Below are 57079 nucleotides of genomic sequence, written 5' to 3' on the forward strand. Positions count from 1 at the left end.
GGAAGATGTGATTTCGGTTCAGGGCGTCGTGCCGAACCCCGACGATATCGCTGACGAAAACAAGCGGACGTCGAAGTGGCGGGCGCTCGACTATATGGGCCTGAAACCCGGCACCAAGATCACCGATATCACCATCGACCGGGTGTTCATCGGTTCCTGCACCAATGGCCGCATCGAAGACCTGCGCGCCGCAGCAGCCGTGCTGAAGGATCGCAAGGTGGCATCGACGGTTTCTGCCATGGTGGTTCCGGGGTCTGGCCTCGTCAAGGAACAGGCAGAAGCCGAAGGTCTCGACAAAATCTTCCTGGATGCCGGTTGCGAATGGCGTGAGCCGGGCTGTTCCATGTGCCTGGCGATGAACGACGACCGCCTGAAGCCGGAAGAACGCTGCGCCTCCACCTCGAACCGCAATTTCGAAGGCCGCCAGGGCTATAAGGGCCGCACCCACCTCGTGTCCCCCGCCATGGCCGCTGCCGCTGCCATTGCCGGCCACTTCGTCGATATCCGCGAGTGGAAGTGAGATAGTCTCGAACTTTTGATCAGAAAGGCGGCTCTTGAGCCGCCTTTCTTGTTTTCACTCAATGATTCACGTGAAATCAGAAGCTGGCGGTCATCGGATCGGGTCCAATGCGGGTCGATGAGCTATCGAGCGCAGCGATCTCAGTCATGTCTTGTGGATCAAGGCTGAAATCGAACACCTTGAAATTTTCCTCGATGCGCGAGGGCGTGACGGATTTCGGGATCACCACAAGCCCGCTTTCGATATGCCAGCGGATGATGATCTGGGCTGCCGTGCGGCCATGCTTGGTAGCGATCTTACCGATCACCGGATTGTCCAACAGCTTGCCCTGGCCAAGTGGGCTCCAGGACTGGGTCACGATATTGTGGGCCTGGTGGAATTCGCGGGCTTGTTTCTGCTGGAAATCCGGATGCAGTTCGATCTGGTTGATGACAGGCACCACGCCGGTTTCATCGATGATCGTCTTCAGATGCTCCGGATAGAAATTCGACACGCCGATGGAGCGCGCCCTGCCCTCCTCCTTCAATTGAATAAAGGCCTTCCAGGTCTCGACAAACAGGCCGCGATGCGGTGATGGCCAATGGATCAGGTAGAGATCGACATAATCAGTGCCAAGCCGCTTCAGGCTGGCATCGAAGGCTTTGAGGGTGTTGTCGAAGCCCTGCTCATTGTTCCACAGCTTGGTGGTCAGGAAAATATCGCCGCGGTCGATGCCGGACGAGCGGATGCCTTCGCCGACACCCTCCTCGTTTTCATAGACAGCAGCCGTATCGATATGGCGATAACCCGCCGACAGCGCGGACCGTACCGCAGGTGCCGCTTCGCTATTGGGTGTTTGCCAGACGCCGAGACCCACCTGCGGGATGCTGTTGCCGTCGGAAAAGGAAATGTAGGATTGATCTGCCACGTAAGGGTCTCCCATTCGAGATCGAGGTTTAAGATCGGGCAAGAACCGCGACGACCTTGAGAAGGCGCATTCCATGATGCCGGGTCTATAGATAGGCAGGGGCAATGTGTTTCCCACCCCGGCAGCCCGGTGTTTGTCTCAGGGAGGTATGTCTTCACAAAACCGTGACAATGGTGGCCTGTGAAACAACCGCCAGCAGGCGGCGCATGTCGGCGGGGCTAATCGCCACGCAGCCCTCCGTCGGAGTATAGTCCGGGCGCGCCACGTGGAAAAAGATCGCAGACCCGCAGCCCTGCTTACGGCAGGTGACGTTCCAGTCCATCACCAGACAGACATCGTAAAGCCTGTCCTGTCGCTGCAACCGCTCGTGACTGGGGGTAAACGGTGCCTTGACCGGACGGTTATAGGCCGGATGGCCCGGCGCATCGCACCACAGCATGTCAGCACGAATCGACCTCAAAGGCAGGCGCGAGCCTATGGCCGCACGAGACTCCGCCCGAAAGTAGCCGTAAAGCAACCGCATCGATGCCCGTGGGGTTGCGCCATCGCCCTCACGCTTGAAAGCCGTGATGCCCGACCGTCCGATGGCGGCGGGAAACCGAAGCGGTCCAGCCTGAACGATGGCCTGGCTCTTGCAACCGGGCTTGCGGCGCACCACAATACTGCGAAGACCTTGGCGCGGTTGAGACCCGGCTCTGGAAGGTGGGTTTGGCATTTCGCTCACGGAGTTTTGCTTTGTCGAACACTTTTCTTGTAGAGTGAGTTGGCTAGATAAGACAATGATTTCAAGAACAGTGCAATCTGGCCTGTTCGCTGCTTGGGAGTATATCAGGTATGGCTGCTCGGACGATCCTTCTGGTCGATGACGACGATGACCTGCGCGAAACGCTGGTGGAACAACTTTCCCTTTACGAGGAGTTTTCGATCCAGCAGGAATCCAACGCCACCAAGGGCGTGCAGGCGGCCCGCAATGGCCAGGTGGACCTGATGATCATGGATGTGGGCCTGCCGGACATGGATGGCCGCGAAGCCGTGAAACTGCTGCGCAAGGGCGGCTTCAAGGCCCCCGTCATCATGCTGACCGGTCACGATACCGATTCCGACACCATTCTGGGGCTTGAGGCCGGTGCGAACGACTATGTTACCAAGCCATTCCGCTTTGCCGTTCTGCTCGCCCGCATCCGTGCGCAGTTGCGCCAGCACGAGCAGAGCGAAGACGCCACGTTTACCGTCGGTCCCTATCTGTTCAAGCCAAGCCAGAAGCTGCTGACCACCGAAGATGGCAAGAAAATCCGGCTGACGGAAAAGGAAGCGGCCATCATCCGCTACCTCTACCGCGCCGGGCAAAAAGTCGTCACCCGCGACGTGCTGCTGGAAGAAGTCTGGGGATACAACTCCGGCGTCACCACCCATACGCTGGAAACCCATGTCTATCGCCTGCGCCAGAAGATAGAACGGGACCCGTCCAATGCCGAAATTCTGGTGACGGAAAACGGCGGCTACAAGATTATTCCCTAAACGGGCGTTCAACGGACACTGAACCGGAGCATTCTCGATGGCGCTGAGCGATGACATGCAACTGCTCTCATCCCTGGCGCTGTTTCAGGGGCTGGAGCCGGACCAATTGCGGCTGATTGCCTTTGGTGCCGAACACAGGCCCATTGGCCAGGGCCAGCCGCTGTTTCGGGAACACTCCCCGGCTGAATGCGCCTATGTGGTGGTGCGGGGCCGGTTCGAGCTTTCCAACACAGGTCGCGATGGCAAGCCGCAAGTCGCCGCTGTTGCCGGTCCCGGCACCATGCTGTCGGAACTGGCGCTGGCCACCATGGTGGAGCGCAAATATACCGCCATCGCCCTGGAAGATGCCGAAGTGCTGCGCATTCCCCGCCCGCTGTTCCACCGGCTGCTGGAGGAATATCCAAAGCTCGGCCTTGTCATGCAGGAGCGCATCCGGCAAAACCTCATGGCACTGGCGACCGGTGCAAAGGGGATGGAAGAGCGGTTTCGGTAACGCGTGACGGCTCACTATGTCGCATTGTCTGATGGGGCGGCAGGACTGCATCATCGTTTTACCGTGAGGTTTACCCCCCTCTGTCCTGCCGGACATCTCCCCCTCAAGGGGGGAGATCGGATAGACGTAGCCGCTCATTCCTCGGAAACATTGGCGATTTCCGACGGTTTGTTCAGATGACGTGAAGCGAGCGGCCAACTCCGGGTCGATCTCCCCCCTTGAGGGGGAGATGCCTGGCAAGGCAGAGGGGGGTAAACGGCATATCGAAACGACAATATTATGTACCGTCGTCAATCAATCACAGCGGTTTACTGACGCTTCTATAGATCGTGGTTCTCCAGCCACTCCTTGCAGACCAGTTCGACAGCATCCTGCAACTGTTTGATATGCTCCACCAGCCACGCCAATTCCTCGGCGGTAATCTCGTATTTTGATGAATAACGGGCTTCGACATAGGCGCGGTGCAGGCGATCGAAACAACGACGGGCAAGGCGGTTTTTCCTCGGCCATGCATCGATCAGACGAGTATCCAAACTTTCGGCCAGCGGTCGCAATTTTCTTAAATTGTGCAACCGGGGGCTATAGAGCGTCAGCACCAGCAGAACGCAGTGGTAAAGCCGTTCAACCGTTTGATGAAGCTGGAAGGCGGCTTCATTAAAATTACCGCGCTCAATCAAAAATCCGGCTGCGGCCTGAAAGGCGTCGGCACTCGAAAACCAATCCTCGAAATAAGTCTTCGCCTGAGCCTGCCTCTCCTCTGGAGGCAGCGGCTGGGCCGTAGCGAGCGGAAAGCCCGGCGCTTCATAAAGCGGGATGCCGTCACGGGCGATATCGATGAAGAAAGGCAGGCCTCGGGCCAGTCGATTGTTCATATCATCAAGGGAGTGAACGATAAAATTGACAGGGGTTTTCAAGCGCTTGGTAGCGATTTCCTCCCGGATCAGATATTCCTGCGCGCCGCGCCAGAACTCATCCTCATCGGCGAAAGTCTCACTATTCACCACCACCAGCAGATCATAATCGGAATAATAGCCGCTCGCATGGTCCTCGACCCAGTCGCCACGCGCATAGGAGCCGAACAGGATCAGCTTGAGGATACGGCCGCCCTTGTTTTTATCGGACAGCCTGCCCTTTTGCGCGGCTTCGAACTCGTCGAAGAGAATGCGGACCACCCGCTCCAGCTCGCGCTGCTTGCGGGCGGGCAGATGATTGAGCCGGTCCTGATCCATCTACCCCTCCCTTGACGTGCCGTGGATATCAAAGCGCGAACTGCACCGTCACCGGCACGTGGTCAGAAGGCTTTTCCCAGCCGCGTGCCTCGCGCAAAATCTCGATGGTTTTCAGCGACGGTAACAGATCCGGTGACGACCAGATATGGTCGAGGCGGCGGCCCTTGTCGGCGCTGTCCCAGTCCTTGGCCCGGTAGCTCCACCACGTATAGAGTTTTTGCGATGGATCGACCAGCTGGCGCATCAGGTCCACCCATCCACCGCGATTAATCACGTCAAGCAGGCCTGCGGTTTCCACCGGGGTATGGGACACGATCTTCAGCAACTGCTTGTGCGACCAGACATCGTGCTCCAGCGGCGCGATATTCAGGTCGCCGACCAGGATAGCCGACGTATTTGGCTCGGCACTGGCCGACAGCGCCTTCATTTCCTCGACGAAATCCAGCTTGTGGCCGAATTTTGGATTGATGTCCCGGTTGGGCTCGTCGCCTCCGGCGGGCACATAGAAATTATGCAGGCGAATACGCCGCCCGTTCCACTCAAAAATCGCCGAAATATGGCGGCTGTCACCGACGCCGCAGAAATCCTGCCGGTGGTCTTCGGTCAAAGGAAATTTCGAGACGGTGGCAACGCCATGATAGCCCTTCTGGCCATGCAGAATAGCATAGGGATAGCCCAGCGCCTGAAACGCCTCCAACGGAAACTCATGGTTCTGGCATTTGATTTCCTGAAGGCAGAGAATATCCGGCTGACGCAGTTTGAGAAAATGCTCGACAATCGGCATGCGCAGCCGCACCGAATTGATATTCCAGGTGGTCAGGGAAAAAGTCATGCCGGGTTCCTTCAGCGCCGAACAGATCCGGCATTGCTCATCCCTTTATGCAAACTCGCAGAATTTTGACAGTGAAAAGGCCCGAAACCTCCAGATTTCGAGCCTCGATCCAGTAGAGATCGTTTAAACACCGCTCAGCCGCGATTGCGGATATCGTCATAGGGAACTTCGAAAACTTTTTCATCGAAATTAACGCCCTGCTGGACGTTGAAGATCATTACCGACGTGTCCTTGCCCTGCGCATCGGTGACGGTCCATTGCCGCAGCTCGAAGGTCTTCGGATCAAACATCAGGGTGATGGTCTGATCGCCGAAGATCGACTTGTCGCCCAGCACGATGGTGGTCAGGTCCTGCTCTTCCTTGACCTGCCGCACCATCTGGTGGCCGAGATCGATGCGGTCGGACAAAAGCAGACTCAGCGGCGTCTTCGACAGCGGATAGACATCCCAGGTCTTCATTTTCAGGTTGCCGATTGCCACGTTACGGCCATCGGAAATCACCCGCATCGGCGAGGGCTGCTCATAGTTGAAGCGCAGCTTGCCGGGACGTTCGATATAGAATTTTCCGGCTGTCTGTTCACCGCGCGGGCCAAACTGCACGAACTCGCCCATCATGGTTTTCACCGAGGCAAAATGATCGGCGATCCTCTGCGCGGCGCTGGCCTGGGCCTGAGCATATGCGGGTGAGACTGTGGCGCCCATGGCCGCAACAGCGATCCCCGCAGCCGCCATGCCGATAAATCCCCGGCGGCCAATCATCCCTGCCATGCCTGCCGGGGCAAACGTCTTCTTTTGCATTCTTTTCTCCTTTTGCCCCTGTTCCATAAGGCGCAAACCGGGCGCCATGGTGACACACACCGGATCGTGAACGCCAAAACGCTTGTAGGCGTCTGGACGTTCCACACCAGCCTGTCGCCGTCACCGCTCGATGTCAGCTTCCGTCGGAACGAGGATTTCGCGTTTGCCCGCGTGGTTGGCCGGGCCGATAATGCCTTCCTGCTCCATGCGTTCGATCAGCGATGCGGCGCGGTTATAGCCGATGCCCAGCCGACGTTGAACATAGGAGGTTGAGGCTTTTCCATCCCGAAGCACGACGGCGACGGCTTGGTCGTAAGGATCGTCCGATTCGGCCAGATTGCCGGTGCCTGCCGGTCCGCCACCTTCGTCGTCGTCCTCGTCAATAGTCACGGCATCAAGATAATCCGGCGCGCCCTGGGTTTTCAGATAGGCAACGATGTCTTCGACCTCATTATCCGAAACAAACGGACCATGGACGCGCTGGATGCGCCCGCCGCCAGCCATGTAGAGCATGTCGCCCATGCCCAGCAACTGTTCAGCGCCCTGCTCGCCCAGAATAGTACGGCTGTCGATCTTGGACGTAACCTGGAAGGAAATCCGGGTCGGGAAGTTTGCCTTGATGGTACCGGTGATGACATCGACAGAAGGCCGCTGCGTCGCCATGATGACGTGGATGCCCGCCGCGCGTGCCATCTGCGCCAGGCGCTGCACCGCGCCTTCGATATCCTTGCCCGCCACCATCATCAGGTCGGCCATCTCATCGATGATAACAACGATATAGGGCATGGGCTGCAAATCGAAGGTCTCGGTCTCGTACATGGCCTCGCCGGTCTGCCGGTCAAAGCCGGTCTGCACGGTGCGGGTCAGCACTTCGCCCTTTTCAATGGCCTGCTCGACGCGGCTGTTAAAGCCGTCGATATTGCGCACGCCGATTTTCGACATCTTCTTGTAGCGCTCTTCCATCTCGCGCACCGTCCATTTCAAGGCGACAACGGCCTTTTTCGGATCGGTAACGACAGGTGAGAGCAGATGCGGAATGCCGTCATAGATCGACAATTCCAGCATTTTCGGATCGATCATGATCAACCGGCATTTTTCCGGCGGCAAACGGTAGACCAGCGACAGGATCATGGTGTTGATTGCCACCGACTTGCCCGATCCGGTCGTACCAGCCACCAGCAGATGCGGCATCTTGGCGAGGTCGGCAATCACAGGTTCACCGCCAATGGTCTTGCCCAGCGCCATCGGCAGCTTGGCTGTCGAGCCGTTGAAGTCGCGGCTACCGATCATTTCCCGCAAATAAACGGTTTCGCGGGTTCTGTTCGGCAATTCTATGCCGATGGCGTTGCGGCCAGGCACCACGGCGACACGGGCGGCAATGGCGCTCATCGAGCGGGCAATATCGTCGGCAAGACCGATAACGCGGGACGATTTGATCCCTGGCGCTGGCTCCAGCTCGTAAAGTGTGACGACCGGGCCGGGACGCACTTCGATAATATCACCCTTGACGCCGAAATCTTCCAGCACGCCTTCCAGCGTCCGGGCATTGTGTTCAAGCTGGTCAGCCGACAGGCTGGCATCCTTGGCAACCGCACGTGGTTCGGCCAGAAGCTGAACCGACGGCAATTGGAAACCACGCGCACCCCTTGGGCCAGCGACCGGAGAACCAGACACCGGAGACGGGCGGGGACGCTCAGCAGGAGCCGCCGCGCGGCGTGCAGATGGCTTTGCAGCGCGGTCTTCGTCTTCATCGTCGAATAGGATGTCATCAGCGGAGCGACCACGGGTGCGCAGGTCAAAGGGTGGCTCGTCATGCGTGTCCTCCGGCGACACCGGCGGCGGCGCGATACGGCGACGGCCCGCACTCCGCTCACCCGGCTCAAAGGACGGGTCGGCGCGGTGGTCCGGGCGTCCAGCCTGAACCGGCATAACCTCATCATCATTGAAGTCATAGGGCTGGTCGAAATCCGACCGCTCGCGCCTTTTTGGCTTCAGACCGGCGAGACGCCGCATCCGGGCCTGACCGGTATACCAGACATGGGCGAGCGCACCGGCAGCAAGCGCAAAAGGCCCGGTGCGGTCATCATCGTCGTCATCCTCATCGACGATAGGCACGGCCTTGCTCTTGCGCGACCCCGCCTGTGAGCTTGCACGGGCAGCCAGAATTTCCGCTTCGAAATCATCCTCTTCATTGCCGATGATACCGGCAGCAAACAGCATCAGCCACAGCATCGGGGCGATGAAGATCACCCCCAGCACCATGGCAAAGGTTCCGGTCGGATAGGCTCCGACAAACAGTGCGGGAAAGCGCAGGATCATGTCGCCGATCACCCCACCGATCCCGTTGGGAATGGGCCAGGTGCCGGGCGGCGGAAAACAGCCGAACACGGCAGCACCGGCAACAGCACCGGTACCCCAGGCGGCCAGACGGCGTGGCAAGCGGGTGATCTTGCGTCCGGAGATCAGCGAAAGACACCAGGCCAGAATGGGTAAAAGTGCCGCAACCGAAGCCAGTCCGAAAAACTGCATGGCAAGATCGGCAAAGACGGCACCGGGATAACCGAGAATATTGGTGGGCGCCCGGCTGGTCGCATAGGAAAAACTGGGATCGGCAACATTCCAGGTGGCCAGCGCGGCAATGGCCGCCACCAGCCCAAGGAACAAGGCAAAGCCGAGCAGAGCAAGGCATTGCCGCATGATGAAACCCATCACGATCATCCGAGGCGACCGCTCTTCCAATATTGCCAGCGTGCTTCTGCTCATAGGTGTTCGCCTGCCAGTGCAATTTCAACAAAACTTGGAAACCGGATACGCCGGGCAGGACCCGAACCGGCTTGCGAAAAGTGAGATTACCAGAACACGGGTTAACGCTCCTTTAACCATGGATAACCCATCCGGGCGAAAGCCAGCCTCACAACGTGGCGCAACCAGTCTTTCGCTATAATCGTATATAGAGCGCGATTTTCCAGAATCAAAAAACCCGGGCACGAGGCCCGGGTTGGTTTTCTGATAACGAAGCACCTTGATCGGCCCCCCAAGGGGAGCAACAGGGATCAGGAGTGATAAGCAGCTTCACCGTGAGAGGCGAGGTCGAGACCTTCGCGCTCGGCTTCAACCGGCACACGCAGACCAACGATCACATCGACGATCTTGTAGAGGATCGCAGAGCCGATACCGGTCCAAAGGACCGTGATGACCACGGCCTGAAGCTGTACCATGACCTGGCCGCCCATCGTCTGTTCGCCGACATAGCCGACGCCACCCAGCGAAGCGCTGGCGAAAATGCCGGTGGAAATAGCGCCGAACATGCCGCCAATGCCGTGGACGCCGAACACGTCAGCCGTATCGTCATAACCGAACTTGTTCTTCACGACAGAGACGAAGAAGTAGCAGAGCGGCGAAACGATCACACCCATGACGATTGCGCCCATCGGGCCGACGATACCGGCGGCAGGCGTGATGGCAACGAGGCCAGCAATCATACCGGAGGCAGCGCCCAGCATCGAGGCCTTGCCGCGGGTGAAGGATTCAACCACGCACCAGGACAGGATAGCCGCAGCCGTGGCAATAAAGGTGTTGACGGTTGCGAGCATCGCACCACCGGAGGCTTCGAGGTTGGAGCCGGCATTGAAGCCGAACCAGCCGACCCAGAGCATGGCGGCACCGACATAGGTGAGCGTCATGGAATGGGGGGCCATCATGTCCTTGCCATAGCCTGTACGCTTGCCGACCAGGATCGCACCGACCAGACCGGCAACACCGGCATTGATGTGAACGACTGTGCCGCCGGCAAAATCAAGGGCGCCGAGGCCGAAGAGATAGCCCTTGGCATCCCAGACCATATGGGCGACCGGGAAATAGACGAAGGTGACCCAAAGCAGGCAGAACAGGATCGCAGCCGAGAACTTGATGCGTTCCGCGAAGGCGCCGATGATCAGGGCAGGCGTGATGGCCGCAAAGGTCATCTGGAACAGCATGAAGATATATTCAGGAATGACGACGCCCTTGCTGAAAGTAGCAGCCGTTGTCGTGGTGTCGACGCCAGCCAGGAACATCTTGGCAAAGCCGCCGAAGAACGGGCTTTCTCCGCCGCCGAAGGCGAAGGAATAACCATAGATGACCCAGACGATCATCACCATGGCGGCAATGACGGTGCACTGCATCAGCACGGACAGCATGTTCTTGGCGCGCACCAGTCCGCCGTAGAACAGGCCAAGGCCGGGAACGGCCATGAACAGAACGAGGATGGTGGACAGGAACATGAAGGCGGTATCGCCCTTGTCGGGAACCGGAGCAGCTGCCGCCGCAACGGCTGGCGCTGCATCCTGCGCAAAGGCGATCGCTGGCGCCATCAAGGCCGCCGATGCAGCCCCGAGGCGCAAGGCTTGAGATTTGAATGTGGAAAACGACATGTATATGAACTCCCCTTGACGGCCGGTCTTACAAGGCTTCGGTATTGGTTTCACCGGTACGGATACGCACCGCCTGATCGATTCCGTAGACGAAAATCTTTCCATCGCCGATCTGACCGGTCTTGGCAGCCGAGGCGATCGCTTCCACCGCCTTGTCGGCAACATCCGTCGCCACTGCGACCTCGATCTTCAGCTTGGGCAGGAAGCTCACGGCATATTCCGTGCCGCGATAGATTTCCGTGTGCCCCTTCTGCCGCCCATATCCCTTGACCTCCGTGACGGTCAGGCCTTGGATACCGACAGCCGTCAGTGCTTCGCGCACTTCGTCCAGCTTGAACGGCTTGATAATGGCCATCACAATCTTCATCTGGTTTCCCATCCTCTGGTTTATCCTCGGCGAATAACGCCGTCTCTCCTCGACGCCGACCTACGACAGGGGGCAGCGACTATCATCCTACATTCAAACCGTGTGCCAAGTTTCAAGCAGCATTTAAGATATTGAAATACAAGGGTTATAATGGAGAGCGCCAAAAAAAAGGCACAGGAATGGGCGAAAACATGGTTTTTTTTGTGCAAAATCAAAAAACAGCACAAAATTTAATCATTTGCCTTTTTCCGAATCAAGCCCTCCTGGGCAACGGAAACAACCAGCTGGCCCGTCCGCGTATAAATTGAGCCTCTGGTCATTCCCCGGCCACCCGACGCGCTGGGGCTGTCCTGTGAATAGAGCAGCCAGTCATCCAGCCTAGTGGGCAGATGGAACCACATGGCGTGGTCGAGGCTGGCGGCCTGGATCCGCTGGTCGAAGACGGACACTCCATGCGCATAGAGCGAGACATCCAGCAGCGTCATGTCCGAGAGATAGGCCAGCACGGCGGCTTGCAAGCGGCGATCATCCGGCACAACACCGGTCATACGCACCCAGATATCGGCCTTTGGCTCCAGCTTGTCCTTTGTCAGATAATGCAGGAAGGAGGTGGGGCGAAATTCCACCGGCCGCTCTCTTGCCCAATAGGCCCGGATATGGGCGGGCGCTTGCGACAGAAACATTTCGCGAAATTCCCGCTCGCCCATCAACCCTTCCGGCGGCGTCACATTGGGCATGACGAGCTGGTGGGAAAAGCCTTCTTCTTCTTGCTGGAAAGAGGCCGACATCGAAAATATCATCTGGCCGTGCTGGATAGCAACGACCCGGCGCGTCGAAAAGCTGGCGCCGTCACGGGTCCGCTCGACCTGATAGAGGATTGGCACCGTCGGATCGCCGGGACGCAAGAAATAGGCATGCAAGGAGTGAACATACCGCTCGCCATCGACACAGCGCTGGGCTGCCATCAAGGCCTGAGCGATGACCTGGCCGCCGAATACCCTCTGCCATCCGACCTGCGGGCTGGTGCCTCGGAACAAATTGACTTCCAATGCCTCCAGGTTCAGCGTTTCGATCAGTTTTTCCATCGGTGTGGCGGAATTTTCTGTCTGCGGCATTTTGGAAAAGCTCCGGCGGTAGGAAGTCGGGTCCAACTGATCTATATAAGACCCGAAGCGCGATACAAGCTGTAAGGGAGTAGATGATGGCGGATCTGGTTGTAGTCGGAGGCGGATATGTCGGTCTCTCGGCGGCGCTCGCCGTCAAGCGCGCCGCGCCGCATCTGGACGTGACGGTAATCGAAGCAGCCCCCGAAGGCCAGTGGCGCAAGGACCCACGGGCCTCGGCGGTGATTGCGGCAGCCACCAAAATGCTGGAGGTTTTCGGCGTCTGGAGCACGATCGAACCGCAATCTCAGCCGATCAACAGGATGATCGTTACCGATTCGCGCACCAGCGATCCGGTCCGGCCCGTCTACCTGACCTTTGACGGCGAAGTCGAGGAAGGCAAGCCCTTCGCCTATATGGTGCCCAATGTCGCCATGGTCGGCGCGCTTCTCGATGCTGCCGGTGCGGCGGGAATTTCCATCCGCCATGGCGTGAAAGCCGCAGGCTTTTCCGTGAAAGGCCATAAGGCCGAAGTCGCGCTTTCCGATGGCACAACCCTTGACTGCCGTCTGGTTGTTGCCTGTGACGGCGTGCGCTCGCGCGTCAGGGACATGGCGGGGATCAAGACCGTCACCTGGGCCTATGGCCAGTCCGGGATTGTCACCACGGTCGAACACGAGCGTCCGCATGAAGGGGTAGCAGAGGAACATTTCCTGCCAGCCGGACCCTTCGCTATCCTGCCGTTGACCGGCAATCGCTCATCGCTGGTCTGGACCGAGCGCAGCGAGGATGCGGACCGGCTGGTCGCCGAGGACGATCTGATGTTCGAAACCGAACTGGAGCGCCGTTTCGGCCACAAACTCGGCGCAATCCGTGCCACCGGCGACCGCCGCGCCTTTCCGCTGGGACTGACGCTGGCCCGCTCGTTTATCGGACCAAGGCTGGCGCTGGCAGGCGACGCCGCCCATGGTATTCATCCGATTTCCGGCCAGGGCCTCAATCTTGGTTTCAAGGATGTGGCGGCGCTGGCAGAAACAATCGTCGATGCCGATCGCCTCGGCCTCGATATCGGCGACCTCACGGTTCTGGAACGCTACCAGACCTGGCGGCGCTTCGACACATTCCGGATGGGCGTCACCACCGACGTGCTGAACCGGCTGTTTTCCAACGATATTACGCCGTTAAGAATCGCGCGGGATTTCGGGCTGGGCCTGGTGGAGCGGCTACCAAAGCTGAAAAGCTATTTCATTTCCGAGGCTGCCGGAACATCGGTGAAGGGCGGCCCGAAACTTCTGACCGGTCAGTCGATCTGACAAAGGATCAAGAGGCCGGTTTGGCAGACAAATGGCTGTAAAGAGCGCCTTCAGTCTTCAATCTTGCGGGCTTCCGAGACCAGCATGATCGGAATGCCATCGCGGATGGGATAGGCTAGCCTTGCCTTTTCCGAAACCAGCTCGTTGTTTTCCCGGTTAAGGGTCAAACGGCCATTGGTCAGCGGGCAGACCAGCAATTCCAGCATTTTCGGATCGACACCGTTCATCCGCTGATCCATGGCTGCGCTCCTTCATTCTCTGCCCATTCACCCTTACTGTAAAACCGGCTCCACATCGCCGAAACCGCGTGCCAGATAAATTTCGGTAATGGCAATCAGCGTTTCCGTGCGGCTATGCAGATCGGTGGCCTCCAGTAAGGCCTGTTTTTCAGCAGGCGTAAAAGGCGACATCATCGACAAAGAATTGACCAGGGTCAGATTGCTGGCGCGTTGGACGCTTTCCCAATCCGCCTCCAGCTTGTTGGCATCGAGATAAGCTCGGAACACCGCGAGCAACCGCTCCCGATCCACGCTGTTTTCCTGGCCTTCGGCCGCCAGATCGGCCATGAACGGCGAAATTCGCACCGTGCGGAATGGATGGGTGGTTTTCAGCTCTTCGCTCAGCCGGAAACGGCAGATTCCACCCAGCGACAGAATATAGCGGCCATCGCCTGTCTCGGCGAAAGAGGTGATCCGACCGATACATCCCATGCTGCAGAGGGCCGGAATGCCGGTAGCAATCTCATAGGGCTCGGTCAATGCCGGTTGAATCATGCCGATCAGCCGATTGCTGCGCAGCGCGGCATCGAACATTTCCAGATAGCGCGGCTCGAATATATTCAGTGGCAATTGCCCACCGGGCAGCAGAAGAGCTCCTGCCAGCGGAAAAACCGGCAATGTCTCCGGAAAATCAGCCGCCGTCAGATATCGCGCATTGCCGACCTGCATTCCACCCTCCTGAAAGAGCACCGAGCCAATGCCCTGTCGCTCTTTAATTCCTTATAATGTGGCATGCGCCCGGCAAATCTCAAGATGCGCCTGCCACAGAACACAACTTCCGCCCGTCCGAACGTATAGGGTTCAGTCCTTGAACAGGGCTCGTCCCATTCTCTGCCTGCAAGCCCGTTACGAAAACAGGATCGAAGACAGCTTGCGCCGAGCCTGAATGGTGGCGGGGTCCTTCGGACCCCAGACCTCGAAAAATTCAACCAGTTGGCGACGCGCACCATCATCGTCGAAGGTCCGGTCTTTTTTCATAATCAACAGCAGATGATCGGCTGCGTCTTCACGCTTGCCCTCTACATTGCGGATCTTGGCGAGTTTCAGCCGCGCCTCGTGATCGTCAGGGTTAAGCGACAGTTGCTGCTCCAGCGCCACCGGATCGCCCAGCTTGCGAGCCTCCTCGATTTGCTCCAGCTTTTTCGCCACGGCCTGGATTTCCGGGGCTTTCGCCAGCTCTTCGGGCAGGCCATCGACAATCTGGCGCACCCGTTCATGCTGGTTGAGGGCCAGCATGCATTCGGCAATACCAGCAACCGCCTTGGCATTTTCCGGATCGGCCTGCATGACGGCCGCATAGAGCTGGGCAGCGCCGTCGAAATCGCCGTCGTCGTAAAGCCCCTTGGCTTCTACCAGCACAGCCTCGATTTCCGCTGCCTGATCGGCACCGCCGTCCGGGCCACCGAGCTTGTCGATGAACTGCTTGACCTGACTTTCCGGCAGCGCGCCCATGAAGCCATCGGCAGGACGGCCATCGACAAAGGCGACGACGGCAGGAATGGACTGGATGCCAAGCTGGCCGGCAATGGCCGGATGCTCGTCGATATTCATCTTGACCAGCTTGACCTTGCCCTTGGCCTCATTGACCGCCTTTTCGATGATCGGCGTCAACTGGCGGCAAGGGCCACACCAGGGCGCCCAGAAATCCACCAGGACGGGCTGGCGGCGGGATTCTTCCAGCACATCCTTGGCAAAGCCCTGGGTCGTCGTATCCTTGATCAGACCACCGGCGGGCGATGCTCCTGCAGACGCTGGCGCTGCCGCAGCAGGTGCTGCGCCAAATTGCGCATTGGCCGTCATCTGCCCGCCATAGGAGCCGCCATATGGATTACCAGAATTGCTCATCACCATCTCCCGCCTGTTCATGACAGCCCGGGCGTTTTGCAAACGCATTCCAGGTGCCGCCTTATTTCCACCGTCCGCAAGTTCCGTTTCATACCGCAACAGATATCGCAGCCCTTGTCCCGGCCACATGATCTTTACAGGGTTCCTTGGATTTCAATGAACCTGCAAGCGTTTAAATCGTGCCTCAGGCCGTGACTTTCAAGACGAGTGCTTCATGTCCTGTCGCCATCAGAAAGCGCAACAGATCATCACGACCGATCGAGGTTGTAGCGTCATTCGACAGCGGATGGCAATTGATGATCTCATGCTGCATCAGGTCTGCGTCCAGAACGAATGTCACCTTGTTGCCCGTATCGTTCATTGCGCCGAAAGCAGTTACCGATCCTGGGACAACCCCCAGATACTCCATCAGCTTTTCCGGCTTGCCAAACGATACCTTGCTGGCCGCCCCAAGCAGGATATGGACTGTCTTCAAATCGACAATGGCGTTTTCCTCGACCACCAGCAGAAAGAACTGATCCTTCTTGTCCTTGACGAACAGGTTCTTGGTATGACCGCCAGGAATCTCATCGCGTAGGGAGACCGATTCTGCCACGGTAAAGACTGGCGGATGTGACACTGTCCGGTGCTCGATGCCGAGGCTATCGAGGCATGCAAACAGGTCTGCGGTCGATTTCGGCACAATCTCTGTCATCATGGTCCTGCTTCAGAATAAAGTCTCAGTGGCATGCTGCGGTTAAACGATATCAAGCGATATCCTTCAACTGTTTTGTGCGCCATTCGGATATCCAAATGTCCCTCGACAAACCTTTATCGCGCCCTCTCATCAAACGTTCAAAATTTTCATTGCCGCAGAATAGCTTAGGCGGCGATTGGAAAAAATCTTGGACCCGCCGTCATTTCCCTGTTGCAATCGAAAAGCAGTTGGGCCATATACCGCCCGTCGCCGCAACACAGCGACCCACGGTTCAGCGTACTACCCCGGACCGGTGGATAATGAGCGGGCGTAGCTCAGGGGTAGAGCACAACCTTGCCAAGGTTGGGGTCGAGGGTTCGAATCCCTTCGCCCGCTCCAATTTTACAAAGATGAATTCAAGAATATGCCTTCCCGAAAGGGAGATCGAGGTTTTCCGTGTCCGGCTGCGTGGTTTGGGCTGCAAAACCGACTGCGTTAAACCCTTCCCTATAAGCTCTTAAAATGTGCCTATAGCAAATTGGCGTCGCCAAACGCGCTCCGAATGGCGACACCGGAATGCTGCGTCAGGTCGCCCGTATCGGCTTATGTCCCATCACCCTACCAATGATAATGACCAGCACGCCAGCAATGGCGAGGCAGGCTGCCAGAAAGAACATCGGAGCAATCGTGCTGCCTGTCTGGTCGCGGATCAATGGCACGACATTCTGGGCAACAAACCCTCCGAGATTGCCGACCGAGTTGATGGCAGCCAGACCGGCGGCGGCACCGGCCCCTTTCAGGAAGCGCGATGGCAGGCTCCAGAACACCGGCTGGCCTGCGAAGATCCCGGCGGCGGCAAGGCACAGAAACGCAAATTGCAACACCTGGTCTGTCAGCACTGCCGACATCACAAGACTGACGGCACCGACAAAGGCCGGTATGACGATATAGGGCGTCTTGTTCTCCGTCCGGTCAGCCGCCGATGGCACAACATAGAGCGCGATGGCAACAGCAACCCAGGGGATGATGTTGATCAGGCCATTCACCGTATTCGACACGCCAAACCCCTTGACGATGGTCGGCAGCCAATAGCTCAAGCCATAAGCGGCGAGTGGAAAGCCGACATAGCAGAGCGACATCAGCAGCACGCGCGGATTGATCAATGCCTTGAAGCCATTGTCGGCATTCGCGTCCATTCCGGTGTTTTCGGCATCCAGCCGGGCCTGAAGCCAGGCTTTTTCCGCGTCCGTCAAAAAATGCGCCTTGGCTGGCGTATCGGCGAGATAAAACCAGGTGACGATACCAGCCAGAACCGCGGGAATACCGGTCGCCAGGAACACCCACTCCCAACCCTGATAGCCCAGGAACCCATCGAGATCGAGCAACACGCCGCCCAAGGGCGCACCAATAGCATTGGCAAGGGCGCTGAAAATCATGAACAGGCCAACCATCCGGCCACGATAATCCCTTGGGAACCACAGCGTCAGCAGATAGAGCACGCCCGGAAAGAAACCTGCCTCGCAGACACCCAGCAGAAAGCGCAGGATGTAGAACATCGTCGCGTTCTGGGTATAGGCAAGCGCAATGGTCACCGCTCCCCAGGACACCAGAATGCGCGCAAACCAGCGGCTGGCGCCAAACCGCTCAAGAAACAGGTTACTCGGCACTTCAAATAGAAAATAGCCGATAAAGAACAGCGACGCCCCCAACCCATAGGCATATTCGCTGAGGCCCAGCGCATCGACCATTTGCAATTTCGCGTAACTGACATTCTGCCGATCAATATAGGCAATCAGGTAGAGAAGCCCCAGAAACGGCATCAGCCGCCAGGTGATTTTTGAAATCAGTGCTTTTTCGGAAACCAAGTCATGTCCTCCCACAACCGTCCCCTCCTGCGGCTGCTAAGGACGGGTAAAGGAAACAGGATTACACGCTGAATTGTTCCCCGCACACCCTTGGACAAAGCCGTGCAAAAAACCATCAGCTCACGGAAAACACATAGTCCGTTTCCTGGCGCAGTGTTTCACCGGGCCGAAGGACAGCACTTGAGAAACCGGCCTGGTTGATGGCATCCGGCCAGATCTGGGTTTCCAGACAGAAACCGGCATAAGCGCCGTAGCGACGGCCCTCAAGACCGGAAACCGGTATATTCAGGTAGACGCCCGCGTAGAATTGAACGCCGGGTTCGGTGGTACGCACTTCCATGGAAACGCCGGATTTCAGGCTGCGGGCCATGGCGACGCTGCGCTTGGCCACCCGTGTCTGCGACAGACAGAAATTGTTGTCGAAGGGCACCTGAACGCCGTCCTCTGTGCGACGCATGACGCCCATCTGCCGGAAATCAAACGGCGTACCGATCACCGGACGCTGCTCTCCAGTCGGAATCAGGCGGTCATCGACAGGCAGGTAGTGATCGGCAGCAATCATCAGCTCATGATCCAGCATGTCAGGCGAATCATCCAGGTTGAAATAGGAATGCTGGCAGAGATTGGCAAGGGTCGGCGCGTCCGTGGTGGTTTCATAGACCACCGACAGCACACCGTCATCCTGGAGGTGATAAGTCGCCCGGATGTAGGCATTGCCGGGATAACCGGCCCGGCCCGCCGGATCGGTGATCTCGAGCACCACCCGGTCACGATCAAGATCGGCAATCGTCCAATTGCGCCTACCAATGCCATCGCTGCCGCCATGCAGATGGGTAAGGCCGCGCTCGTTGCATTCCAGCTGATAGTCTTCACCATCAAGGGTAAAACGTCCGTTGGCGATGCGATTGGCCAAGCGCCCGGGCGTCGCCCCGAAATAGGGTGAATGGATCGCATAATCCTCGAACCGCTCGAAACCCAGCACCAGCGGTGCCACATGGCCTTCCATCCTGAGATCCTGGATCACCGCTCCCCAGGTCAGCACCTTGGCCTTCAGGCCACCGCCATGCAGCGTGACCTGCTCTACCGTTTCACCCTTGGTGGTCGTGCCAAATTCCAGACGCTGCATATGCTTCCTCACCCTTGCATCGACGGTGCCTGCCTGAGGCGGGCGCGTCATCGTTTCTGCTGTGTCACATAGGTTTATTGCATAATTCCTCAAACCGAAATCGATCAGAGATAAAATATCCAGCAACCATAAGGCGTTACAGCAAACATCAACGCACCATAGACGATGCGGGCCGGATTAACGCGACAGCTCGCGTGCCGCATCCTCCAACCCGCCAAGCGTCAGAGGATGCATGCGCCCGCCCATGAGACGCGAAATCAAACCGATCGAATGGGTATAGGCCCAATGCTCCTGCTGCATCGGGTTGAGCCACAGACATTTGCGAAAATGCGCCGTGATGCGCGAAAGCCAGAGCGCGCCAGGCTCGCCATTCCAATGCTCCACCGATCCGCCGATCATGGTGATCTCATAGGGGCTCATCGCCGCATCGCCGACGAAGATCACCCGGTAATCCGGCCCATAGGTGCGGATAATCTCTTCCGTCGGGATGACATCGGTCCGGCGGCGGCGATTGTCTTTCCATACGCGCTCATAAAGGCAATTGTGGAAGTAGAAATGCTCCATATGCCGAAATTCCGACCGGGCTGCCGAAAACAACTCTTCCACGCCTTTGACGTGATCGTCCATGGAGCCACCGATATCGAAGAACATCAGCAGCTTGACGGCATTTCGCCGTTCCGCCTGGGTCTTGATGTCAAGATAGCCATGCTCTGCCGTTGCGCGGATCGTACCGCTCAAATCAAACTCGTCCGGCGCACCTTGCCGCACGAACCGCCGCAACCGGCGCAGGGCAACTTTGATATTGCGGGTGCCAAGCGCGACGGAATCGTCGAGATTGCGAAATTCCCGCTGGTCCCACACCTTGACGGCGCGGCGATGGCGTGATCCGTCCTGGCCGATCCTCACCCCTTCCGGATTGTAGCCATAGGCCCCGAAGGGCGAGGTCCCCGCCGTGCCGATCCATTTTGAGCCGCCCTGATGGCGCTCCTTTTGCTCGGCCAGCCGCTGTTTCAGCGTTTCCATCAGCCTGTCGAAACCACCCATGGCTTCGATCAGTTTCTTGTCTTCGTCGGACAGGTGTTTTTCGGTCAGCTTGCGCAACCATTCTTCCGGCAGAGCGGTCTGGGAGACACCCGCCTCCAACCCACCAGTCGCTTCCAACCCCTTGAAACATTCAGAAAAGGCCAGATCGAAACGGTCGATATGCCGCTCATCCTTGATCAGCGTCGTGCGCGCCAAATAGTAGAAAGCCTCAATGTCGAAATCGACAAGGCCGCGCTGCACCCCTTCCAGCAAGGCCAGATATTCCCCGAGGGAGACCGGGACTTTTTCTTGTTTGAGCTTGAGGAAGAAAGGCAGGAACATCGGCGCTCAGAGCGGTTGCTGGTAGATGATAAAGGGGGTCTTGTCCGCCACCTGATCATAGAGGCGACGGGCCGTTCTGTTAAACTCCTGGGTCATCCAATAGACCTTGCCCGCGCCGATCTCCATCGCCGCCGCATTGACCGCTGCAATCAGCGCCCGGCCGATGCCAAGCCCACGCACCTCAGGATCGACATAGAGATCCTGAAGATAGCAGACATCGGCAATATACCAGCAGGACCGATGAAAGACATAATGGCGGAGGCCGACAGCCTTCCCTCCGGCCACAGCCAGAAACCCGCGAAATTCGCCAGCTCCCTGCCCCGTCAGCCGGGCAAAGGTGGTCGCATAGATCTCTTCGGGCAGTTCCGTTTCGTAAAAGGCGAGATAGGCGCGCCACAGGCGGCGCCAGTCTGCCTCGTCGTCAACAGTCAGGGGACGGACCAGAAGTTCGCTGCTCATATGCCGCGCCCCTTGCCGATATCGTTCAAATCATAGCTGGTGGTCTGATACATTTCGTTGATCCAGTTTCCAAACAGCAGATGCGCATGGCTGCGCCAGCGGTTGAGCGGCGTCAGTGTATCATCGTTGTGGGGAAAGTAATCATATGGCAGGCGGATCGGGATGCCGGCGCTGACGTCGCGGAAATATTCATCCGCCAGCGAGGTGGAATCATATTCGACGTGATTGAACATATAGAGCCGATTGCCCTTGTCCTCCTGCACCAGGCAGACACCCATCTCGTCGGATTCCATCAGGATGTTCAGGTCCGGCACTTTTTCGATATCGGCGCGGCGTACTTCGGTCCAGCGTGAGACCGGCACCTGAAAATCATCCGAGAAGCCGTTGAGATAGATGGAGGAGGGTGCCAGATTGCGGTGGCGGAACACGCCGAAAGCCTTTTCCTTCAGCCCATGTTTCGGCACCTTGTGGAAGTGATAGATCGCCGCCATCGCCCCCCAGCAGACATTCATCGTCGTGTGGACATTGGTTTGCGTCCAGTCGAAAATCTGCTGCATCTCGCTCCAATAGGTGACGTCTTCAAAGGGCAGCGTTTCCACCGGCGCACCGGTAATGATCAGTCCATCGAACTTGCGGTGCTTCACCTCTTCCCAGGTCTGGTAGAAGGACAGGAGATGCTCTTCGGGCGTGTTCTTGGCCTTATGCCCGCCGATCCGCACCAGGGTCAGTTCCACCTGCAATGGCGATGCACCGATCAGCCGGGCAAATTGCACCTCGGTCTTGATCTTGTTGGGCATGAGATTGAGCAGGGCGATCTGCAACGGGCGAATATCCTGACGGATCGCTGCGGTTTCCGTCATCACCCGCACACCCTCATGAACGAGAGCGTCGAAGGCGGGGAGCGTATCGGGAATCTTGATCGGCATCAGCTTTAAACTTTCCTGTCACGGCACGGTGCGGCAGCTTTGCTATCGCCATCGGCCTCGGAAAGTCTTGAATAACTTGCCTCGGCCCTTTAGCAATTTATTTTACGTGGCTGCAAGCCGGCCGGCCAAATCACCACGAGACAGGCGCTTATTTACGCCTTCACCCGTTACGAATCAATGAAAACATAAGCTGCACCGCAGCACGGATCAGCGCCCGTCCCGCGCTCCATCCCGCCGGGCCATGAAGGCCAGCCGCTCGAACAGATGCACGTCCTGCTCATTCTTCAAAAGCGCGCCGTGCAGTTTCGGCAGGGCATTGGCTGCATCGATGCGCAGATCGGCGGGATCGACCTCATCGGCCACCAGCAGGCGTATCCAGTCCAGGGCTTCCGAGGTCGATGGACGTTTTTTCACGCCCGGCGTTTCGCGGATCTCGTAAAACCGGGTCAAGGCCGCCTGGAGCAGCTGCTGCTTGATGCCGGGATAGTGAACCTCAACGATCCGCGCCAGCGTTTCGGCATCCGGAAAGCGGATATAGTGGAAGAAACAGCGGCGCAGGAAGGCGTCGGGCAGTTCCTTCTCATTATTGGAGGTGATGATGACGATCGGGCGCACCTGCGCCTTCACCCGCTCACCGGTCTCATAAACGTGAAACTCCATCCGATCCAGTTCCTGCAACAGATCGTTGGGAAACTCGATATCGGCCTTGTCGATCTCATCAATCAGCAGCACGGTTTTCCGGCCTGCGGCAAAGGCTTCCCAGAGCTTGCCGCGCCTTATATAATTGCCGATATCGCTGACGCGTGGATCGCCCAGCTGGCTATCGCGCAGGCGCGACACGGCATCATATTCGTAAAGCCCCTGCTGCGCCTTGGTGGTGGATTTGATCGTCCATTCAATCATATCGAGACCAAGGGCTGCCGCAACCTGACGGGCCAGTTCGGTCTTGCCGGTGCCTGGCTCCCCCTTGACCAGCAGCGGCCGTTCCAGCGCAATAGCCGCATTGACGGCCACCGTCAGGTCCTTGTCGGCGATATAATCGGCGCTTCCGGTGAATTGCCCGGCAAATGGCATGATCTCTCCAATTCATCGTGAATTTCGCTGAAAGTAATCAGCGGCACAGCCAGCGACAAGCCGGTGCAGGCCAATCTCTTCACAAATAAAGCTTGTATTTTGTTTGAAATCTGCCAGTTTGGCCCCCACATCCTGCTCAACCATTCAGGATGGGGTCACCTTTTCCGGCAGGAAAGCGCTTTGGCCCCGAATGGGCATGAGTTAAACTTTCCTCTGCCTGACTGAACTGCAAGGCCGGACGTTCCGGTTTTTTGTCTGTGCCGCTGAACCGGGTGCGGTTCGATGGCAGGATTGGGCAGGGACTATCCGTTTTTGCAGCGACACGTGAGCGCCGGTATCGGCGCACAGCGCTACAAAAATCCGCACCGCGCCGTTCGCACTGTTGTCCGCATCTTTTCGCCCTGGCGAAACCAAAGCGGTTTCCCGGCGCATTTTCGTTTCGGCATTTGATCCGCGAGCAGTAATCCTGCAAGGAGACCGGCATGACGGCGCATTTATACAAGACAGGCGACATGGTCGTCCTGAAAGACGGTCCCGTCAGGCTCTCCCGGTCGGTCGGCGTCTGCAAGGTGCTTGCCACCCTGCCGGAATCCCAGGGCGCACGCCGGTATCGGGTTCGCTTCGAGAGCGAAACGTTCGACCGGTCGATTGCCGAGGACGAGATCGATGTCAGCCGTTCGCCACGGTCCGGCACCGCCTCAAAAACACAAAAGGCCGGCGGGGCCTGGGCAACGCCAGTCAATTCGAAATAACCAGATTATCATCCTCAACCATCAAAGGAGAGACAGTGCAGGTACTCGTCAGGGATAACAATGTTGAGCAGGCATTGCGCGTGCTGAAGAAGAAAATGCAGCGCGAAGGCCTGTTTCGTGAAATGAAGGCCCGTTCGGCCTATGAAAAGCCGTCGGAAAAGAAGACCCGCGAAAAGGCCGAGGCCGTGCGCCGCACCCGCAAGCTGGCCCGCAAGAAGCTTCAGCGCGAGGGCCTTCTGCCTGCGCCGAAGAAAAAAGTTTTTGCACCACGCGCCCAAGGGTAAGGGCAGAAGGGCAAGGGACACATCGCCCTTGGCCATAAAATCGAGACCAGGCAAATCCGTGCAGGTCTCGAATCCCTTGTTCCATGCAATTATGCCTCGGGCAATCGGACTGGAAAATGCCGCAGGCGTTCCGTTGATCACGGAACGCCTTTTGCATTTGGCCTCAGATGCGTTATGGCATGGCCATGACGGAAAGCACCTTCACCATTCTGCTCGGCGGTCCCCTCGCCATTACGCCCCGGCTGCTCGGCTCCGTTGCAGGAACCCGCGCCATCGCTGCCGATGGCGGCATGCGCCATGCCGAACCGCTGGGATTGACGCCTGAGCTTTGGGTGGGTGATTTCGACAGTTCCGACGATCTTCCGGCAGACCGGTTTCCGGATATCCCGCGCCTTCCCTATCCCGCCCGCAAGAACCTCACAGATGGTGAAATCGCCATTGAAGAAGCCCGCAAGCGTGGCGCGACCTCCCTTCTGCTGGCGGGCGCGCTTGGGGGAGAGCGATCCGATCATGCGATGATGCATCTGCTGCTAGCGGTGGCGCTGGCGGCCCAGGGACTTGATCTGCACCTCACATCCGGTGAGGAGGAGGCATGGCCGCTTCTGCCGGGTAAAACCATGACACTGGACCTGCCGCAGGGTTCGTTGTTTTCCATTCTCGGCTTTTCCGCGCTGGCAGGCCTCACCATCGACGGCGCGCGCTATCCATTGCAGGGTTTCGATCTGCCGTTCGGATCGTCCCGCACCATTTCCAATGTGGCCGAAGGTCCGGTAACGCTGTCGCTTGGCAGCGGAGATGCCGTGATCCTTGCCCGCCCTTATGACATGACCGGAGCGTGACCCTTGGCACCGCCAATCCTGAAACTTGACAATATCTTCCTGTCCTTCGGCGGCGCACCGCTGCTCAACGGCGCTGGCCTGCAAGTGGAACCGGGCGACCGAATCTGCCTTGTCGGCCGCAACGGCTCTGGCAAGTCCACCCTGATGAAGATCGCCGCCGGTCTGGTCGAGGCCCAATCGGGTGAGGTGTTTCGACACCCCTCGGCCACCATCCGCTATCTCGAACAGGCCCCGGATTTCGGCAGCCACGCCACCGTGCAGGCCTATGCCGAGGCCGGGCTTGGTCCGGGCGACGACCCGTACCGCGTCACCTATCTGCTGGAGCATCTGGGCCTGAGCGGTCAGGAAGATCCGAAAAGCCTGTCGGGCGGGGAAGCGCGCCGCGCAGCCCTCGCCCGGGTGCTGGCACCGGAACCCGACATCCTGATGCTGGATGAGCCGACCAACCATCTCGACCTGCCGACCATCGAATGGCTGGAAGAAGAGTTGCGCAAGACCCGCAGCGCCCTTGTCCTAATCTCCCATGACCGTCGCTTTCTGGAGAAATGCTCGACCGCAACCGTCTGGCTGGATCGCGGCCTGTCGCGCCGTCTGGCGCGTGGCTTTGGCCATTTCGAGGAATGGCGCGACAAGGTGCTGGAAGAAGAAGAGATCGAACAGCACAAGCTGGGCAAAGCCATCGAGCGCGAAGAACATTGGCTGCGCTACGGCGTAACGGCACGGCGCAAGCGCAATATGCGCCGGCTTGGCAACCTCCAGACCCTGCGCGCCGACTATCGTGGCCATAAAGGTCCGCAAGGAACGATCCTTGCCAGCGCCACCGAGGGCAAGGAAAGCGGCAAGCTGGTGATAGAGGCCGACAAGATCACCAAGGCCTATGGCGAGCGGACGATTATCGCGCCGTTTTCAATCCGCGTGCATCGCGGCGACTGTATCGGTCTGGTCGGCCCGAATGGCGCTGGCAAAACCACGCTGTTGAAAATGCTGACCGGTCAACTTTCGCCCGACGAAGGCACGATCAAGCTCGGCACCAATCTGGAAATTGCCACGCTTGACCAGAAGCGCGAGGACCTCAACCCTGATGACACGCTGGCCAATTACCTGACGGATGGGCGCGGCGAGAACCTGCTGGTTAATGGCGAGCAGAAACATGTCACCGGCTATATGAAGGAATTCCTATTTCAGCCGGAACAGGCCCGCACCCCGATCCGCAACCTGTCCGGCGGCGAGCGGGCCCGGCTGATGCTGGCGCGGATCATGGCCAAGCCGTCCAACCTGCTGATCCTTGACGAGCCGACCAATGACCTTGATATCGAGACGCTGGACCTGCTTCAGGAAATCGTCACCGGCTATTCCGGCACTGTCATCCTCGTCAGCCATGACCGTGATTTCCTCGACCGCACAGTGACCTCGACCATCGCCCCCGCCAATCCGGAAGCCCCCAATGGCCACTGGATCGAATATGCCGGCGGCTATTCCGACATGCTAGCGCAGCGCCGGGGTGTGGAAGATGAGCGCAAGCGCGTGGAAAAAGCAGAAAAAGCCAAGACGCAGGAGGGCGGCGGCAAAAGCGGTGATACGGCGCCGAAGAACAAGGGAAAACTGTCCTTCAAGCAGAAATTTGCGCTGGAAAACCTGCCGAAGGAAATGGAAAAGGCCGAGAAAGAGATCGCGCTGCGGGAAGCGAAAATGGCCGATCCCAATCTGTTCGTGAAGGACCCCGCCACGTTCAACAAGCTCGCCGCCGAAATGGAAGTGCTACGTCAATCCATCGCCCGCATGGAAGAGGAATGGCTGGAACTGGAAATGCTGCGTGAGGAATTGGAGGGGTAACCCAAGCGCTCTATAGCAGCCTGCGCAAAGATCGCTGTAGCGCTTTATACGAAGAGTCATTGAAGATGACTCTTCGTATTCCTTTTGCAAATATCTCAAGCGATTGATGCATTTAAGATATTTGTAATGCCTTCAAGTCGAGGATGCGTCAGCATGTCAGAGACTTGGTATTACATGTGTAGCATGAAGCCGTGCATTCCCAATGCCTGGAGGCACAAAGACATCTCCAGGCATTGGCATCACTACAGCGCTGTGCGCCCTAGAGTCTGTCAGGTTCAGATTGAACCAGACAGACTCTAGATTCTCTTGTTTTCGTTTGTCTTTTCGGGAAAACCGGATTCCACTTTTCCCTGACAAACTCTAAAGCGTGTTGCGGCTTATCAGCCTCAAGCAACACGCTTTAAGTTTTTGTTTTTACGCATGTCGTTACCGCAAAACCGCTGCACACTTTTGCGCGACATGCTCTATATGGCGCACAAAGGTTCGCTGTCGCTCTTTATGTTTTTGCATAATTTTCTCTTTAAACCGATTCCGGTTTAAAGAATGATGCAGTAACCATTATTTGGTTTTGAGCAGCCACATCTTGCCGGCCATCGTAATCCGGCGCGAATCTTGCTCGGCTTCTTCTGCGGTATTGCACCGTTCCAGCAGGCCCAGGTCTGTCAGTTCCGTCACGGTCGTGGTGGTGAGAAACTTGATCTTCTGCGGCCGTTCCTTGAAACGGTCGGTCCGGGAATAGGTCACCTCTGCGTTCAGATGCGTCCATTTCTTCAGCGGCTGGGGATACAGATCGCCTTCCTTGGCAAGCTTTAATCCGCGGATCTGCGTGGGTGTCAATTCGATCATATCCAGCCTCTAGTGGGACCATTTCCAGCGCCAAGGACGCTCAAGGAAACGCTCTGTCTCTTTTGTGTTATAGCAAGGCCCGAAGACGCACATGCATCCCTGCCTTGAAAAAAAAACGACCATCCCAAGTGCCTTAAAGGCTTGAGATAGTCGCAACGGAATACCGACTGCCATTGTTAACGGCTATTGGCATGATGCGGCGGCACGCGGAAAACGGCCCAATGAATTCTGATATTGCGAGCGCCTGTGCAGAGCGCCCCAAGGGCGATGTCACAGTCTGCTTGGCGCGCAATTTCGCTTTTTTAATCCATATCTGGTTTAAAGATTATGCAGTAAGCTTCTGCGGGCAGAGAGTCTACTGGATAATTCCTTAAATCGGACGAGATGATGCCCGCTTTCAGGCGTTATGCCGTCGAGAAGGTCTATTCCGGCACCGGCACGTCCATCCGCTCCAGATGCAGGATGCGCGGCGATACCGCATCGATAAAGCCTTGGGCGCGACCGATATAGATCAGCGTCGCCCCCTGTAACTGCGTCATCACGCCGGTCAGGATCTTCGCCGTTTCCGGCTCCAACCCATCAAGCACATCGTTGAACACCACCCAATGAGGCTTGCGCAACAGGATATGGGCAAAAGCCAGCGCCATCTGCTCATCCTTGTCCAGCACCCGGTCCCAACGCTGCCGCTCGTCCAGCGCGCTAGCAAGGCGGCTGAGCTTGACCGTCTTCAGCGCCAGCGTCATCGCCTCGTCACCATAGGTAGAGGCATCCTCGGGATAGGCCAGGATGTCGCGCAGCCGCCCCTCCGGCAGATAGGGGGTCTGCGGCACGAACAGGATATGATCTTCCTGCGGGAGACGGATCAGGCCCTCGCCATAGGGCCAGAGTCCAGCGATGGCGTTGAAGAATTGTCGCCGGTTGATGCCGGGATCACCGTTGACCATCACATGTTCACCGGCAAGGATGGTGGGATTGTCCTCTTTCAGATGATAACCGCCCCAATGGGCCTCCGCCTCGACGGGGGTGCGGATATAGACATCCTCGAAAGCCAGTTCGCCTGGCTTTCCGGCCTCAACCCGGATCTGGCCTTCCACCGTCTCGGTCAGCGCCGGTTCGATCAGGGCGGCACGCAGCACCATCACCCGCAGCAGCGTTGCCTTCCAATCGGCAATCGCCCCGAAATTATCGACGTACCAGCGCAAGGCCGTATAGACCTGCGTGAAAGCCGAGGCCGCCATCATCAAGCCGCCGAAGGTCATCGTCCCGCCGAAATAGGCTGGCGAGGCAATCAGCACCGGCACGATCAGCGCCAGCCAGCCGAAGGCTGCCGACACCCAGGTCAGATTGGTCAGCGCCAGCGCCAGCTTGGAAATAATCGCCAGCACTCGGTCGATGGTGGCATGGATCTGGGCGCGCTCGACATCCTCGCCGCGTGCTAGCGCAATCGGCTCCAGATGCTCGTTGCTGCGCATCAGGGCCGCACGAAGCTCCGCCTCGCGGGCATAGCGGGTGGCATTGAGACGGGTCAGCGTGGCGCCGACCAGATTGCTGGCCACCGCCGCGCCTCCCGCATAGATCAGCGCCGCCCAGACCATATAACCGGGAATGGCGATCTGGTGGCCAAACAGGGTCAACGAAAAATCCCCAGACAATTTCCAGAGCACGCTGATAAAACTGACGAGCAGAATGGTGGATTGCACCAGACCGACGGTGAGCGACGTCGTCGATTCCGCCAGCTTGCGCGCATCTTCATGCAGGCGCTGGTCTGGATTGACGCCAAGCGGGCTGGACACCGACAGCCGATAGGCACGCCTGCCTTTCAGCCATTGATCGACCATATCGCGCGCCAAGCCTTCGCGCATGTAAAGCGCGGTCATCTGGCTGAAAAAGGTCTGCGCCACATTGATGACCAGCAGAAAGGCGGCAATGAAGAAGAAATTGCGCAACTCCTGCCAGAAAGCTGGCAGATCGCGATTTTCCAAGGCGTTATAGAACGGCTGGTTCCAGCGATTGAGCAATATCTGGCCATAGGTCAGAAGCAAAATGACGACGAGCAACGAAAGCGAGAGCAGCAGAATGCGCCCTCTTACATGGCTGGACCAGAAGGATTGGCCAGCCATGCGCATCTGTTCTGCAAATGTCAGGTCCGGCGCGGCGGTTTCGTTGTCAAACATTCGTCGCGGTACAATCATCATTGAGTCGCGGCCTCTAATGCCGCCCTTGACCTCAAGAATGCTCTAGTTACCACCACTTGGCTACTGAATAATCACGTCTATCACTCACAAATCAAAGGGATGATGTCGAATTGGCCATTTTTAAACCGGATAAAGGACTCGTAAGCGATTCACTATTCTAAGCCACGGGATAGTGACGACCCACAAAATAACACAGGAAAATATCGCACCGTCTTCGTCTGTTTCATTCCACTCTATACAGAAGAAACGGCTCCACTCCCAGAAACATTTGGAATTCCAGATAGTTTAGGAAGTATAACTCTTTCCGGCTTAGATATCATTTTGAAATTTCGCGCAGCAGGAAATTTTTGCGTTTTTCCGGGCTTTAATCCGACGTAAGATCCAATGTCCATCGGATTCAATGGTGCGCTTACATTGAAATCCGAAGCTGGTTTTTGAAGGTTTTGGGCAGCCTGATGGACACATTGCGTATAGCGGTCAGCCTCGGGATGCCATCGATAAACATTAACGCAGCTTAATTCAACGAGCAAAAACCTGCCATTTGGCCTTTCAAATTTATCGACCACACTCCATTTTATGTTCAGGGAACCGGTGGCGTATTGCCAATCAATATTACTGAAATATTTCTGCGCCAATCCCACAATACCGATCATGCTGGACATTGGCGTGCCGCTATTTTCAAAAAATGCAACCATCTCATTTATCTTGCGCGTAATATGCGCTTTGACAGATTGATCTTCATCCATCAATTGCTTAACTGAAAAATGAACATCGGCACCAGACCCTTGACGATAGTGATTGAGATAAGCTTCGGCCCGACCGCCGGGCCTCATCGTGGCAATGCGCGCTTGCTCAAGAATTTCGTTATCGCCCCAACTTCCCGTATGTCCGCTTAGCATTCCCGTTGTGTGTATGCCGACGCAGGCAGTATCCACCGCCCCTTTTAAAACCTTGTTTCGGGCTTCACTTTGTAGTTTCTCGACCATGACAAACTCCGTGAGAACGGCAAAAACCAATATGCGACAATAATTTTAAAATTATGTCGCAATCAAGATATGATTGCAAGTGATGTGACCACTCCACCTGTTATAGCCTCAAACAGAACTGATACGCCCCAACACAACATCGATGATACGCGACACCTAAAATCGGTGTTTTTGGAAAGAGTTAAATAGCCGAGCTAAACTATGCCAAGAAAACATCCGCATTGGCATAATTGGACATAAACAAGATCTGCCGTAGTGACATACCGGACGTATCATTCCTCTTTTCCACCCCTTGCCAGCTTACGATCGGCCAGTTACATCTGCGCCTAATACTCTAACGGGGTGCTCCGATTTTGGTTCGGGGCTGAGAGGCTTACGCCAACCCGCGGAACCTGATCCGGTTAACACCGGCGGAGGGATTAGAGGTGCATTTCTGCTCCCTGTCTCTCTTTCATTGTTGTTGTTCAAGGAGAGACCATGCGCCGTTTGTTGCTAGCAGCCCTTCCCCTTCTTGCCAGCCTGACGGTCGCCCAGGCCGAAGACAAGGTGTTGACCATTTACACCTATGAAAGCTTCGTCTCTGAATGGGGGCCGGGGCCGAAGGTGAAAGCCACGTTTGAAAAGACCTGCGGCTGCACCGTCAAGTTCGTCGGGCTGGAAGATGGCGTGGCACTGCTGAACCGCCTGAAGCTGGAAGGCGCTTCCAGCGAGGCGGATCTGGCGCTGGGGCTGGACACCAATCTCACCGAGGAAGCCAGGCAGACCGGGCTTTTTGCGCCCCACGGCATCGATGCGTCGACGGCCCAGGTGCCTGGCGGCTTCAAGGACGATATGTTCGTGCCCTATGATTACGGACATTTCGCCGTCGTCTATGACACCCAAACCATAAAAAATCCGCCCAAAAGCCTGAAGGAACTGGTGGAGGGAGACCCCGCCCAGAAGATCGTCATCGAGGACCCACGCACTTCGACGCCGGGGCTTGGCCTGCTGCTCTGGGTTAAATCCGTCTATGGCAAGGACGCGCCCGCCGCCTGGGCAAAATTGAAAGACCGGGTGCTGACCGTAACTCCCGGCTGGTCGGAAGCCTATGGCCTGTTCACCAAGGGCGAAGTGCCGATGGTGTTTTCCTATACGACCTCACCCGCCTATCACATGGTCTCTGAGAACACCGAGCGCTATCAAGCCGCTTTCTTTTCGGAAGGGCATTACATCCAGATTGAAGTGGCAGGAGTGTTGAAAGGCACCAAGCACAAGCAGTTGGCCGAGGATTTCCTGAAATTCATGCTGACGTCCGGCTTCCAGGATGATATCCCGACCAACAATTGGATGATGCCAGTCACCAAGACCTCGACCCCGCTGCCAGAGGCTTTCGACCGTCTGGTCAAGCCAGCCAAGACCTTCCTGATGAGCCCGCAGGAGGTTGCCGCCAACCGCAAGGCCTGGATCGCGGAATGGCAGGCGGCAATGGCGGCTAAGTAAGGCCCGGCATGGCTCTCGCACGGCAAAATCTGCTGCCGATTGCTGGCGGGATCATCGGCCTTGCCGGGCTTTTTGCCTTTATCGGATTGGCGGTCTTCGCCCTGCTGCTCACAACCGGTGGCCATCTGCCGCTGGCGCTGGACAGTTACACCCTGTCCATCCTGCGCTTCACCCTGGTGCAGGCCGGGCTATCGACTTTGCTGTCCATTACCTTTGCCCTGCCGGTGGCTCTGGCCCTGGCGCGGCAAAGGCATTTCTGGGGCCGTCGCTGGCTGATCCGGCTGATGGCGCTGCCCATGGGTCTACCGGTGCTGATCGGCGCCTTGGGCCTGATTGGCATCTGGGGTCGCAACGGGTTTGCCAATGATCTGCTGGCGCTGCTCGGCCGTCAGACACCGGTCAGCATTTACGGCCTGACCGGCATTCTCATTGCCCATGTGTTTTTCAACATGCCCTTGGCATGCCGCCTGCTGCTTGCCGGGCTGGAGCGGGTGCCACCTGATTATTGGCGCATGGCGGCCAGTCTTGGCATGGGTCCGGTTGCGATTTTCCGGATGATCGAATGGCCAGCCCTCAGCCCCTTACTTCCCGGCATCGCCGGGCTGATCTTCATGCTCTGCGCCACGAGTTTCACGCTGGTGCTGACGCTGGGCGGCGGGCCGGGCGCAACCACGCTGGAAGTGGCGATCTATCAGGCCTTGCGCTTTGATTTCGACCCGCCCCTTGCCGTCTCTCTGGCAACCCTGCAACTGGCTGTCACGGCCCTGTTGCTTGGCCTTTTGGCACTGTTTCCAGCACCGGACGACCAGGCATTGCCCGATGAAAGACCTGTGTTGCGGCTCGATGGCAAGGGACTGGCAGCGCGGGTCTGGGATGGGGTTGTGCTGCTGCTTGCCCTGTTTTTCCTGGTCACGCCCCTTGCCAATATCGCTTTTGCCGGCGTCAAAGCCGATCTCCTGAAACTGCTTGATGATCCCTCGGTCTGGCGGGCTGGCGGTCTTAGCCTTGCGATCGCCTTTCCCGCCGCCCTGCTGGCGCTGGGTCTCAGCCTCCTCTTCATCAATGCCAGGACAGCACTATCCGGCCTGCGGCAAAAAACCCTGGTCGCAACCACTCTTTCCCGGCTGATTGGCGCAACATCATCGCTGGTGCTGCTGGTGCCGGTCATCGTGCTGGCCACCGGCTGGTTCCTGCTGCTGCGCCAGATGGGCAATGCGGCAGGGTTTGCCGGGCCGGTGGTGGTGGCGATCAACGCGATCATGGCGCTGCCCTTTACCATGCGGGTCTTGGCACCGGCCATCGCCACCCATCATCACCGCACGGCGCGCCTGTCTGCAAGCCTTGGCCTTGGCGGACTGGCCAAGATCCGCCATGTCGACTGGCCGGGCCTGCGTCGTCCGATCCTGACGGCCCTGTCCTTTGCCATGGCACTATCGCTTGGAGACCTTGGGGCGGTGGCCCTGTTCGGTGCCAATAATCTGGCGACTTTGCCGTGGCTGATCTATAGCCGGATGGGCAGCTACCGCACCGCCGATGCCGATGGTCTGGCCCTGCTGCTCGGCCTTGTCTGCCTTGTGCTGACCATGATTGGAACGGCGGGCGGCTCAAGTGCTGACAAACCGGAGGAGCGACCATGAGCGAGACGGCCACTATCCCCGATGCCGCAATTGTTCTCGACACGGTGCAACTGCGTCTGGGAAACCAGAGTTTTGAGTTCAACGATCAGATCGCGTCTGGAAAGATCACCGCGATCACCGGCATGTCCGGCTCAGGCAAATCCACCCTGCTGAACCTGATTGCCGGGTTCGAGACGCCCGATCAGGGCCGGATCCGGATTGGCTCGGAAGACATCACGGATCTGCCACCCGCCAAACGTCCGGTCTCCCTGGTGTTCCAGGACCATAACCTGTTTGCCCATCTCGATCTCGCCACCAATATCGGCCTTGGCATCGATCCGTCTCTGCGGCTTGGCGCGGCGGATCGGCTGGCGGTGAGCCAAGCCCTGAAAAGAGTGGGACTTGGCGGCTATGACCGACGCAAACCCGCCACGCTTTCCGGCGGAGAAAAGCAGCGCGCCGCCTTTGCCCGTGCGCTGGTCCGGCGCAAGCCGGTCCTGTTGCTGGACGAACCTTTTGCCGCCCTCGATCCCGGTCTGCGCGCCAGCATGGCCGATCTGCTGCTGGATCTGCATCGCGAAACCGGCCAGAGCGTGTTGATCGTCAGCCACGATCCCCAGGATGTGCGGCGCCTGGCTGATGATGTGCTGTTTCTGGATCAAGGCCGCATTTCACTGCATTGCGACGCAAAAACCTTCCTTTCCGGCGAAGGCCCAGCTGCACTCAAGACCTTTCTCGGTCCCTTTCATGATCGCGACCGGTTTTAACAGGAAGTCTCGAAGACGGGGACCACATCCACGCCCTCAAAAAAGGCCAAATATCTCAAATGCATCAGAGGTTTGAGATATCTGCAAAAGCAGGACCAGGGGCCATTTTCGATGCCCCTTGGTATAAGGCCATGATTTCGACGCGACCAGCTGGCATGGCGTGATGCATACAAAGCACAAATGAATGCGATCATTAACATTTTCTTATCCAATTGGCTGATCTTGTGCGATGCGCAGTTTTATCCAAATCAATAATATGCTGTTAAGGATTTGGATGAAAATCGTGAGACGTCCCGCATCGCAATATCAGCGAAATGGCGGGTGTGACTGAACAGGTAAGGGGACGAAGACGTTTCTAGGATGCGCTGCAATATGATCCTGATGGCCCCTGCACAGCAAGGCACCTGGCAAACCACGCGAATGGTGGCGGGAAAAATGCGCCCTGGATTAAAAGCGAGCCTCGGCCTTATAGCTGCCCTGTCGCTTGCCGGCTGCCAGTCGATGGTAGAGCAGTCCTATCAGCCGAACATCTCGCCCTCGTCTTCGCCGCAGATCGTTCAGGAAGTGCAGAAGGACGATCCCCGCGCCCAGATGGGTGCGCGCGAGCATCCCCGTATCGTGGCAAGCTATGGCGGCGAATATCACGACGAGAAAACCGAACGGCTGGTGGCGAAAATTGCCGGTGCGTTGACGGTGGTTTCTGAAAACCCGCAGCAGTCCTATCGCATCACCATTCTGAATTCTCCGGCTATCAATGCCTTTGCCCTGCCCGGCGGCTATCTCTATGTCACCCGTGGCCTACTGGCGCTGGCCAATGACGCTTCGGAAGTCGCCGCCGTGCTGTCGCATGAAATGGCCCATGTCACCGCCAATCATGGCATCGAGCGCCAGCGGCGCGAAGAAGCCGAGGTCATTGCCAGCCGGGTGGTGGCCGAAGTGTTGTCCAGCGATCTGGCTGGCAAGCAGGCCTTGGCCCGTGGCAAGCTGCGGCTGGCCGCCTTCTCACGCCAGCAGGAATTGCAGGCCGATACAATCGGGGTGCGGACGCTGGGCGAAGCAGGTTACGATCCCTATGCGGCGGCGCGCTTCCTGGATTCCATGGCCGCCTATCAGCATTACAGCTCATCCGACCCCAATGCCGACCAGAGCATGGACTTCCTGTCCAGCCACCCCAGCACGCCACAGCGAGTGGAACTGGCACGCGACCATGCCCGCGCCTTCGGACCTGACGGATCGACTGGCGACAAGGGCCGCGATTACTTTTTCGATGGCATCGATGGCATGCTGTATGGCGACAGCCCGCAGGAGGGCTATGTCCGTGGCCACACATTCCTGCATGGCGGCCTCGGCATACGCTTCGACGTGCCGGACGGTTTTCAGATCGACAACAAGGTGGAGGCGGTCATGGCCACCGGGCCGGGCGATGTCGCCATCCGCTTCGACGGCGTGGCCGATACTCAGAACCGCAGCCTGACCAACTATATTTCCAGCGGCTGGGTCACCGGCCTGTTGCCGGACAGCATTCACGAAACCAAGATCAATGGCATGGAGGCCGCGACCGCCAGGGCCTCGGCGGATCGCTGGGATTTCGACGTCACCGTGGTGCGGCTGGGCAATCAGATTTTCCGCTTCCTGACCGCCGTTCCCAAAGGCAGCGACCAATTGGTGCCAACAGCCGATCTTCTGCGCCAAACTTTCCGCCGCATCACACCCGAGGAAGCCAAGACGCTGAAACCATTGCGCGTCCGGGTCGTCACCGTTGGACAAGGCGACACGCTGGCCAGCCTGTCGGCCAGGATGATGGGAACGGATCGAAAGCTGGAATTGTTCAAGGTGTTGAATGCCATTCCCGCCGGTCAAAGCCCGGCACAGGGCAGCCGGGTCAAGATCGTCTCGGAATAACCTATGCATAATTCCTTAAATCGGAATCGATTTAAGGAATTATGCAGCAGATTTAAAGCGTTACAGCCTCCTTTGTGCGTTTTATAAAACGCACAAAGGAGGCTGTAGAGATTTGGTTCGATCTATTGGGTCTGTTCAGGCCACCATCTGTGGATTGGCCTGAACCAGCGCGACCTTCAGCTTTTCCATCGCCCGGGTCTCGATCTGGCGCACCCGCTCCTTGGAAATACCAAGCTCACAGCCCAGCTCCTCAAGCGTTGCACCGTCCTCCGAAAGTCGCCGGGCGCGAATGATGCGCATTTCACGCTCATTCAGATGGGCCATGGCGCCGCGCAGCCAATCCAGGCGACGCTCGGTATCGATCATATCCGTCACCTGCTCGTCCGGTGTCGGCTCATCGCTGGCCAGCATATCCAGCCGTTCGGCACCCTCTTCACCATTGTTGGAAATCGGTGCTTGCAGGGAGGTATCATTGGAAGAGAGCCGGGCGTCCATCGACTGGACATCGGCAAGGCTGACACCAAGCGCGGTGGCAATTTCCTGGTGGATAGCCTGATCGGTCAAGCGTTGATCGCCCTGGGCAAGCTTTGCCCGCAACCGGCGTAGATTGAAAAACAACGCCTTCTGGGAGGAACTGGTGCCGCCGCGCACGATGGACCAGTTGCGCAGGATATAATCCTGCATGGAGGCGCGAATCCACCAACCGGCATAGGTCGAAAAACGCACATCACGGGTCGGCTCAAACCTTGCCGCAGCTTCCAGCAGCCCTATATAGCCTTCTTGAATGAGATCGCCGAGCGGTAGGCCGAAGCCACGGAACTTGGAAGCCATGGCAATCACCAGCCGCATATGGGCATGGGCAATCTGGTTTCGGGCCACCTGATCGTTGCCATGTTTCCAGCGTACCGCCAGATCATGCTCCTCCTGGCGCTCCAGATACGGTGCGGCCATTGCAATCCTGATGAGCTTCTTATCGGCCTGCAGGGAATTCATTACGACCTCCATTCGCACGGCACCACGAGCCGCGTCGAGAGCAATTTAAAGGTTCAAACCACGGCAATGAATGTTTCATTCTTTTACGATGGGACTTGCCAAACGGATCACTGCGCGACATATCTTTTGTAGATTTAACTAATGTTCTCAGTCATGAGATGGTGTTTTGCCCGTACCACGTCGCTGTAACGCTTAAAGCTGCGGAATGTTCCAGCTATAGGGCTGGACAAATTCTGTTGCCCGCCCAAGATACCCGCATCCGCACGCATCAACGCGTCTACGCAGCGCAAAAAAGCGAATGTCGATCATCTCGCCAACATCCCAGCTCTTGAATTTCACCTGATCTTTCGCCACCTGAAGGCGGTTGCGGGCCGCAGGTGGGACACCCTTTGCGACGCCAGCAAAATACTCTTTTTGCAGCATGCTGAGGGACAGGTCGCAGTGCCCATCCAGGCATGCTGCCTGACGTGATACGGGAGTTACAATGTCGACAGAAACAGCCGAAAAGCCGGGCGAAACTACGCCAGAATCACATGTGTTCGAAGCCGATGTGGCGCGCCTTCTGCATATGATGGTGCATTCGGTTTATTCGGACAAGGATGTGTTCCTGCGGGAACTGGTTTCCAATGCCGCTGATGCCTGCGAGAAACTACGCTATGAAGCAATTACCACGCCGGGCCTTCTCACCAGCGATCCAGATCCCCGCATTCAGCTGCGGCTCGATGCCGATAACAGGCAATTGATCCTCGAAGACAATGGTATCGGCATGAGCCGGGCTGAGTTGATCGAAGCCCTGGGTACGATTGCCCGGTCTGGCACCCGTGCCTTCATGGAGCGGATCGAGGCCAGCAAGGCGGACGCTGCCAAGACCGGCGAGGATGCCCAGTTGATCGGCCAGTTTGGTGTCGGCTTCTATTCCTGCTTCATGGTGGCGGATAAGGTGGATGTGGTAACGCGCCGTGCCGGGGAGACGCAGGCCTGGATCTGGTCCTCAGACGGCAAGGGCAGCTATTCCATCAGCGAGATCGATGCCGAGAGCGCACCAGCGCGTGGCACCCGCATCACTCTGCATTTGATGGAGGATGCCAAGGACTATGCTACCCGCGCCCGCGTCGAGCGGATCGTCAAGCAGCAGTCAGGCCATGTGCCGGTTGCGATCACCCTGGTTGAAAAGCCCGGCGACGAACCAACCCGGATCACCGAAGGCACAGCTCTCTGGACCCGCCCGAAATCCGAGATCAGCAGCGAGGACTATGCCGATTTCTATCGCGGCATTGCCGGTCAATATGACGAACCGGCCTTGACGGTGCATTTCCGCGCCGAAGGCCGCCATGAATATACCGCCCTTGCCTTCGTACCCGGCACGCCCCCTTTCGACCTGTTTGATCCCGACCGCAAAGGCCGCATCAAGCTCTATGTGAAGCGGGTCTTCATCACCGACGATGCCGAACTTCTGCCGCGTTACCTGCGCTTCGTGCGCGGCCTCGTCGATACCGCCGACCTGCCGCTGAACGTGTCGCGTGAAATGATCCAGGAAAGCCCGATCCTGTCGGCGATCCGCAAGGGCGTGACCAATCGCATCCTGACCTCCGTGGAAAAACTGGCCCAGAACGAGCCGGAAACCTACAAGACGCTCTGGGAAAATTTCGGCGCAGTGCTGAAAGAAGGGCTCTATGAGGATTTCGAACGGCGCAGCCAATTGCTGGGACTTACCCGTTTTCGCACCACGACATCAGGCGACGACCAGCGTAGCCTTGCCGACTATCTCAAGGACCTCAAGCCGGAACAGGACAGCATTTATTACCTGGCCGGGAGCAACATCGAACAGCTGAGAGCCTCGCCGCAGCTGGAAGGTTTTCGCGCTCGTGGCATCGAGGTTCTACTGCTCTCAGACCAGATCGACAGTTTCTGGGTGATGAATGCCCCGGAGTTTGAGGGCAAGACCTTCAAATCCGTTAGCCAGGGGGCAGCCGACCTTGCCAAATTCGCCAAGGCCGACGCCGGTGCTGATAGCGACCAGGATAGCAACGACCAGGCAAAAGCCGATATTGCCGGATTCCTGGCACTCGCCAAGGAGCAGTTGAAAGATCAGGTTGCCGATGTCCGCGCCTCAGACCGGCTGACGGAAAGCCCGGTCTGCCTCGTTGCGCCGGAAAGCGGTTATGACCGTCAGCTGGAGAAAATATTGGCAGGTGCAGGCCAACTGGCCTCAACCTCCAAGCCGGTGCTGGAGCTGAATGCCGATCACGTGCTGGTAAAAGCCATGGCTGGTGCCCAACATACGCCTGCCCTGCAAAATGATGCGATCCACCTGCTGTATGATCAGGCCCGCATTCTCGATGGTGAAAAACCAGCCGACGCCCGGGCCTTTGCGGAGCGCATGGGACGGCTGCTCGAAAAGGCGCTTCGCGCCTGATAAGTGCACAATAAACAAAGGCCCGGTTCGCATCTGCAAACCGGGCCTTTTTTGATGAAGGAAGATTATTCCGAAGCGTCGGCGGAATCAGCGTTGAGCTGGCCGTATTTTTCGGCGCCAAGCTTGGAGAACAGCTCGAGCTGGGTTTCGAGGAAGTCGATATGGCCTTCCTCATCCATCAGCAGCTGTTCGAACAGCTTCATGGTGACGTAGTCACCAGCCTGATAACAGATATCGCGGGATTCCTTGTAAGCCGTGCGGGCTTCGTATTCGCCAGCCAGATCGGCCTCCAGAACTTCCTTGACCGTCTGGCCAATGCGCAAGGGCGCCAGCGTCTGAAGATTGGGGTGGCCTTCCAGGAAAATAATGCGCTCGACCAGCTTGTCGGCATGCTGCATTTCCTCGATAGATTCAGCACGCTCCTTCTTTGCAAGCTTGGTATAGCCCCAATCTTCAAGAAGACGGTAGTGCAGCCAATACTGATTGACGGCACCCAGCTCCAGAAACAAAGCCTGGTTCAAACGTTCAATAACTTTTGCATCGCCCTTCATCGGCGGACCCCTATTTTGACAGTGACCGGCACAGAGAATTGCCGAGATCTTGGATGATCACCAGAATTATCCATGCAGCCTGATAGATTACAATCCACTGCGCCTCGCTCTCGCGATTTGCACCGGTAATGTCGTGATAAAAGCAGGATTGTACCGTCAAGTCGAGCGCTATCTTAGAATGATTCCAAAAAGATTGAAGAAAGCCCAGATTCCACCGAACCGGTCATGCGTTCCGCACAAACGAAAAACCCCGCACGAAGCGGGGTAGAAAAGGCAAGAGTCACGCTGCAACGAAGTTAATTGGGGCAATAGCGGCGGCCCGTTGCGCCATATATGGCGCATAAAGGCTCAATGTCGCTCTTTATATCTGCTCGATAATGTCTTAAATGAATTCCGATTTCAGCAGGAAATTATGCAATAGGTCCGCCCCCCAGATCAGACGCCCGTTAGGCTGTCCGACTGATACGATTGCGGCGTTCGATGAGTTCGTTCTTCTGCTCTTCCTGGAAACGCTTCAGGCGCTCCATGAAATTCACGAGGTTTTCGCCATCGCTGTTGCGCTGAGCGTGAAAGGCCTGGGTCGTCGAGACGATGATATCCACGACATTCGGGAAACACCCACAACAGCGACCACGCTTTTCCATGGCGTGATAGACCTTTGCAGGCACGATCAACTGCCAACAGTCCTGCTCAAGAAATTCCGTGATCGTGTCGCGGATTTCTTTCTCGGTGATGAAATTGCAACTGCACACCAGCATCGGCTTCAGCCCGTCAAACAAACATGACATCTACTCTCTCGTTTTATGGCTAAACAAGAGGCTATCTGTCAAGAAAAAACATACCGATCACAGGGAAGTTGTTTTATGCGCATGAAATGCGTCAGGAACGATGATAGGGATGGCCGGAGAGGATGGTAACGGCGCGGTAGAGCTGTTCGGCCAGCATGATGCGCACCAGCTGATGCGGCCACGTCATCTTTCCAAGATTCAGCACTAGATCGGCCCGGTCGCGGAAATCCGGGTCAAGCCCATCGGCCCCACCGATAACGATGACCATGTCACGACGACCGCGATCCTTGTGGTCGCCGACATAGGTCGCGAATTCCTGGCTATCCCAACTTTTGCCGCGCTCATCCAGCGCCACGACAAGAGGATTGTCCGGCAGGGATTTTTCGATCTGCACCGCCTCTTCCCGCTTGCGGGTGGCGGAATTCGAGGCTCTGCTTTCCGGCAGCTCGTTGACACGAGAAAATTCCAGCCCGCTCGCCGGACCGGCCTTGGCAAAGCGGTCCAGATAGCGTGACACAAGATCTTTCTCTGGCCCGGCTTTCAACCGGCCAACGGCAACAATGCCTATCCGCATCCCATCCTCTTGAGGGTTCGATCCGCAAAACCGACACCAGCTGAACGGAAACCCGCTCGCTTTCTTGGCAGACAAGGATCATCCCGTCGAAAACACGCGACGATCATTGCCTTTATCGGGCTCGATACCATCTCCAGACCGGCAAATATACCGCCTGTGAGGGTTAGTGCAGTCGGCTTTCCTCGATATCCGGTGCGGCCCACATCTTTTCGATGTTATAGAACTCGCGGATTTCGGGGCGGAAGACATGTATAATAATGTCTCCGGCGTCGATCAGCACCCAATCGCCGGTCTCAAGACCTTCGACGCGCGGTGCGCCAAAGCCTTCATCCTTCAGATCGGAGACGAGATGTTCGCAGATCGCCACGACGTGACGGGACGAGCGACCGGACACGACCACCATGTAGTCGCCCAGCGCCGATTTTCCGGCAATGTCGATAGAGACGATATCTTCTGCTTTCGAGTCCTCAAGGCTTGTGAGGACCAGCTCAAGCGCGCGGGCTGCGGCATCGACGCCACGTTCCGGGCTTTGCGGGATCGCGACAGTGGCGCGGCCCTTGGTGTGTACTGTTGTCAGAGTTTGTCCTTTCCGTCGGTAACAGCACGAAAACGACTCAGAGGCACCCATTGCCAGTGAGCCAATAATAAGGTGGCACTGAATAGTTAATCTTTCAAGACAGGCCCTGTGCGAAGCGCCGTCGAACTCAGCATTGAACGCGGTCCGTGAATGAAGGTCCAGGCGGGTGCCTGCCTGCGCCACAGCACACCGGCATCGCTTTCATCAACCCGGGCAAAGTCAAACCGCTGCGCCATTTTCGATGACAGATAAGACAGGGTCGCACCGGGCCGATCAATCACCGCAATCGGAAAGGTCATGGCGATCTTCTGCCAATCCTGCCAATGGTGAAAGGAGCGAAGATTATCCGCCCCCATGATCCAGATGAAATGTACATGCGGGTTCAGCCGCTTCACATGATCCAGCGTGCGCGCGGTATAGCTCGTCCCCAGCTCCGCCTCAAAGGCGGTGATCTTCAGGCGTGGGTCCTGCGCCAAGCCTTCGCAAAGCGCCAGCCGCTCGGCCAAAGGTGCCAGCTGGCTGTGATTCTTCAGCGGGTTTCCGGGTGTCACCATCCACCACAACTGATCCAGGCCCAGCCGGCGAAGGGCAATCTCAGCCACCAGCACATGGCCCTGATGCGGCGGATTGAACGATCCGCCGAACAGGCCAACAACCATACCGCGCTCGGTATGCGGCATGCGCAGATAGTGTGCCGCGACCCCGGAATGGCTCACGTCAGGGCCGGATCTGCCCGGTGCCATGCACCCGGTATTTGAATGAGGTCAATTGCTCGACGCCAACCGGCCCGCGCGCATGCATCTTGCCGGTGGCAATGCCGATTTCCCCGCCCATGCCGAATTCGCCGCCATCGGCAAATTGGGTTGAGGCATTGTGCAACAGGATAGCCGAATCCACTTCATTGAAGAACCGCTCGACCACAGCAGGATCTTCAGCAATCACCGCTTCGGTATGGTTGGAAGAATAGCGGGCGATATGGTCGATGGCCCCACCGATGCCATCGACAACGGCAACCGAGATGATTGCATCGAGATATTCGGTACGCCAATCTTCGTCCACAGCAGCCTTCAGGCCGGGAAAGACTTTCAGCACCGTGGCCGAGGCGCGAATTTCGCAACCGGCCTCGGTCAGGGCTTCGAGGAGCGGCATCAAATGACTGCCGATGGCAGCACTATCGACAAGCAGGGTTTCCGCCGAGCCGCAAATGCCGGTCCGGCGCATCTTGGCGTTGACGACAATGCTTTTCGCCATGTCGAGATCGGCAGATCCGTCAACATAGACATGGCACAGCCCTTCCAGATGGGCAAAGACCGGCACCCGCGCATCCGATTGCACCCGCGCCACCAGGCTCTTGCCGCCACGCGGCACGATCACGTCAATCGTGCCGTTCAGCCCGGTCAGCATCGCGCCAACCGCAGCACGATCCGTGACCGGCACCAGCTGGATGGCATGGTCTGGCAGCCCGGCGGCCACAAGCCCAGCCACCAGGCAGGCATGAATGGCGCGCGAGGAATTGACTGAGTCCGAGCCGCCGCGCAGGATCACGGCATTGCCGGATTTCAGGCAAAGCGCCCCCGCATCCGCCGTCACATTCGGACGGCTTTCATAAATCACCCCGATCACGCCAAGAGGGGTGCGGACCCGCTCGATCTTCAAACCATTCGGACGCTCCCAGGCCGCGATGACTTCACTGACCGGGTCTTTCAGCTCGGCCACCTCGCGCAGCCCCTTGGCCATCGCGGTGATCCGCTCTTCATTCAGCGTGAGCCGGTCGATGAAGGAGGCAGCCAGCCCTGCCGTTTCGGCAGCCTTGAGATCAATGGCATTGGCGGCGATGATCTGGCTTTTCCCGCTGAGGATCGCCTCACTCATGGCCATCAGCGCGGCATTTTTCTGGTCAGCCGAGGCAATGGCCAACGGTCGCGCAGCAGCCTTGGCCTTGGCGCCGATGTCTAGCATCAGCGCGTCAATACCATCCGCCTTGGCGACTGTGTCAAGCATGGGCCTCGTCCTTTTTCTTTGTACTCTTGCCGGCTTTCCTGCCGGTCTGTTCCGTCATCACCAGATCGTCCCGATGGATCATCGCCGAGCGTCCGGCATAGCCGAGCAGCGCCTCGATCTCCGCCGATTTATGCCCGGCAATCCTTCGCGCCTCATCGGCATCGTAACCCGCCAGGCCTCGGGCAATTTCCCGTCCCTCAAGCCCAACAACCGAAATCGTGTCACCACGATGAAAGTGGCCGGAGACCTCACGCACGCCTGCGGGCAATAGGCTTTTGCCAGCACGAAGGGCTGTTTCGGCACCCGCATCGACGCTCAGAATACCGGCGGGCTGCAATTGTCCGGCAATCCAGGTCTTACGGGCCGTCACCGGCATGGCAGACGGCGCGAACCAGGAATGCGCCGCCCCCTCATCAATGCCGCGCAACGGATTGAGCAGCTTGCCCGATGTGATAATCATCGCACACCCGGCACTTGTGGCAATCTTGCCCGCGTCGATCTTGGTGCGCATGCCGCCGCGCGACAATTCCGAGGCCGCACCGCCCGCCATCGCCTCAATTTCAGGGGTGATTTCGGCAATCACAGGCAGAAGTTTCGCCTCAGGATCAAGATGCGGTGGCGCGGTATAAAGACCATCGATATCCGAGAGCAGGATCAGCAGATCGGCACCGGTCATCGTTGCCACCCGGGCGGCCAGCCGATCATTATCGCCATAGCGGATTTCGGTGGTCGCCACCGTGTCATTTTCGTTGATGATCGGCACCGCCCCCAGCTTCAGCAACTGGCTGATCGTGGCGCGCGCGTTGAGATAGCGGCGGCGCTCCTCCGTATCCCCCAGCGTCAGCAGGATCTGGCCAGCAACAATGGATGACCGCGACAGGCTTTCCGACCAATGCCGCGCCAGAGCAATTTGCCCGACGGCTGCCGCCGCCTGGCTTTCTTCCAGCTTCAAGGCCCCCCCCGGCAGGTTCAGCACCGTGCGGCCAAGCGCAATAGCGCCAGACGACACGACCAGCACCTCGACACCTTTGGCGCGCAGGGCGGCGATATCGTCACAGACGGCATCGAGCCAGGCATGTTTCAGGCCGGCCCCCCGGTCCACCAGCAGGGCCGAGCCGATTTTGATGACGATCCGCTTATAGTGCGAGAGAGAGGCAAGCGGTGCGCTCATTCCTCGCCCTCCTCACTCTCCTCTGGTCCATTTTCGTGTTGGGGCCGATCTTCCAGCTTGTGGCGATGCTTCTTGGGCCGCTGCGAAATCGTCTCGTCGTCATAGCTGCGATTTTCAACAATCACGTCGCGCAACGCCCGCAGGACTTCGAGCATTCCCTTGCCGGTAATCGCCGAAATCATCATTGGCTTCTTGCTGCAGGCCTTTTGCAGGGCCTTGAGCTTCTTTTTCAGCTCATCCTCGTCCAGCACGTCGATCTGCGATAGGGCGACGATTTCAGGCTTATCTTCCAAGCCACCGTCATAAGCTTCCAGCTCATGGGCAACCGTGGTGTAGGCCTTGGCGACATCCTCTTCCTGGGCGGACACCAGATGCAGCAGCACCCGCGTGCGCTCGACATGGCCGAGGAAACGGTCGCCAATGCCAACCCCTTCATGGGCACCTTCGATCAGGCCGGGAATGTCGGCCAGAATGAACTCGCGCTCATCCACGGTCGCCACGCCGAGATTGGGATGCAGGGTGGTGAAGGGATAATTGGCGATTTTCGGGCGAGCCCGCGTCACCGCCGCCAGGAAGGTGGATTTTCCGGCATTGGGCAGGCCGACCAGACCGGCATCAGCAATCAGCTTCAGCCGCAGCCAGATGGTTTTCTCCTCGCCTTCCAGACCAGGATTGGCCCAATCGGGCGCCTGATTGGTCGCGGATTTGAAATGCGCATTGCCAAAGCCGCCATTGCCGCCCGCGGCCAACCGGAAGCGCTGGCCCTCGGTGACCATATCAACAATCAGCGTTTCGGCATCTTCTTCGAAGATCTGGGTGCCGACAGGCACTTTCAGCGTTACATGCTCGCCATTGGCACCGGTGCGGTTGCGCCCCATGCCATGGGTGCCGACAGTCGCCTTGAAATGCTGCTGGAACCGAAAATCGATCAGGGTGTTCAGACCATTGACGGCCTCCACCCAAACATCGCCACCGCGCCCGCCATCGCCACCATCCGGCCCGCCGAACTCGATGAACTTCTCGCGGCGGAACGAGACGGCACCTGCGCCGCCGTCACCTGATCGAATATAGACCTTTGCCTCGTCGAGAAATTTCATGTCGCTGCCATACTTCCTGTGTCAGGATACTCATATCATATATGCGGCCATCGTTATCGCCGCTTGACGCGGAGGTCAAAGAGTATCGTGCGTTTCGTCAGTTACAATATTCAATACGGGATCGGCCTGGACGGTAAATTCGACCCGATCAGGATCGCCAAAAACCTCGAGGGTGCCGATGTCATCGCCCTCCAGGAAGTCACCCGCGGTTATCCCGCCAATGGCGGGGCCGACCTGCCGGAAATTTTCGCCAACCATTTTCCCGAATACCATTGGGTTTATGGACCCGCCTGCGACCTGCACGCCTCTTCGGCGCTGATCAAAGGCCGCCGGGTCGACAAGCGCTTTCAGTTCGGCAATATGGTGCTGTCGCGCTGGCCGATCTTGGCCAACCGGATGCTGCTGTTGCCGCGCACCCGAACCTTCGAAAAGCTCAACAATCAGCGCGCCGCCACCGAAGCGGTGATCGATGCGCCCGGCGGGGCGCTCCGGGTCTATTCCGTCCATCTCGACCATGTCGCACCGGACGAACGCATCGCCCAGATCCGGTTTCTGAAGGACCGCGCCATCAACTTCATCCAGGAAGGCGGCGCAATGACCGGTGGACAGGAATTTGCCCTGCCGCAACCACCGCTGCCGGAGGATTTCCTGCTGATGGGCGATTTCAACATGCAGCCGGAATCGCCGGAATATCGCGAGATGGTCGGAACCATCGATGCTTATTACGGTCGCACCGCCCGCGCCGACGCCCCTCTGGACGCATTGGCCCGGCTCGGCAAACTCAATGCCGGCAGTTACAGCTGGGAAGAGGTCGGCAAGCCGGATATGCGCATGCATCTCGATTACTGTTTCCTAAGCGGCTCTCTGGCTCACCGCCTGAAAGCGGCAAGCGTCGATACCGATGCGGTCGGCTCAGACCATTTTCCGGTCTGGGTGGAATTGGATTGAGGGTGCGGCGGCCCTGTCCGGCCGCCGCACCTGTCTTTAAAACGCTTTCGCTCTCTGAAACCCGTCCTGCGTCAGGCGGGTTTCAACATGCGGTGCCATAGCATTGCGCGACAGGCTGTAGAGATCGGCGCAGCGCGTCAGGGTGAAGCCCAGCTTCTCCTGGATCTTCAAGGATGCGGCATTATCGGCAAAGGCACCGGAATGTAGCACCGCCTCCGGCATGCGCCGGAAGAACCGTTCCACCGCAGCCTGGGCCGCCTCGCTCATCAACCCCTGCCCCCAATAGAAGCGGTTGAGCCAATAGCCGAGATGCCAAAGCCCATGGCGCAGTTCCAGGCCGACCATGCCGATGTGGACATCATCGCCCGACGTGATGGCGAGGTGCCAATCCGGCATGACACCGGCGCTGATGCGATTCAGCCAATCGCAAGCGTCCTGCCGGTCGTAAGGCATCGGTACCCGGCTCAACATCCGCGTCACCTGCCAGTCGTTCAGCGAGGCGGCAATGGCGTCCGCATCGGAAAGCCGATGCGGACGCAGCACCAATCGTGGCGTTTCAATCACCGGGCAAGGCCCAAGCGAGGGGAACCGCGTTTGCAGCCGGGGCTTTTCAAGAGCAGCCATCACCGCATCTCCCCCCAGCTCTTCAGCGACATCCAGGTCTTGCGATCCAGCCGGTACCATTCCACCGGCACCATGCCACGGGCAGCCAGATGGCCGACCATGCCGGAGCCCTGGAACTGAAAACCGCATTTCTGGATAACGCGGCGCGCAGCCACATTGGTGACGCGGCAACGGGCATCGATAAAGGCGATGTCACGGGTCCGGAAGGCCATATCGATCAGGGCATGGGCGGCTTCCGTCGCATAGCCGTTGTTCCAATAGGGTTCGCCCAGCCAATAGCCGATTTCAAGCGTCTCCAGGTCGGTGTGCGGCTCGAGCGCGCAGCACCCGAGAAATTCGCCGTTTTCGCCTTTTGTAATCGCATAGACGCATTTACCGATCTCGCCGAGATTGGAACGTCGCACAAAATCGGCGGCATCGGCTGCCGTGTAAGGATGTGGCATGCGCGACACCATGGTCGCAACGGCGGCGTTATTGGCGAGATGGGTAAGGGCGTCAATGTCTTCTACATGCGGAGCGCGCATAACCAGCCGCTGCGATAAGAGGACAGGGCAACTTTGCCTTAACCGATCCGGCCTCAACCGATCGTCGGGTGACCGTAATTGGTCATCCCTCAGTAATAAGCGTTCCATGGCTCAGTCTCCTTTGGAGGTAAGAAAAAAGGGAAGAGAGGTGGCGCCTCATCTTCCCTTTTTGTCTGACTGAACCTGTACGCTCAGCCGGGTCGATGAGACGCCGGCTGTTGGTAAACGACCGGCTTTATTCTGCGGCTTCCGCCGTTTTCGGCATGACGGACACGAAGACGCGACCGTTGGACTTCGTACGGTAGGTGACATTGCCGGTGGTGAGTGCAAAGATCGTATGGTCCTTGCCCATGCCGACGTTTGCGCCCGGATGCCACTGCGTGCCGCGCTGACGAACGATAATATTGCCTGGAATGACGACTTCGCCGCCGAACTTCTTCACGCCAAGGCGCTTGGACTCGGAATCGCGACCGTTGCGCGACGAACCGCCAGCTTTTTTATGTGCCATTGGAGTTCTCCTTTAAAACCTGGTTTCCCGTTGACCGATTACGCAGCGACGATGTCGGTGATGCGAACGACTGTGTGGTGCTGGCGATGGCCGCGCGACCGCTTGGAATTCTGGCGACGACGCTTTTTGAACGCGATCACCTTCTTGCCACGGTTATGCTCGACAACTTCAGCCTTCACGGTTGCACCAGCAACAAAAGGCGCACCGATCGTCGCATCGGCACCAACGCCAACAACGAGAATTTCGGTGAATTCAACGATAGCACCAGCTTCGGCTTCCAGCTTTTCGATGGTCAGCACGTCGTTGGCGGCTACGCGGTACTGCTTACCGCCGGTCTTGATGACTGCGAACATATTTTATCCTTCCATGTTCGTTACCGGTTCTGACCGGCAAATGCCGGACGACCGTCTTTTTGTCAGTCGGAGAGCAGATCTTGAGATCTGCCGGTGGAAACCTCTCGGCAAAGCGAGAAGCGATTATAGACTTGAGAATCCACAAATAGGGATCACCCATATCTAAAGTCGCACTTCGCATACGTGAGAAGAGCAAAGATGACTAAAATATACCCTTGTATTAGGTACGTTGTCGCACGTCGCATACGTGAGAAGCCCCAAGCTGTCAAGGCGAAAGCCCCTAAACACAAAGAGAATTCTAGACGATAAACCACACGCGCATCACATCACCCTCGCCCTTTGTCTTTCCTACAACAGACAGGCGGCAGGCCCGTAGTGCGATCCATCCGGTTGATCCAGCACACAGCAGAGAATTATGCCTTTTTCGCTCTTGCCAGCCCCCTCAATCGCCGCTATGAGACAGCCCGCGCTACACAAGCGCCGACCAGACCCGCGGAGAGGTGGCTGAGTGGTCGAAAGCACCGCACTCGAAATGCGGCATACGGGCAACCGTATCGTGGGTTCGAATCCCACCCTCTCCGCCATTTATTACCTCAATCCCACTGCCTCCAGTTCCAAAAGCTCACTCTCATACCGAAAACGGCTGCGTTCGGGTGAAGGTTCGTGGGCAAGTGGTTTTGTTTCGGCCAGCAGTCTGTCGGCCATTGCCGTGGCACCGTCGGTAATCGCCTGCTTGCCGATGAAGCCGCCGGGGAGTTGGATGGTGGCAGTCATGGCGCGGATCAGGCGATTGAGCAGGGTGGCGTCAGGCAATTCGGGTGCCTGCCAGAAGCTGGCGAGGCTTTGCTGGTGCGTGAGGCCGGGTACGTCGTAGATTGCCGGTGCAAGCGCCATGACCGGGATGGCTTGTTGCAGCGCTGTCAGGCCGACCGTGGAGTTTACCGTCACCAAGCCGCGGCTGGCCCCTATCAGGGCCGTCAGGTCACCGCCATCGATCACATCCACCTGATTGGCGATACCACAGCGCTCCGCCATGCGGGCGATGTCTGATGACCAGTCGCGCAGGCCATTGTCGATTGGATGGGTCTTGAACAGCAGTCTGCTGCCGGATGGCGCACGGTCGGCAAAGGAACGGATCACGGCTTGCAGGATGCGAAACAGGTCGCCCATCGGCGCATGGCGGCGGATCTGATAGTCCCCCGGCAATTGCAGGGGAAAAAGATAGAAGTCGAACTCTCTGTCCGTCGCCAGATAGCGCTGTTGCAGGCGCACTGCTTGCGCCTTTCGCCTGCGTGCGGTCAGGCCCTTAATGATCCAGCCACTATATTCCACGACGGGATGGACAGGACCATGCGCCTTGTAATGCGGATGCAGCAGCCAGCCGAGCGCGACATTCGGGATATGATAGATCAGGTCATAAAGCGCATAAGTGAGAAAGCTGGACGGATAGGGGCTACGCGGCTGAGGAGCCTCGACGCCCTGCGCCAACGCCGCGATTGCCTGCGGATCGACTGGAAACCGCGACTGGCTGGACATGCCAAACGGCTCCAGCGTCAGCCAGTCAGGCCGCAGGTAGCCATGTTCGAAAATATGGGCGCGCAGACCAAGCCTGGTGCATAGCGCAACGGCGGCAGCGTGTTTGGGCCGGCCATCGCCCAGCATCAGCACATCGGTAATACCGTGACGCAGAATGAGGCGTTCAAGAAAGCCGGGCCAGGCATCATCCCGGCCACGAAAAAAATCAAAAGGCCATTTTCTCCAGAAAATGACATCACCTGAACAAAAATTGACCTTACCCACGGCTACGTCGCGCGTTTCCAATGCTCTTGCGAGCGCTGGGAGAAACGGCGAGGCCGGGCCTTGGAGAAACAGAAATGTGCGTCGCTTTGTCACTCGATATAAACGATTCTCTAACGAATCCCTGCCTTCTGTGGTGTTTAAGTCATACGACAAATTTATAACATGGCCTATAAGGGCCGTTGAATTGAAAAACTTGCGTGGAAATTGAGACGAGGGGTCGCGTCCGCAATGACATCAGTTGAGCCGACAAAGGCTGTATTGTTCCTTCAGGGGCCTCCCTCCATTCTCTGGACGGAATTTGCAAGAGCTTTTGAACAAGCGGGTGTAAAAACCCACCATGTGAATTTTACGCTGGGCGATTTTCTGTTCTGGCGCAAACGTGGCGCTAAAAATTATCGCGGTTCCTTTTCCAAATGGCCAGCCTATCTGCGGCGGTTGATTGCCGAAAAGGGAATTACCGATATCGTCTATTATGCGGACCGCCTGCCCTATCACGCCAAAGCCGCCGAGATTGGTGAGGAGCTTGGTGTCCGCTGTCACGCGGTTGAATGGGGGTATCTGCGGCCGGACTGGCTGACCTTCGAGCGTGATGGCATGGGGCGCTTCTCGCATTTTCCCAACGATCCGAAGGCTATTCGCGCCATTGCCGCCAAGGTGGAAGAACCGGATATCGCGGTGAAATATCCGCATACGTTTGGCCAAGAAGCCTTCAACGAGGTGATCTATAACCTGCTGAATTTCTTCGGCAGGCCCTTCTATCCGCTCTATAACGCCGACAAATATTATTCCGCTCTGGTGGATTATCTGCCCTGGCTGCTCAAAGCGGGCGTCAAGCCTGCTCGCCTGCCGGAGGGATTTCTGGAGGACGGCCAGCCGCCTTTCTATCTCGTCGCCCTGCAATTGCAGAGCGATTACCAGATCCGTGCCAATTCCCCCTATCGGCATCTACGCGACATGATGCGGCAGGTGATCGCTTCTTTCGTCAAAAATGCGCCAGCCGGTAGCAAGCTGCTGTTTAAGCAGCATCCACTCGACAATGGTCTGGAGCGTTGGCACAAGGTGCTTCGCCATATCGCCCGAGAATTCAAGATTGAGGACCGCGTCGTCTTTATCGAAGAAGGCGACCTGCATGATATTCTGCAAAAGACGGCGGGTGTGGTCATCGTCAATTCCACGGTTGGCCTTCACAGCCTGCGCGCCCAAAAGCCAACCATCGTGCTGGGCTGCGCGGTGTTTGACGTGCCGGGGCTGACCCATCAGGGCCGGCTGGATGATTTCTGGAAGCGGCCGGAGCCGGTCGATCCGGAGTTGATGCGCGATCTCGTCAAGGCCATGGCCGCGACCATCCAGATCAAGGGCGACTTCTTCAACAAGGCGGGCCGTCAGGCGGCCATTGGCGCCATGGTGCAGCGGGTTATCGAGGGAACGGTCAATATGCCCGACGCCTTCATTGATCCGCCACCGAGGCTTACCTCGCCCAAGGGTATCCTGACGGTTCTGGGAAGACCCGTCGAACTCGATTGGGAAGAAGACGCGGCGGTGCCTGATATGACCTATGCGCGGTCCGGCCCAATCCGCTGAATTCGCCAATCCTTGATAAAACAAGGCCATCATAAAACAAGGCCTTCATAAAAAAAGGCCTTCATAAAAAAAGGGCGCGGAGTGAAAAACTCCGCGCCCTTTTTGACGACTAACAGCAATCAATGCCGGAAGTGGCGCACGCCGGTAAAGACCATGGCGACGCCGTGCTCGTCGGCGGCGGCAATCACCTCGGCATCGCGCATGGAACCGCCCGGCTGGATCACCGCCGTCGCACCGGCGGCAATGGCAGCCAGCAATCCATCGGCAAACGGGTAGAACGCTTCGGAGGCAACGGCAGAGCCACGGGTCAGCGGCTCGGCCAATCCCATGGCCTTGGCAGCATCTTCGGCTTTCATCGCGGCGATCCGGGCGGAATCCACCCGGCTCATCTGGCCCGCGCCAATGCCGACAGCCTGGCCGTCCTTGGCATAGATGACAGCGTTGGATTTCACATGCTTGGCGATCTTAAAGGCCAGCTTCATGTCTTCCAGCTCGGCTGCGGTCGGTGCGCGCTTGGTGACGACCTTCAGGTCCAGATCTTCTACCACCAGATTGTCGCGGCTTTGCACCAGCAGGCCACCCGATACCGTTTTGGCCGTCAGGCCAGGCGCGCGTGGGTCGGCCAGACCGCCAGTGGTCAACAGCCGCAGATTGGCCTTGCGGGCAATAATGGCCTTTGCCTCTTCCGTGACGTCAGGGGCGATGATCACCTCGGTAAACAGCTTGACGATCTCTTCAGCGGTTTCCGCATCCAGGGTCTGGTTCAGCGCGATAATGCCGCCGAAAGCCGAGACGCTGTCGCAGGCCAGTGCCCGGCGATAGGCATCGGCCAGCGTCTTACCGACCGCGACACCGCATGGATTGGCGTGCTTGATAATGGCGCAGGCCGGACCGTTTTCAGGCAGGAATTCCGACACCAGTTCGAAGGCGGCATCCGTATCATTGATATTGTTATAGGAAAGCTGCTTGCCCTGCAAAAGCGTGGCGGTTGCGACCCCGGGACGCTGATCGCCATTGACGTAGAAGCCTGCTTTCTGGTGCGGGTTCTCGCCATAGCGCATTTCTTCGCGCAGGCTGCCGCCAATCACCCGGTTGCGCGGCGTCTCGATGGCAAGCGCCTCGGCAAACCAGTTGGAGATCGTTGCGTCATAAGCGGCGGTCCGGGCATAGGCGCGGGCGGCGAACTGCTGGCGCAGCGCATAAGGCGTGTGACAATCGTCCGCTTTCAGCGCGTCCAGAAGCTGGGCGTAATCGGCAGGGTCAGTCACCACGGTAACATAGGCGTGGTTCTTGGCAGAGGCACGGATCATCGCCGGGCCGCCGATATCGATATTTTCGACCGTGGTCGGATAGTCGCCGCCCGCTGCCAGAACCGCCTCAAACGGATAAAGATTGATGACGGCGAGATCGATGGCCTCGATCTTATGGGCCTGCATAGCCTTCACATGGTCTTCATCATCGCGGATGGCAAGCAGGCCGCCATGCACGGCAGGATGCAGGGTCTTCACCCGACCATCCATGATTTCCGGAAAGCCGGTCACGTCTGACACGTCGGTGGCGGGCAGGCCTGCCTCGATCAGCGCCTTGTAGGTGCCGCCGGTTGATAGCAGCCGCACACCCATATCGTTCAAGGCCCGGGCAAGATCGACAATGCCGCTCTTGTCGAACACCGACAGCAGGGCGGTGCGAACCTGCACTCTGTCCGGAACAGGAATTTTCTTCGAGACAACAGCCATGGCCTTCACTCCGAAAGAGCAATTCCTGGATGGACTTCAAAAGCATCCCAGAGGTGGAATTGCGTGAACAAAAATAGCCGAGACAGCCCGCAGACCGGCGGCAAGCATGATGCCTGCCCGCCTAGCACAGCATATTGCCAGAGGAAACAGCCTTATCCCTGCTTTGAAAAAAACCACCAGATTTCCGGCGTTTCCAGGACAAGCTCGATCTGCTCGGAAGCCTGAATGCCGGAAAGGCCCGCGAAAAACACGTCCTCGGCAATCACAGGAAAGCCGGTGGGAGAGGAAAACACCCAGGTCTCGCTACCGCCATTGGCCACCAGCCGGATATTATGGTCATCCTCCTGGGTGAGGCGCACCGAGGGGTGAATGTGAAAACGGATGATCGTCCCCCCCTTCGGCATATCGGCCAGCGGCTGTTCCTTGTCCGATAGCAGCCGGTCATGCCCCACCAGCTTGGTGCCCGCCGCATTAAGGCGCAGATCCCGCTCGTGAAGAATGCCGAAACCCTTGAGATAGCCGTCATGACGGGCCGTCAGATGATCACTGCCATCGTCACCGGCCCTGCGCATCACCTCCACGGAAGAGACGCCGCCTACAATGATTGGCCCCAGAAACCGCGAGGTCGAAATCCGGCAAGAGGATTGATCGCCGATGACAAGGGTCGAATGGGCCGCCGTTGCCCGCGCCATCTGCCGGTATCGCTCGCCGGCAAAACGTGGCGTGCCGGAATTGACCACCAACCGATGGCGCCCACAGGACAGCTCGAAAGACAGGCAACCCGCATGGGCGCTACGGCTGATATCGCCTTGCGCAGGCACGCCGGTATCGACCAGAACGACGGCACCGCCCGCCGCCAGCCGTTGGTAATGGCTGTGCGGCAAGGCCCGGAAAGGCTGGCCACCGCTCTCGTCATAGCGCAGCACCGACATCAGATCATTGGCAAGTGTCGCCGTGGCGCCATTGAACAGTGCAAGATCGCCATTGCTGTGACGGAAAAACCTTATGGCGGGAAACATCCGGTCAATGGTGGAAATCAGCTTGATCGGCACGTCATGACCGAGATTGACATAGGTCTGCCGTAGCGGCAGCAAATCGAACAGGATGTCGAGTGCTGCCTGCGGATTGCGGGAGATATGCCCGCCATCGGCCAGCACCTGCCGCTCCAGTTCCAGGTCGAGGAAATGGGCCGCCTTGCGGATCTGGCGCGCCGAGGCCGACATGGCAATCGAGGCCATGGCCAGAGCGATACGCAGTCTCAGCCGGTCCACTCCGTCAGGGGCAAGGTCAGCGATCAGTCCGGCATAGGCAACTTGACGGCTGAGGCTTTTCAGGAAACGCCGGTAAAACCCGCTCTCGCAATCCTGAAGCACAACCGGCGAATGGGACAGCCAGGCAATGATCCTCTGACCCAGTATCCCAGCCTCCCAGCCGATCCCGACCCGCTTGCCGTTCAGCTTGATCCAGCTATCGACAATGGCGCGGGCATGGGCCGATGCTTCCGGCGTCTTGTTGGCGCGGATATGCCGAAGCCAGGAAAAGGAATGCAGCTTGGCGGCAAACACCTGCGAGGGCAGTTCCAGGGTGAAGGGCGATGCGCGTCCGCATTCCAGCAAGCGTCCTGCGAGCGGAAAGCGCCCCTCAAAAATCTCTGTCGCCACATGGGAATCAACCACCCGCAGATCGGTCGGCGCCACTAGTAAACGCACCTGCCGTCGGCGCAGCCGCGAAAAAGCAGCGCGCACCGGCAACCAGCCGCGCCGCTTCCATCGCCGCCAGCCTTCGCGGACGTAGAGCACCGGCAAACTCTGGCCCTGTCTCTGTGGCATTCGACATTCCGTTGCGCGCGCAATCCGCTTTGGCCTTGCGCGATAAAACTATGAGGCTGATAAACCGAAATCGAAGGATGTCAGTTTATCAGCCGCCAATTGTGTAAAGATTTATTTAAACCCGGCGTAAACGGCAGGCATAAAAGCCATCCAGCCCGCCCGCATGGCTATCGCCGCCCGGTAACATAGCAGGCCCCGGTAACATAGCAGGCGTGGTGCGAAATTCGCCAAGCGGGGTGATCGCGTCTTCCAGCCCCGGCCAGTCGGCGACCTGCATCGCAACCCGCTCCAGTTCCGGATGATCGGCAAGAACCCGAGCCACAACATCCTCGCCCTCCTGTGGATCGAGCGAGCAATTGGAAAACACGATGGAGCCGCCGGGCGCCAGCAGTGTCACGGCGTGG

Annotated in this window: 54 protein-coding genes, 2 tRNA genes and 2 riboswitches (2 of these 58 cut by a window edge); of the genes, 17 read left to right on the forward strand and 39 right to left on the reverse strand. The window is 58.0% G+C overall.

Features of this window, described 5'->3' with window-relative positions; genetic code table 11:
- Window positions 1–520: the end of a 3-isopropylmalate dehydratase large subunit gene (leuC, locus tag AVI_RS16700; RefSeq protein ID WP_015917470.1), read on the forward strand. It extends 890 nt beyond the left edge of the window; the window shows 520 of its 1410 coding nt (coding positions 891–1410); its start codon lies off the left edge, out of view; it ends in the stop codon at window positions 518–520.
- 76 nt (window positions 521–596) lie between these two features.
- Here leuC and AVI_RS16705 read toward each other — a convergent pair whose 3' ends face one another.
- Both AVI_RS16705 and AVI_RS16710 read right to left on the reverse strand, forming a co-directional pair.
- Window positions 597–1427 carry an aldo/keto reductase gene (locus AVI_RS16705; RefSeq protein ID WP_015917471.1) on the reverse strand — a complete coding sequence of 277 codons (831 nt, stop codon included), beginning with the start codon at window positions 1425–1427 and terminating at the stop codon, window positions 597–599.
- Between the two features lie 154 nt (window positions 1428–1581).
- On the reverse strand, window positions 1582–2142 hold the full coding sequence (locus AVI_RS16710) for a L,D-transpeptidase family protein (protein ID WP_015917472.1): 561 nt from the start codon (window positions 2140–2142) through the stop codon (window positions 1582–1584).
- Window positions 2143–2261: 119 nt separating this feature from the next.
- Between AVI_RS16710 and AVI_RS16715 the strand changes: the two genes are divergently transcribed.
- Together AVI_RS16715 and AVI_RS16720 are read left to right on the forward strand one after the other, a co-directional pair.
- Window positions 2262–2945 carry a response regulator transcription factor gene (locus AVI_RS16715; protein WP_015917473.1) on the forward strand — a complete coding sequence of 228 codons (684 nt, stop codon included), beginning with the start codon at window positions 2262–2264 and terminating at the stop codon, window positions 2943–2945.
- A 37-nt stretch (window positions 2946–2982) separates the two neighbouring features.
- Window positions 2983–3438 (forward strand): cyclic nucleotide-binding domain-containing protein, encoded by a 456-nt coding sequence (locus AVI_RS16720; RefSeq protein WP_015917474.1) that lies wholly within the window; start codon window positions 2983–2985, stop codon window positions 3436–3438.
- Between the two features lie 320 nt (window positions 3439–3758).
- On the opposite strand, the gene AVI_RS16725 is transcribed toward AVI_RS16720, so the two are convergent.
- From AVI_RS16725 to tesB, 7 genes are all read right to left on the reverse strand, one after another.
- Window positions 3759–4667 carry a HEPN domain-containing protein gene (locus AVI_RS16725; protein ID WP_015917475.1) on the reverse strand — a complete coding sequence of 303 codons (909 nt, stop codon included), beginning with the start codon at window positions 4665–4667 and terminating at the stop codon, window positions 3759–3761.
- A 28-nt stretch (window positions 4668–4695) separates the two neighbouring features.
- Window positions 4696–5499 (reverse strand): exodeoxyribonuclease III, encoded by an 804-nt coding sequence (locus AVI_RS16730; RefSeq protein WP_015917476.1) that lies wholly within the window; start codon window positions 5497–5499, stop codon window positions 4696–4698.
- Between the two features lie 134 nt (window positions 5500–5633).
- Entirely contained in the window at window positions 5634–6296 is a 663-nt protein-coding gene (locus AVI_RS16735) for an outer membrane lipoprotein carrier protein LolA (protein WP_015917477.1), read from the reverse strand.
- A gap of 120 nt (window positions 6297–6416) precedes the next feature.
- Window positions 6417–9059, reverse strand: a complete 2643-nt coding sequence (locus tag AVI_RS16740; RefSeq protein WP_015917478.1) for a DNA translocase FtsK — start codon at window positions 9057–9059, stop codon at window positions 6417–6419.
- A gap of 290 nt (window positions 9060–9349) precedes the next feature.
- On the reverse strand, window positions 9350–10708 hold the full coding sequence (locus AVI_RS16745; RefSeq protein WP_015917479.1) for an ammonium transporter: 1359 nt from the start codon (window positions 10706–10708) through the stop codon (window positions 9350–9352).
- 28 nt (window positions 10709–10736) lie between these two features.
- Window positions 10737–11087, reverse strand: coding sequence for a P-II family nitrogen regulator (locus AVI_RS16750; RefSeq protein WP_015917480.1), 351 nt, complete (start codon window positions 11085–11087; stop codon window positions 10737–10739).
- Window positions 11088–11305: 218 nt separating this feature from the next.
- Window positions 11306–12190 carry an acyl-CoA thioesterase II gene (tesB, locus tag AVI_RS16755; RefSeq protein ID WP_015917481.1) on the reverse strand — a complete coding sequence of 295 codons (885 nt, stop codon included), beginning with the start codon at window positions 12188–12190 and terminating at the stop codon, window positions 11306–11308.
- A gap of 86 nt (window positions 12191–12276) precedes the next feature.
- Here tesB and AVI_RS16760 point away from each other — a divergent pair, with 86 nt between their 5' ends.
- Complete coding sequence (locus AVI_RS16760) at window positions 12277–13491, forward strand: ubiquinone biosynthesis hydroxylase (RefSeq protein ID WP_041697228.1); 1215 nt, start codon at window positions 12277–12279, stop codon at window positions 13489–13491.
- Window positions 13492–13541: 50 nt separating this feature from the next.
- On the opposite strand, the gene AVI_RS16765 is transcribed toward AVI_RS16760, so the two are convergent.
- The 4 genes from AVI_RS16765 to AVI_RS16780 all read right to left on the reverse strand — a co-directional run bounded on the left by AVI_RS16765 (window position 13542) and on the right by AVI_RS16780 (window position 16308).
- Window positions 13542–13730: a Trm112 family protein gene (locus AVI_RS16765; RefSeq protein WP_015917483.1), complete on the reverse strand. Its 189-nt coding sequence runs from the start codon at window positions 13728–13730 to the stop codon at window positions 13542–13544.
- 33 nt (window positions 13731–13763) lie between these two features.
- Window positions 13764–14438 (reverse strand): LON peptidase substrate-binding domain-containing protein, encoded by a 675-nt coding sequence (locus AVI_RS16770; protein WP_015917484.1) that lies wholly within the window; start codon window positions 14436–14438, stop codon window positions 13764–13766.
- Window positions 14439–14615: 177 nt separating this feature from the next.
- Window positions 14616–15614 carry a thioredoxin gene (gene trxA, locus AVI_RS16775; RefSeq protein WP_041698271.1) on the reverse strand — a complete coding sequence of 333 codons (999 nt, stop codon included), beginning with the start codon at window positions 15612–15614 and terminating at the stop codon, window positions 14616–14618.
- A gap of 184 nt (window positions 15615–15798) precedes the next feature.
- Entirely contained in the window at window positions 15799–16308 is a 510-nt protein-coding gene (locus AVI_RS16780) for a prolyl-tRNA synthetase associated domain-containing protein (RefSeq protein ID WP_015917486.1), read from the reverse strand.
- A 306-nt stretch (window positions 16309–16614) separates the two neighbouring features.
- Between AVI_RS16780 and AVI_RS16785 the strand changes: the two genes are divergently transcribed.
- A tRNA-Gly gene (locus tag AVI_RS16785) sits at window positions 16615–16689 on the forward strand.
- Between the two features lie 185 nt (window positions 16690–16874).
- Here AVI_RS16785 and AVI_RS16790 read toward each other — a convergent pair.
- The 6 genes from AVI_RS16790 to AVI_RS16815 form a co-directional block, all read right to left on the reverse strand.
- On the reverse strand, window positions 16875–18155 hold the full coding sequence (locus tag AVI_RS16790; protein ID WP_041697234.1) for an MFS transporter: 1281 nt from the start codon (window positions 18153–18155) through the stop codon (window positions 16875–16877).
- Between the two features lie 115 nt (window positions 18156–18270).
- Window positions 18271–19281, reverse strand: coding sequence for an aldose epimerase family protein (locus AVI_RS16795; protein ID WP_041698272.1), 1011 nt, complete (start codon window positions 19279–19281; stop codon window positions 18271–18273).
- A gap of 177 nt (window positions 19282–19458) precedes the next feature.
- Window positions 19459–20646, reverse strand: coding sequence for a vWA domain-containing protein (locus tag AVI_RS16800; protein ID WP_015917489.1), 1188 nt, complete (start codon window positions 20644–20646; stop codon window positions 19459–19461).
- A 6-nt stretch (window positions 20647–20652) separates the two neighbouring features.
- Window positions 20653–21105 carry a GNAT family N-acetyltransferase gene (locus AVI_RS16805; RefSeq protein WP_015917490.1) on the reverse strand — a complete coding sequence of 151 codons (453 nt, stop codon included), beginning with the start codon at window positions 21103–21105 and terminating at the stop codon, window positions 20653–20655.
- The gene (metA, locus tag AVI_RS16810; protein ID WP_015917491.1) at window positions 21102–22031 is read right to left on the reverse strand and encodes a homoserine O-acetyltransferase MetA; all 930 of its coding nucleotides are present in this window, start codon (window positions 22029–22031) and stop codon (window positions 21102–21104) included. Before metA ends, AVI_RS16805 begins: the two co-directional genes overlap by 4 nt.
- A gap of 69 nt (window positions 22032–22100) precedes the next feature.
- A riboswitch (SAM riboswitch) is annotated at window positions 22101–22178 on the reverse strand.
- Between the two features lie 60 nt (window positions 22179–22238).
- On the reverse strand, window positions 22239–23105 hold the full coding sequence (locus tag AVI_RS16815) for an AAA family ATPase (RefSeq protein ID WP_015917492.1): 867 nt from the start codon (window positions 23103–23105) through the stop codon (window positions 22239–22241).
- Between the two features lie 482 nt (window positions 23106–23587).
- Between AVI_RS16815 and AVI_RS16820 the strand changes: the two genes are divergently transcribed.
- The 4 genes from AVI_RS16820 (at window position 23588) to AVI_RS16835 (ending at window position 26813) form a co-directional block, all read left to right on the forward strand.
- Entirely contained in the window at window positions 23588–23857 is a 270-nt protein-coding gene (locus AVI_RS16820; protein WP_015917493.1) for a hypothetical protein, read from the forward strand.
- Window positions 23858–23892: 35 nt separating this feature from the next.
- Window positions 23893–24141: a 30S ribosomal protein S21 gene (rpsU, locus tag AVI_RS16825; protein ID WP_015917494.1), complete on the forward strand. Its 249-nt coding sequence runs from the start codon at window positions 23893–23895 to the stop codon at window positions 24139–24141.
- Window positions 24142–24320: 179 nt separating this feature from the next.
- Entirely contained in the window at window positions 24321–24980 is a 660-nt protein-coding gene (locus AVI_RS16830) for a thiamine diphosphokinase (RefSeq protein ID WP_015917495.1), read from the forward strand.
- A gap of 3 nt (window positions 24981–24983) precedes the next feature.
- Window positions 24984–26813, forward strand: coding sequence for an ABC-F family ATP-binding cassette domain-containing protein (locus tag AVI_RS16835; protein ID WP_015917496.1), 1830 nt, complete (start codon window positions 24984–24986; stop codon window positions 26811–26813).
- Window positions 26814–27371: 558 nt separating this feature from the next.
- On the opposite strand, the gene AVI_RS16840 is transcribed toward AVI_RS16835, so the two are convergent.
- The 3 genes from AVI_RS16840 to AVI_RS16850 all read right to left on the reverse strand — a co-directional run bounded on the left by AVI_RS16840 (window position 27372) and on the right by AVI_RS16850 (window position 30840).
- A complete protein-coding gene (locus tag AVI_RS16840) occupies window positions 27372–27659 on the reverse strand; it encodes a hypothetical protein (RefSeq protein WP_015917497.1) in 288 nt (95 codons plus the stop codon).
- A gap of 422 nt (window positions 27660–28081) precedes the next feature.
- Window positions 28082–29833, reverse strand: coding sequence for an ABC transporter ATP-binding protein/permease (locus AVI_RS16845; RefSeq protein WP_041697237.1), 1752 nt, complete (start codon window positions 29831–29833; stop codon window positions 28082–28084).
- A 254-nt stretch (window positions 29834–30087) separates the two neighbouring features.
- On the reverse strand, window positions 30088–30840 hold the full coding sequence (locus AVI_RS16850; RefSeq protein ID WP_041697239.1) for a hypothetical protein: 753 nt from the start codon (window positions 30838–30840) through the stop codon (window positions 30088–30090).
- A 328-nt stretch (window positions 30841–31168) separates the two neighbouring features.
- Window positions 31169–31276: riboswitch (TPP riboswitch) on the forward strand.
- Between the two features lie 41 nt (window positions 31277–31317).
- Here AVI_RS16850 and thiB point away from each other — a divergent pair.
- The 4 genes from thiB to AVI_RS16870 all read left to right on the forward strand — a co-directional run bounded on the left by thiB (window position 31318) and on the right by AVI_RS16870 (window position 36604).
- Window positions 31318–32319, forward strand: a complete 1002-nt coding sequence (gene thiB / locus AVI_RS16855) for a thiamine ABC transporter substrate binding subunit (RefSeq protein ID WP_015917500.1) — start codon at window positions 31318–31320, stop codon at window positions 32317–32319.
- A gap of 8 nt (window positions 32320–32327) precedes the next feature.
- Window positions 32328–33956, forward strand: a complete 1629-nt coding sequence (gene thiP / locus AVI_RS16860) for a thiamine/thiamine pyrophosphate ABC transporter permease ThiP (RefSeq protein ID WP_015917501.1) — start codon at window positions 32328–32330, stop codon at window positions 33954–33956.
- Window positions 33953–34702 carry a thiamine ABC transporter ATP-binding protein gene (locus AVI_RS16865; protein WP_015917502.1) on the forward strand — a complete coding sequence of 250 codons (750 nt, stop codon included), beginning with the start codon at window positions 33953–33955 and terminating at the stop codon, window positions 34700–34702. The genes thiP and AVI_RS16865 overlap by 4 nt, the downstream gene beginning before the upstream one ends.
- Before the next feature lie 420 nt (window positions 34703–35122).
- Window positions 35123–36604 (forward strand): M48 family metalloprotease, encoded by a 1482-nt coding sequence (locus AVI_RS16870; protein WP_234617696.1) that lies wholly within the window; start codon window positions 35123–35125, stop codon window positions 36602–36604.
- Window positions 36605–36739: 135 nt separating this feature from the next.
- Here the strand turns inward: AVI_RS16870 and AVI_RS16875 are convergent, their stop codons facing one another.
- Window positions 36740–37597 (reverse strand): RNA polymerase factor sigma-32, encoded by an 858-nt coding sequence (locus tag AVI_RS16875; protein ID WP_015917504.1) that lies wholly within the window; start codon window positions 37595–37597, stop codon window positions 36740–36742.
- Between the two features lie 484 nt (window positions 37598–38081).
- Here AVI_RS16875 and htpG point away from each other — a divergent pair, with 484 nt between their 5' ends.
- Window positions 38082–40013: a molecular chaperone HtpG gene (htpG, locus tag AVI_RS16885; RefSeq protein WP_015917505.1), complete on the forward strand. Its 1932-nt coding sequence runs from the start codon at window positions 38082–38084 to the stop codon at window positions 40011–40013.
- A gap of 65 nt (window positions 40014–40078) precedes the next feature.
- On the opposite strand, the gene bfr is transcribed toward htpG, so the two are convergent.
- The 8 genes from bfr to obgE all read right to left on the reverse strand — a co-directional run bounded on the left by bfr (window position 40079) and on the right by obgE (window position 46772).
- Window positions 40079–40564 (reverse strand): bacterioferritin, encoded by a 486-nt coding sequence (gene bfr, locus AVI_RS16890; protein ID WP_015917506.1) that lies wholly within the window; start codon window positions 40562–40564, stop codon window positions 40079–40081.
- Between the two features lie 446 nt (window positions 40565–41010).
- Window positions 41011–41322, reverse strand: a complete 312-nt coding sequence (locus AVI_RS16895; RefSeq protein WP_041698275.1) for a (2Fe-2S)-binding protein — start codon at window positions 41320–41322, stop codon at window positions 41011–41013.
- A gap of 121 nt (window positions 41323–41443) precedes the next feature.
- Window positions 41444–41926 carry a 23S rRNA (pseudouridine(1915)-N(3))-methyltransferase RlmH gene (rlmH, locus tag AVI_RS16900; RefSeq protein WP_015917508.1) on the reverse strand — a complete coding sequence of 161 codons (483 nt, stop codon included), beginning with the start codon at window positions 41924–41926 and terminating at the stop codon, window positions 41444–41446.
- A gap of 163 nt (window positions 41927–42089) precedes the next feature.
- Complete coding sequence (gene rsfS / locus AVI_RS16905) at window positions 42090–42554, reverse strand: ribosome silencing factor (RefSeq protein WP_041697243.1); 465 nt, start codon at window positions 42552–42554, stop codon at window positions 42090–42092.
- A 35-nt stretch (window positions 42555–42589) separates the two neighbouring features.
- Window positions 42590–43246, reverse strand: coding sequence for a nicotinate-nucleotide adenylyltransferase (locus AVI_RS16910; RefSeq protein ID WP_015917510.1), 657 nt, complete (start codon window positions 43244–43246; stop codon window positions 42590–42592).
- The gene (locus AVI_RS16915) at window positions 43221–44504 is read right to left on the reverse strand and encodes a glutamate-5-semialdehyde dehydrogenase (RefSeq protein ID WP_015917511.1); all 1284 of its coding nucleotides are present in this window, start codon (window positions 44502–44504) and stop codon (window positions 43221–43223) included. The genes AVI_RS16910 and AVI_RS16915 overlap by 26 nt, the downstream gene beginning before the upstream one ends.
- Complete coding sequence (proB, locus tag AVI_RS16920; RefSeq protein ID WP_015917512.1) at window positions 44497–45675, reverse strand: glutamate 5-kinase; 1179 nt, start codon at window positions 45673–45675, stop codon at window positions 44497–44499. The genes AVI_RS16915 and proB overlap by 8 nt, the downstream gene beginning before the upstream one ends.
- Complete coding sequence (gene obgE, locus AVI_RS16925) at window positions 45672–46772, reverse strand: GTPase ObgE (RefSeq protein WP_015917513.1); 1101 nt, start codon at window positions 46770–46772, stop codon at window positions 45672–45674. The genes proB and obgE overlap by 4 nt, the downstream gene beginning before the upstream one ends.
- Before the next feature lie 87 nt (window positions 46773–46859).
- Between obgE and AVI_RS16930 the strand changes: the two genes are divergently transcribed.
- Window positions 46860–47720, forward strand: a complete 861-nt coding sequence (locus AVI_RS16930) for an endonuclease/exonuclease/phosphatase family protein (protein WP_015917514.1) — start codon at window positions 46860–46862, stop codon at window positions 47718–47720.
- Between the two features lie 36 nt (window positions 47721–47756).
- On the opposite strand, the gene AVI_RS16935 is transcribed toward AVI_RS16930, so the two are convergent.
- From AVI_RS16935 to rplU, 4 genes are all read right to left on the reverse strand, one after another.
- Window positions 47757–48344, reverse strand: a complete 588-nt coding sequence (locus AVI_RS16935; RefSeq protein ID WP_015917515.1) for a GNAT family N-acetyltransferase — start codon at window positions 48342–48344, stop codon at window positions 47757–47759.
- Window positions 48344–48976, reverse strand: coding sequence for a GNAT family N-acetyltransferase (locus AVI_RS16940; RefSeq protein WP_015917516.1), 633 nt, complete (start codon window positions 48974–48976; stop codon window positions 48344–48346). Before AVI_RS16940 ends, AVI_RS16935 begins: the two co-directional genes overlap by 1 nt.
- Before the next feature lie 127 nt (window positions 48977–49103).
- The gene (gene rpmA / locus AVI_RS16945) at window positions 49104–49376 is read right to left on the reverse strand and encodes a 50S ribosomal protein L27 (protein ID WP_015917517.1); all 273 of its coding nucleotides are present in this window, start codon (window positions 49374–49376) and stop codon (window positions 49104–49106) included.
- A 38-nt stretch (window positions 49377–49414) separates the two neighbouring features.
- Window positions 49415–49729, reverse strand: a complete 315-nt coding sequence (gene rplU, locus AVI_RS16950) for a 50S ribosomal protein L21 (protein ID WP_015917518.1) — start codon at window positions 49727–49729, stop codon at window positions 49415–49417.
- A 494-nt stretch (window positions 49730–50223) separates the two neighbouring features.
- Here rplU and AVI_RS16955 point away from each other — a divergent pair.
- A tRNA-Ser gene (locus AVI_RS16955) sits at window positions 50224–50313 on the forward strand.
- 4 nt (window positions 50314–50317) lie between these two features.
- Here the strand turns inward: AVI_RS16955 and AVI_RS16960 are convergent.
- Entirely contained in the window at window positions 50318–51622 is a 1305-nt protein-coding gene (locus AVI_RS16960; protein WP_015917519.1) for a capsule biosynthesis protein, read from the reverse strand.
- Window positions 51623–51757: 135 nt separating this feature from the next.
- On the opposite strand from AVI_RS16960, the gene AVI_RS16965 reads away from it, so the two are divergent.
- Entirely contained in the window at window positions 51758–53110 is a 1353-nt protein-coding gene (locus tag AVI_RS16965; protein ID WP_015917520.1) for a capsule biosynthesis protein, read from the forward strand.
- A 119-nt stretch (window positions 53111–53229) separates the two neighbouring features.
- Here AVI_RS16965 and purH read toward each other — a convergent pair whose 3' ends face one another.
- The 3 genes from purH to AVI_RS16980 all read right to left on the reverse strand — a co-directional run.
- Window positions 53230–54846 carry a bifunctional phosphoribosylaminoimidazolecarboxamide formyltransferase/IMP cyclohydrolase gene (gene purH / locus AVI_RS16970; RefSeq protein ID WP_041697246.1) on the reverse strand — a complete coding sequence of 539 codons (1617 nt, stop codon included), beginning with the start codon at window positions 54844–54846 and terminating at the stop codon, window positions 53230–53232.
- Between the two features lie 152 nt (window positions 54847–54998).
- Window positions 54999–56675, reverse strand: a complete 1677-nt coding sequence (locus AVI_RS16975; RefSeq protein ID WP_041697248.1) for a heparinase II/III family protein — start codon at window positions 56673–56675, stop codon at window positions 54999–55001.
- A 115-nt stretch (window positions 56676–56790) separates the two neighbouring features.
- On the reverse strand, window positions 56791–57079 hold the final stretch of the coding sequence (locus AVI_RS16980) for an RsmB/NOP family class I SAM-dependent RNA methyltransferase (RefSeq protein ID WP_015917523.1). The gene runs 1193 nt beyond the window's last position; only the last 289 of its 1482 coding nucleotides appear in the window; the start codon falls outside the window, past its right edge — the gene reads right to left on this strand; it ends in the stop codon at window positions 56791–56793.

Source organism: Allorhizobium ampelinum S4 (genome assembly GCF_000016285.1).
Taxonomy (GTDB): domain Bacteria; phylum Pseudomonadota; class Alphaproteobacteria; order Rhizobiales; family Rhizobiaceae; genus Allorhizobium; species Allorhizobium ampelinum.

Bases quoted from the DNA above. Each gene is read 5' to 3' on its own strand.
- AVI_RS16710 (WP_015917472.1), bottom strand. From the start codon at position 2,142: ATGCCAAACCCACCTTCCAGAGCCGGGTCTCAACCGCGCCAAGGTCTT.
- AVI_RS16715 (WP_015917473.1), top strand. From the start codon at position 2,262: ATGGCTGCTCGGACGATCCTTCTGGTCGATGACGACGATGACCTGCGC.
- AVI_RS16720 (WP_015917474.1), top strand. From the start codon at position 2,983: ATGGCGCTGAGCGATGACATGCAACTGCTCTCATCCCTGGCGCTGTTT.
- AVI_RS16725 (WP_015917475.1), bottom strand. From the start codon at position 4,667: ATGGATCAGGACCGGCTCAATCATCTGCCCGCCCGCAAGCAGCGCGAG.
- AVI_RS16730 (WP_015917476.1), bottom strand. From the start codon at position 5,499: ATGACTTTTTCCCTGACCACCTGGAATATCAATTCGGTGCGGCTGCGC.
- AVI_RS16735 (WP_015917477.1), bottom strand. From the start codon at position 6,296: ATGCAAAAGAAGACGTTTGCCCCGGCAGGCATGGCAGGGATGATTGGC.
- AVI_RS16740 (WP_015917478.1), bottom strand. From the start codon at position 9,059: ATGAGCAGAAGCACGCTGGCAATATTGGAAGAGCGGTCGCCTCGGATG.
- AVI_RS16745 (WP_015917479.1), bottom strand. From the start codon at position 10,708: ATGTCGTTTTCCACATTCAAATCTCAAGCCTTGCGCCTCGGGGCTGCA.
- AVI_RS16750 (WP_015917480.1), bottom strand. From the start codon at position 11,087: ATGGGAAACCAGATGAAGATTGTGATGGCCATTATCAAGCCGTTCAAG.
- tesB (WP_015917481.1), bottom strand. From the start codon at position 12,190: ATGCCGCAGACAGAAAATTCCGCCACACCGATGGAAAAACTGATCGAA.
- AVI_RS16760 (WP_041697228.1), top strand. From the start codon at position 12,277: ATGGCGGATCTGGTTGTAGTCGGAGGCGGATATGTCGGTCTCTCGGCG.
- AVI_RS16765 (WP_015917483.1), bottom strand. From the start codon at position 13,730: ATGGATCAGCGGATGAACGGTGTCGATCCGAAAATGCTGGAATTGCTG.
- AVI_RS16770 (WP_015917484.1), bottom strand. From the start codon at position 14,438: ATGCAGGTCGGCAATGCGCGATATCTGACGGCGGCTGATTTTCCGGAG.
- trxA (WP_041698271.1), bottom strand. From the start codon at position 15,614: ATGAGCAATTCTGGTAATCCATATGGCGGCTCCTATGGCGGGCAGATG.
- AVI_RS16780 (WP_015917486.1), bottom strand. From the start codon at position 16,308: ATGACAGAGATTGTGCCGAAATCGACCGCAGACCTGTTTGCATGCCTC.
- AVI_RS16795 (WP_041698272.1), bottom strand. From the start codon at position 19,281: ATGCAGCGTCTGGAATTTGGCACGACCACCAAGGGTGAAACGGTAGAG.
- AVI_RS16800 (WP_015917489.1), bottom strand. From the start codon at position 20,646: ATGTTCCTGCCTTTCTTCCTCAAGCTCAAACAAGAAAAAGTCCCGGTC.
- AVI_RS16805 (WP_015917490.1), bottom strand. From the start codon at position 21,105: ATGAGCAGCGAACTTCTGGTCCGTCCCCTGACTGTTGACGACGAGGCA.
- metA (WP_015917491.1), bottom strand. From the start codon at position 22,031: ATGCCGATCAAGATTCCCGATACGCTCCCCGCCTTCGACGCTCTCGTT.
- AVI_RS16815 (WP_015917492.1), bottom strand. From the start codon at position 23,105: ATGCCATTTGCCGGGCAATTCACCGGAAGCGCCGATTATATCGCCGAC.
- AVI_RS16820 (WP_015917493.1), top strand. From the start codon at position 23,588: ATGACGGCGCATTTATACAAGACAGGCGACATGGTCGTCCTGAAAGAC.
- AVI_RS16830 (WP_015917495.1), top strand. From the start codon at position 24,321: ATGGCCATGACGGAAAGCACCTTCACCATTCTGCTCGGCGGTCCCCTC.
- AVI_RS16840 (WP_015917497.1), bottom strand. From the start codon at position 27,659: ATGATCGAATTGACACCCACGCAGATCCGCGGATTAAAGCTTGCCAAG.
- AVI_RS16845 (WP_041697237.1), bottom strand. From the start codon at position 29,833: ATGTTTGACAACGAAACCGCCGCGCCGGACCTGACATTTGCAGAACAG.
- AVI_RS16850 (WP_041697239.1), bottom strand. From the start codon at position 30,840: ATGGTCGAGAAACTACAAAGTGAAGCCCGAAACAAGGTTTTAAAAGGG.
- thiB (WP_015917500.1), top strand. From the start codon at position 31,318: ATGCGCCGTTTGTTGCTAGCAGCCCTTCCCCTTCTTGCCAGCCTGACG.
- thiP (WP_015917501.1), top strand. From the start codon at position 32,328: ATGGCTCTCGCACGGCAAAATCTGCTGCCGATTGCTGGCGGGATCATC.
- AVI_RS16865 (WP_015917502.1), top strand. From the start codon at position 33,953: ATGAGCGAGACGGCCACTATCCCCGATGCCGCAATTGTTCTCGACACG.
- AVI_RS16870 (WP_234617696.1), top strand. From the start codon at position 35,123: ATGGTGGCGGGAAAAATGCGCCCTGGATTAAAAGCGAGCCTCGGCCTT.
- AVI_RS16875 (WP_015917504.1), bottom strand. From the start codon at position 37,597: ATGAATTCCCTGCAGGCCGATAAGAAGCTCATCAGGATTGCAATGGCC.
- htpG (WP_015917505.1), top strand. From the start codon at position 38,082: ATGTCGACAGAAACAGCCGAAAAGCCGGGCGAAACTACGCCAGAATCA.
- bfr (WP_015917506.1), bottom strand. From the start codon at position 40,564: ATGAAGGGCGATGCAAAAGTTATTGAACGTTTGAACCAGGCTTTGTTT.
- AVI_RS16895 (WP_041698275.1), bottom strand. From the start codon at position 41,322: ATGCTGGTGTGCAGTTGCAATTTCATCACCGAGAAAGAAATCCGCGAC.
- rlmH (WP_015917508.1), bottom strand. From the start codon at position 41,926: ATGCGGATAGGCATTGTTGCCGTTGGCCGGTTGAAAGCCGGGCCAGAG.
- rsfS (WP_041697243.1), bottom strand. From the start codon at position 42,554: ATGGGTGCCTCTGAGTCGTTTTCGTGCTGTTACCGACGGAAAGGACAA.
- AVI_RS16910 (WP_015917510.1), bottom strand. From the start codon at position 43,246: ATGGCACCGGGCAGATCCGGCCCTGACGTGAGCCATTCCGGGGTCGCG.
- AVI_RS16915 (WP_015917511.1), bottom strand. From the start codon at position 44,504: ATGCTTGACACAGTCGCCAAGGCGGATGGTATTGACGCGCTGATGCTA.
- proB (WP_015917512.1), bottom strand. From the start codon at position 45,675: ATGAGCGCACCGCTTGCCTCTCTCTCGCACTATAAGCGGATCGTCATC.
- obgE (WP_015917513.1), bottom strand. From the start codon at position 46,772: ATGAAATTTCTCGACGAGGCAAAGGTCTATATTCGATCAGGTGACGGC.
- AVI_RS16935 (WP_015917515.1), bottom strand. From the start codon at position 48,344: ATGGCTGCTCTTGAAAAGCCCCGGCTGCAAACGCGGTTCCCCTCGCTT.
- AVI_RS16940 (WP_015917516.1), bottom strand. From the start codon at position 48,976: ATGGAACGCTTATTACTGAGGGATGACCAATTACGGTCACCCGACGAT.
- rpmA (WP_015917517.1), bottom strand. From the start codon at position 49,376: ATGGCACATAAAAAAGCTGGCGGTTCGTCGCGCAACGGTCGCGATTCC.
- rplU (WP_015917518.1), bottom strand. From the start codon at position 49,729: ATGTTCGCAGTCATCAAGACCGGCGGTAAGCAGTACCGCGTAGCCGCC.
- AVI_RS16965 (WP_015917520.1), top strand. From the start codon at position 51,758: ATGACATCAGTTGAGCCGACAAAGGCTGTATTGTTCCTTCAGGGGCCT.
- purH (WP_041697246.1), bottom strand. From the start codon at position 54,846: ATGGCTGTTGTCTCGAAGAAAATTCCTGTTCCGGACAGAGTGCAGGTT.
- AVI_RS16975 (WP_041697248.1), bottom strand. From the start codon at position 56,675: ATGCCACAGAGACAGGGCCAGAGTTTGCCGGTGCTCTACGTCCGCGAA.